Source organism: Flavobacterium sp. T50_26 (assembly GCF_057652995.1).
This window is the reverse complement of record NZ_JBYFCC010000013.1, coordinates 1-57,671: the sequence shown is the minus strand read 5'-3', so window position 1 is coordinate 57,671 and position 57,671 is coordinate 1. Positions and strand designations below refer to the sequence as shown.

The following is a 57,671-nucleotide window of genomic DNA, read 5'->3' as shown; positions in this document are numbered from 1 at the left end:
TTTTCGTCTAATTTTACTAAAAAACCGGAAGTTAGAACACCTGTATTAAAAACTATTTCTTCCTGACCATCTCCAAAATCAGAATAACCACTATGTATTCCTATACTATAACTATCGTTACTACTGTTGGTAACCAAATTCCTTACCAAAGAACTAGGAACGTATTCATTTTGACCCACTACTCCTTTTGAAGTATATACCCAATCAAAGCCTTGTCCCAAAGATTGTAAGGGAAGAAGTAAAATTAAAAGCAATACTAAAAGTGCTTTTGATTGTAAATTAATAATATGTTTACAAAATGAAATCACAAGTAAATAGAATTGAAAACAATGAATTAACGAAAATACAAAAAAAAATCCTAAAAGACTTACTTTCTTGGCTTTAGAAAAGAGATGTAGTCGGGCTGCACTGGGAAATTATAAAATTAAAGAGTTGTGATATTCTGTTTTAATAAACTAATTTATTCATTTCAAATTGGATTTTCGTTCAGTTATAATTTACTTTGCCATACCAACTTGAAACCTGAAACTTGAAATCTAAAACAACCCTCTACAAAAACACCAAAATCAACTATACCGATGTTGGAAAAGGAACAGCCGTTATCTTATTACACGGCTTTTTAGAAAACCTTTCGATGTGGAACGCTTTTGTGGATGAATTTTCAAAGAAAAACCGTGTCCTTGCTATTGATTTGTTAGGCCATGGAGCTACAGAATGTTTAGGTTACATCCACACCATGGAAGATCAGGCGGATATGGTTCATCACGTTTTGCACGAGCTCAAAGTTAGGAAAGCGTTTTTTATTGGGCACTCGATGGGTGGTTATGTGGCATTGGCTTTCGCCGAATTGTATCCGGACAATGTAAAAGGATTGGTTTTGCTTAATTCGACTTCTCGTGCCGATAGTGAAGAACGTAAAATAAATCGAGATCGGGCAATTTTGGCAGTTAAACAAAATTATTCAGCTTTTATACGGATGTCGATTGCTAATTTATTTAGCGAAGATAATCGGGAACGCTTAGCCGATAAAATTGAAGAAGTTCGCAACGAAGCTTTAAAAACACCACTTCAAGGCATTGTCGCCGCATTGGAAGGCATGAAAATTCGCAACGACAGAGAGGTTTTGTTGCACTTTTCGCCTTATCCTATTCTTTTGATTTTAGGAAAAAAAGATGGCGTTTTAAATTACGACGATAGTCTTGAACAAATAGAAAATACTAAAGTGGAATTGGTTTCTTTTCCGGATGGACACATGAGTCACATTGAAAATGAAGCGGAATTGAAAACCGTTTTGCTACACTTTTTGAAAAAAATATAATTATTTTTAACCATATAAGTCGTATAAGCCTTTTTTGCGTAAACTTATTTGGTTATATTATTTTCTCCTCAAAAGGTAAATCAACATTCAAAATTTCATTTAACAACACAATTAATTCGGTTTTAAAATCATTCAAAACAGAATCGTCTACTAAATCGCTTACCAATTCTCGACCTTCTTTAATTTGAAAAGGCATGAAACCAGCTTTTAAATTTTTGAAGGAAATAATGCCGACTTCCAATTCTGTATTTGGAAATTCCGTTTGAACCATGAAAGCATAACACAACAATTGAATGATTTTATCGTATTTAATATCTTCGGTTAAGCCTTGCCAATGTTGAATGGCCAATCCGTTTTGTTCTACTTTTCCTGTTTTGTAGTCTATAATGCGAAGTTTACCATTTCTGAGTTCAATTCTGTCTACATTTCCTTTTATTTTGATAGGAAAAGGTAAACGCCCATCAGTCAACATTTGTTCGAAATTTTGCTCTAAAAAAAGCACTTTAACTGCATCACCATGTTCGAGCAAGCGTTTTTCGAGTTGAAGAAAATTAAAGACATTTCGCTTGGCCACTTCAAAAGCGAGTAGATTTTTGCCTTTGGTAATTTCGCCTTCTTTGTAAACGTATTTGAACTGTTTTAAAACTTCATCATTGGCCAATTGCAACATGTTTTCAATGGTAGAAACACTTAAAAAAACATTCAAATAGGGTTTATATAATTCTTCCAAAGCACCATGAATGATGGTTCCGAGTGTATTCACCGCAATATTTTCCTCCACCTCATCCACTTCAGAGATTCGCAAAATTCGTTGAAAATAAAACTGAATTGGATTTCGAATATAGGTTGTTAAAGTAGAAGGTGAAAATCCGTTTTCTGCCATTTCTTTCAATCGTTCCATTACCAAATCAGACTTTTCCACTTGAATGACTTCTCTGGCTTTTTCCGGCAAATAGGCATTGTAAATTTGGTGTGAAAGAATATGATTAGATTGTTTTTCCACTTCCAATTGCGTAATAAAACGGCTTTTTTCGCCTGCATCAATTCCTTCTGATTCTGTATTGTAAAGCAGGTATACATTTTTGGCTCTTTGCAATAAATGATAGAAATGATAGGTATAAATAGCATCTTTTTCTTTAAAAGTAGGCAAACCTAATTCTCGTTTAACATCTAACGGAATAAACGAATTTTGCGACTTACCAGCCGGGAAAACCCCTTCATTCATAGAAGTGATGATAACCGTTTCAAAATCGAGCACACGGCTTTCTAAAACACCCATAATCTGCAATCCTTGTAATGGTTCACCTTCAAAAGAAACTTCGGCTAAATCGATAATTTGTTTGTAAAGCGAAAATAAACCTTCAATAGAAGTAATATGATTGTGTTGTTGGCAATAAGTTGCTAGTTTATTAATCACTTTAAAAACTGCATACACAAAGCTATTGGTTAACTTATCACTGGTTACTTCACTTAACAAATAACTCCTAACTAGCAGTAAAATTGATGAAATTCTTTCTAAAACTGAAACTGGATTGGCTTCCCATCTTTGAAATAAAAGTGTAAAAAATTCATTTTCTGCTTCGCAAAACTCGAGTAATTTTGAATGAGTTATAAAAGTATAATTGTTTTCATTTATTTTCTTTACGACAGATTTTGCTTTCGCGAAAGGTTCTACGAGTGGATTTTGAAGCACTTCCAACACATCCTTATAATAGAAAACATAACTGGTTTGGCTTCGGTTAAATGCATTTTGATGCATTTTAAAAAGCTTAGAAACCAACAATTGTGCAGGATTGTTCTTTCCGGAATATCCCATCGTGATATTTAGATGTGAAACAGATTCCGGTAACGAATGCAAAAGCGGAACCAGCATGTTTTCTTCTCCTAAAACCACTGCAATATTTTCCAATTTTTGTTCGGAAGAAATGGATTCAATTATCTCACCAACCAACTTAGCTTGACCAATGGTTTTGGGCGTTCCCATGATTTGAATAGTCTTAGGTTGCTTGAATTCATTGAATAACCATTCGTAAGGGTTTGATTTGTAATGCGACCACGATTTTTTGATTTTTCTTGCAAATAAACCTGCATCGTGATAAGGATCATTGAGAAAAGTTTCTTCTACATCCCACAACACATCTGCTTTTTCAACTGAAAGTAGGTGCTGAAATATTTTTTCTTCAGCTTGATTTAAAGCATTAAATCCGGCAAAAATGATTTTATGATTAATGGAATTTGAGAAGTGATTCAAATTTTCGACTGCTTCTCGGTAAATTAAACCTTGATAACCAATTCCTTTAGAAAGTAAGTGTTTATAGAATGCATCATAATACAAAGGCATATTCTCCCAAAACAAGAGATAATTATCAATTAATTTTGTCTTGTCTTGTGGTTCAAGATTCCATCGTTTGATAGCTTCAATATCTTTTAAATACGAAAAGACGTGATTTGGTTCGAGTAAATACCTATCAATTTCATTAAAATCTTGCAACAATGTTTTCCCCCAATTAGAAAACTGTTCAAAAGGCTGCTGCTCTTTTTCGGTTAAACCGATGTAAACATTATAGAATTCGAATAACAATTCAACTGAATCTACCGAACGTATTCCGGCAATGTCTTGAATAAAGTCTTCGATACTGATAATTTTGGGAGCAAAACTGTTGTGTTGAATTTCATTTTTTAATTCTTCTAATAAAAAGACTTTTGCTCTTTTATTGGGAAGAACAACAACTAATTCCTCAATTGTAGCTGAATAATTAGTAACGATATGTTTTGCAAGTAACGATAAAAAAGAAATTGGCTTCATGTTATAAAAATAAAAAAACGCCCCGATAAATCGGAGCGTTTCTTCAATTATTTAAAAAGAAATTATTTTATAACAACAACTTCTGTTCTTCTGTTTTGAGCTCTACCTGCAGCTGTTTTGTTATCAGCAACTGGTTTAGATGGTCCAAATCCTTCAGACTCTAATCTTGAAGCGTCAACACCGTTAGCGATCAAGTAATCTTTAACAGCAGCCGCTCTTTCTTTAGAAAGTCTTTCGTTTGTTGCTAATGAACCTGTACTATCTGTATGTCCTTCAATTCTGAATCTTGAATGTGGATATTCGTTCATTACATTTTTGATAGAAGCTAAAGTTCCGAAAGAAACTTGTTTGATAGTAGATTTACCAGTATCAAATAAGATAGATTTAGCGAAATCATTTAATTGTTTAACAACTTCTTCCGATACTTCAGGACAACCGTTGTTAGCAACAGTACCTTTTACATCTGGACATCTGTCATCTTTATCAAGAACTCCGTCACCATCTCTATCTGGCCATGGACATCCTTTGTTTTCTTTTGGTCCTTTTTCGTTTGGACAAGAATCATCTTTATCAGCGATTCCATCTCCATCTGCATCTGGACATCCTTTTAATGTTTTTAAACCAGCAACTTCTGGACACTCATCATCTTTATTAGGAACTCCGTCTCCATCAGTATCAGGACAACCTTGGAATTCAGCTAAACCAAATTCGTTTGGACAAGCATCATCACCATCGATGATTCCGTCACCGTCTGTATCAGGACATCCGTTGAATTGTTTTAAACCAGCAACTTCAGGACAAGCATCGTCTTTGTCATAGATTCCATCACCATCTGTATCTTTACCACCAAATTTGAAAGTAAGACCAGCAAAGTGTTGTAAGTGAGATGGCATAACTGTTCTGTCATCCTCGAAAGAATGTTTGTAAGTAGATTTTACAGAAAGACCTACTACTTCTGAGAACCAAAAGTTAAATCCTAAACCTCCGTTTACTGTACCAGCACTGTTATCACCTAGGAAAGTGTAACCTCCACCAATGTGTAAAACAGGCTCAATAAATTTGAAGTAAGTACCAACACTATAATTGATGGTTCCATCAACTGCATAGTACATTTCGTCAATGTTAGTAACTACATAATCACCATTATTCATAGGTGATTTTTCAGATACAAATTTGTCAATCTTGTTAAAAGATCCTGTTACTCCAAAAGAGAAATTGTCTCCTACGTGTCTAGATACCGTTAAGTAAGATACAGAAGGAACAACATTCCAAAAATCTTTTGCGTTAAAATATTCAGAGAACTGATTTTTAACACTTTCGGCAGCACTAACTCTACCTCCGTCTACGGCATTCACTCCAAAAGAGATTGCCCATGGGTTATTACTATCCTGAGCCTGCGAACTTAGTCCGGCAAACATAAAGATAGCGATAACTAATTTGTTAAGATGTTTCATACTTGATTTGTTTTGATTACAATACATTGTTAATTGATGCAAAAATAAGATGTTTTCCGCTAACTACAAAACTTAATGTTAAAAATATTAATAAGAAAACTATATAACATTCAATAACCTACCCACTTGAGTAAATGCATCTATTGCAATATCTAGATGTTCTTTGTTATGAGCAGCAGAGAGTTGCACTCTAATTCTTGCCTTATCTTTTGGAACTACCGGAAAAAAGAAGCCAATTACATACACTCCTTTTTTTAACAATTCATCGGCCATTTGCTGTGATAATTTTGCATCATATAACATTACCGGAACAATAGCTGAATCTCCATCAATAATATCGAAACCCGCTTCTTTCATTCCTTTTTTAAAATAATTGGTATTCCATTCTAATTTATCGCGAAGCGTTGTGTCTTTTTCAAGCAATTCAAAAACTTTCAAAGAAGCTCCAACAATTGAAGGTGCCAAAGAATTTGAAAACAAATAAGGTCTTGAACGTTGTCGTAATAGTTCAATAATTTCTTTTTTAGCTGTGGTATAGCCTCCCATGGCTCCGCCTAACGCTTTTCCTAATGTTCCGGTAATAATATCTACACGGCCCATAACCCCTTTTGCTTCAAGTGTTCCTTTACCTGTTGCACCAATGAAACCGGCTGCGTGACATTCGTCTACCATTACCATCGCATCATATTTATCGGCTAAATCGCAAATTTTATCCAATGAAGCAACTATACCATCCATCGAAAAAACGCCATCGGTTACAATTAATTTGAAACGTCTTCCTTCTTGATTAGCTTTAATTAATTGTTGTTCCAACTCTACCATATTATTATTATCATAACGATAACGGGCTGCTTTACACAAACGAACACCATCAATAATAGAAGCGTGATTCAAACTATCCGAAATTATCGCATCTTCTTCGCCTAACAAAGGTTCAAAAACACCACCGTTTGCATCAAAAGCTGCAGCATACAAAATTGTGTCTTCGGTACCGTAGAATTCGGCAATTTTTTGTTCTAATTGTTTATGAATATCTTGAGTTCCGCAGATGAATCGCACAGACGACATTCCGAAACCATGCGAATCTAATGCATCTTTGGCTGCTTGAACCACTTCCGGATGAGAAGAAAGTCCTAAATAATTATTTGCACAAAAATTCAATACTTTTTCGCCAGTTGAAATGGTGATTTCAGCTCCTTGCGGTGAAGTAATGATGCGTTCTTTTTTAAACAATCCGTTTTGTTGAATTGTATCTAATTCGTTTTGTAAGTGTTGTTGTATTTTACCGTACATGTTGTTTTATTTTTTACAAAGTTACTATTTCCAATGTTTCGCCAATATAAACCAGTGCTTTTTTAACGACTTTAAAACCCATATTTTGCAAAGCAACTTCGTATATTTCTACTTGTTTATGATGTTTAGCAAGCGGATCTCCCGTTTTATAATCGAGAATCATTGCTTGATTTTGGCGATTAATTACAATTCTATCGGGTTTTACGATATTATCTTCCTTTCGTAAAATAATCTGCTCATTTAATATTTTATTCGATTCATCAAAAAAGATAGATAATTCCGGATGCAAACAAATTTGAGTAATAATAGACGAAACAGCGTCTTTTTGGCTTAAAGCAATAATTCCATTTTCTAATGCTTTGGTAACCGCCAAGTCAATGTCGTTTTTGGTTTTTATATAAGATAATATTTCGTGAATCACATTACCATATTCAATTGCTTTTTGTTGATGCGTTCCCCACATCAAGCTTTCACGTTGGGCAATTTTAATCGAATTTGGATTGAGATTTTTCTCCACCAAAGCAATCGGAATTAACTCTTGAACTTTTTTACTTTCAGTGGAAACTTTTTCAGCATTTCCCCATTCGTACACTTTTCTTTGCGAATCAAATAAATTATTGTCTTGCAAGAAAGTGAGAAAGAAAGTTGACATATTATTGGAAATAACTTCTCCTTTAGAAGTCAAATTCATACTTGAAATAATATGAAGTTGCTCTTCTGCTCTGGTTAATGCTACATAAAGAATATTGATGTTATCTAACAATTCTTCTTCCTTTTTTTGATGATAAACCGCTGCAGCCGATTCGCCAAATTCTTCAACGCTTTTATTGTTATCAATTAAAACTTTTGGCAATTCAATTAAATTAGATTCGGGTTCAATCCACAATTTATCTTTTGGTGAATTGGTATAGCTTTCTTCGGCAAACGGAAAAATAACCACCGGAAATTCTAATCCTTTTGATTTGTGAATGGTCATAATTCGAATAGCATTATTTCCTTCCGGCGATGGAATGCTAAATTTTGCACTATTATTATCCCAGTATTCTAAAAAATCTGAAATTCCGCTTTGGTTTTTAATATCTCTATCTAAAACCCTATCCAGAAAATCTTGGATATAAGCATTTGATTCTTTGGGTTTTATGAAAGTTCTGATGATAGTTTCAACCGCTTCATACAGCGATTTTTTTCTAATTTGTTGAAACGAAAAAGATAAATCTAACGAAGTTAACCAATTTTCTAAATCAATTTCCAAGTCAAATTCCATCCCTTTCGCCACAAAATCATGGGTTGGCATTTCTTGCTGAAGATTTTTTGCAACATAATATAAAAAATGTGCTTTTGATTCTTTATCGGCTCCGTTTTTCAAAAATCGCAACAGCGAAATAATTAAATTTACATCCGAAGAATTTTGCAACAATAGCGATTCAGACGAAACAATCGGAATACTTTTTTCGGTTAAAAAAGCAGCAATTTTAACTCCGGGATCTTTTTTTCGGGTCAGAATAACCAAATCCCGATACGAAAATCCTTTTGCTTTTAATTCTTCGATAGTTTGAAGAACGGCTTCTAAATACAAATCATCTTTTTCAATCTCTTCTTCCCATTCTGATTTGGATGGGATAAAAGAAAGCTTCACATAACCACCTTTTTTATCATTTTCCTTTTGACGGCTGTGATTTTCATACAAATCTTTATAATCCGGATGCTCAAAACTATTGGCCAAAAAGGCAAAAAACTGATTATTAAAATCGATAATTTGGCTATAACTTCGCCAGTTGGTATCTAAATGAAAAAGTTTTTTTTCGGGATTTATAAATGGATTTTCATCTTTGCTTAATTCGATAAACTGTTCCGCTTTTCCACCACGCCAACGATAAATCGATTGTTTTGGGTCGCCCACGATCATCAACGAACCTCTTTCTTGGTTCAAATCTTCGCTCGAAAGAGCATTATCTATCAACGGAACGAGATTTTCCCACTGCATTTGCGAAGTATCTTGAAATTCGTCAATAAAAAAATGTTTATACCGTTCGCCCATTCGTTCATAAATAAAAGGAGCCGGTTGATTTTGAATTTCGTTGTGAATGATAGCATTGAATTCTGAAATCGATAAAATATTTTGTTCTTCCTGAATTTTATCTAATTCTTGGCTCACACGATTTAGAAGTGATAAAGGTGTAATATTTTTTAAAAAAGCCAAATACAACATATATTCTTTGACAGAAGAATGTATTAAACTGAAAAAATCTAATAATTCTGTTGCAATTGAATCAACCGCCTCTTTTTGCAGATTTGGAATGGATTTGGAATAGCGATTTCCTTCCGTAAGATATTCTTCAATTTTGGCATTGTTGATGATTTCGCCTTGAGCAATTTTAGTAAAATAATTAAAAACTACACCTCTACTAAAAGATTTTGCATCTAACTGATTATAATTAATGAGTTGCATTGCTTTTTGCCCGGCTTCCAAACATTCTTTTTCTATTGATTTTATTTTTTCGAGCACATTTTTCTTCAAATCAATAAATTCCTGAATTTGCTTGTCTTTAAAGTGAACAATTTCGTTTCGGTTGTTTTCATTAGTCAACAATTTAGAAATTTCTTTGATATCTCGGGTTACATCCCACGATTTGTCGTCGTCTGTTTTTTCTAAAGTAAAATCGACCAATAAACGTGTGAGCATTTCATCATTTCCGGCTTGAGCAATAATGGCATCAATGGCTTCTTGCAAAAGATTATCGGTTTCTAGCGAGACTTCAAACGTAGAAGGCAAATTCAAATCGTGTGCAAACGTTCGGATTACTTTGTGCGTAAATTTATCAATCGTAGAAATATCAAAAGCGGCATAGTTGTGAATGATATTTCGAATAATTGATTTTGATTTTTGTTTAATTTCTTGAACTGACAATCCGGTTTCTGAAACAATTGCATTCATCACCGCCATTCCTTTCGAGTTTGGTTCTTCTGCGGCAAATTGCGATAATGTTTCAACTACTCGCGATTTCATTTCGCCAACGGCTTTGTTGGTAAATGTAATAGCCAAAATATTTTTATAGGCATCTTCTTTTTTGGATAATAGAATAATTTTTAAATATTCTTTAACCAAAGTAAAGGTTTTACCTGAACCGGCAGAGGCATCGTAAATTGAAAAAGCGGGTTTATTCAAGGCTATAATTTAAATTAATACAACAATAACGAAATAGAATTTCCTTTTCCAAAGTTAATTGATTAAATTTGAAGCTCATTATTGTTAAACGTAAAAAATATAATTATGTCATTTGAACTACCAAAATTACCTTATGCATACGATGCATTAGAACCACATATTGATGCCAGAACGATGGAAATTCATCATTCAAAACACCATGCTGCCTATACCAACAACCTAAATGCGGCTATTGAAGGAACAGACATGAATGGCAAAACAATTGAAAACATTTTAATTAATTTAGACAAAACCAATGCGGCTGTTCGTAATAACGGTGGTGGTTTTTATAATCACAATTTGTTTTGGACAGTAATGTCACCCAACGGTGGTGGCGAACCAACAGGAGAATTAGCCGAAGCGATCGAAAGAGACTTTGGAACCTTTGCAGAGTTTAAAGCTAAATTTTCTAAAGCTGGAGCAACTCAATTTGGATCAGGTTGGGCTTTTTTATGTGTAAAAGATGGTAAACTAGAAGTTTGCGGAACACCAAATCAAGACAATCCGTTAATGCCGGGTGTTGGTTGTGGTGGAACACCAATTCTTGCCATGGATGTTTGGGAACATGCTTATTATTTAAATTATCAAAACAGAAGACCAGACTATATTGAAGCTTTCTTTAATGTAATTAACTGGGAAGAAGTTTCCAGAAGATTTGCTACAGAAAAATAATAGAAAATCTATTAAATTAAAAAAAGCGACATTCTAACGAGTGTCGCTTTTTTTGTGGAAAAATAAAAAGGTGGAATTTCTTCCACCCTTTTGCCCCAAATCTACCATAAACTTAACCGTGCGTACTATGGTAATTACAAATGTACAACGGTTTTTAGTAAGAAACTATTGTCTGACAAAATAAATTTTAACAATTAGGGAATAAAGGGTGTATTGCATAATTATATGGGTTTTTTGATGGTTTATAAGTGTAATCCAAACTGATATAAAATAAAAAAGGTACGCATAGCGTACCCTTTTTGCCCCAAATCTACCATAAACTTAACCTACTAATGCTATGGTGAAACAAATGTATATTAACACCTTTTTGTTAACAAATAAATTAGATGAAATGCATCAAAAATCGTTAAAAGGTAAAAAATACTACATTTTAGTATGCTCTTGCGTCTTTCCCTTCATAGAAATTCATGAAAGCACGGTTTACAACGCGGTTTCCTCCAGGTGTTGGATAGTCGCCGGTGAAATACCAATCGCCCAAATGATTTGGACAAGCAACGTGCAAATTAGCTACAGTTTGAAAAATAATTTTTACCTCAGCTTTTGTATCAGATGAACTTAACATTTCAGCAATTTTATCCGAAACTTGCTGGTCGTTGAATGGTGCATAAATTTCTTTCACATAATTTACAATTTCACCGTCTTTAAATTTTTCTTGAAGTTTACACTTTTTATACACCTCATCAATAATATGGTATTGATTATTTTCTTTTAATAATTCTAAAACAGCTCTAAACGCAACTAATCCTTCTAATTTTGCCATATCGATTCCGTAACAATCCGGATAACGAATTTGCGGAGCCGATGAAACAATCACAATTCGTTTTGGGTTTAATCGATCCATCATTCGGATGATGCTTTTCTTTAAAGTAGTTCCACGAACAATACTATCATCAATAATCACCAAATTATCGGATGGATTTATCACACCATACGTTACATCATACACGTGAGCCACCAAATCATCTCTGCTGCTGTCTTCCGTAATAAATGTTCGCAACTTGACATCTTTAATCGCAACTTTTTCTGTTCTGATTTTAACGGAAAGAATTTCTTCTAATTTTTCCTTCGTTAATGTTTTTCGGTTGGTAAGAATGTATTTATTTTTTCGTTGATTCAGAAAATCCTGAGCGGCTTCTACCATACCATAAAAAGAAGTCTCAGCTGTGTTTGGAATATAGGAGAAAACTGTATTGTCTGTGTCATTATCAATCGCGTCTAAAACAGCAGGAAGTATCAATTTTCCTAACATTTTTCTTTCTCTGTAAATTTCGGCATCGCTTCCTCTGGAGAAATAAATGCGTTCAAAGGAACACGCTTTCTTTTCTAATGGTTCTAAAATTTCTTCTAGCGAAAAGCTTCCGTTCTTCTTGATAATCAATGCTTTTCCGGGATCTAATTCCTGTACTTTTTCGAAAGGCACATTGAAAACCGTTTGAATTACCGGTCTTTCCGATGCAACTACCACGATTTCATCATCTTCGTAAAAATACGCAGGACGAATTCCGGCAGGATCACGAAACACGAATGCATCACCATGACCTAATAAACCGGCCATAGCAAAACCACCGTCCCAATTTTTAGATGCTTTTCGTAAAATCTTAGCAATATCTAATTTTTCGGCAATCACGGGAGAAGCTTCTCGTTTGGATAAACCGTTATTTTTACATTCTTGGTATAAATCGGTTACTTCATCATCTAAGAAATGACCGATTTTTTCCATTACAGTAACGGTGTCGGCTAATTCTTTTGGGTGCTGCCCCAATTCGACTAAATTATCAAACAGCTCTTTTACATTGGTCATGTTGAAATTTCCGGCTACAATCAAATTTCGGTGCATCCAGTTATTTTGACGTAAAAACGGATGAACACTTTCGATGCTGTTTTTTCCGAAAGTTCCGTAGCGAACGTGACCTAAAAATAATTCACCTATATATGGAATGTTTTCTTTCTGCCAATCCACATCATTTTGAAATTCGGGATTGTTGGCTAAATCATCGTTTATTCGCTCATTAATTTGGGCAAAAATATCCTGAATGGGTTGCGATTTGTTAGAACGAACCCGACTGATGTAACGCTGACCGGGTTCTACATCAAATTTAATACTCGCAAAACCGGCTCCGTCTTGTCCGCGGTTGTGTTGCTTTTCCATCAAAAGATACATTTTTTGTATCCCGTAGAAAGCAGTTCCGTATTTGTCTTTGTAATATTGAAGCGGTTTTTTTAATCGTAAAAGGGCAATTCCACATTCGTGTTTGATTGCGTCACTCATCGTGTTGTAGTTATTAGTTGTGTGTTATTATTGGCCACGAATTTCACGAATTTTCACGAATTCTAAAATCTGTTTTTATGTTGATTTCACAAATTAAATTTAACTGAAAATCTTTAATTAAATTCGTGCTAATTTGTAAAATTTGTGGCTACCTTTTATAAAAAATGCCCCGAAATTTCGAGGCACAGTATTTTATTCTAATTCGATGTCAAATTGAGTTAAAGCTCTAAATTGTTTCAAGCGGTCATACACTTCTTCTTTTTCAAGGTCAAGCATTCGCTCGGTTCCAAATTTTTCTACACAGAAGGAGGCTAAGTTTGAACCATAAATAATGGCATTCTTCATATTGCCAAACGAAATGTTTTCGCTTTGAGCAATAAATCCTGAAAATCCACCTGCAAACGTATCGCCAGCTCCGGTTGGATCAAATACTTCTTCTAATGGTAAAGCAGGTGCAAAGAAAATTTCTTTTCCTTGGAATAACAGGGCTCCGTGTTCTCCTTTTTTAATTACTACATATTTTGGCCCCATGGTATGAATCTTCGCTGCGGCTTTCACCAAGGAATATTCACCTGATAATTGACGAGCTTCTTCATCGTTAATGGTGATTACATCCACACGTTTCATCACTTCATGTAATTCGGCTAACGCACAATCCATCCAGAAATTCATTGTATCCAAAACAACTAATTTAGGTTTAGAAGTCATTTGGTCTAACACACTGATTTGAACCATCGGGTGCAAGTTGCCTAACATTACTACATCTGAACCTTTGTATTCGGTTGGGACTTTTGGTTGAAAATCGGCCAATACATTTAGTTCTGTAACCAACGTATCTCTTGAATTCAAATCGTTGTGGTAACGACCACTCCAAAAGAACGTTTTACCGCCTTTTACGATTTCAATTCCGGAAATATCGATGTCTCTGTCAGATAATAAATCTAAATATTCTTGCGGAAAATCTTCTCCAACAACGGAAACAATCGCCGATTTTACATTAAAAAAAGAGGCCGACAAGCCAATAAATGTAGCCGCTCCGCCTAAAATTTTGTCTGTTTTTCCGAAAGGAGTTTCAATGGCATCAAAAGCAACCGTTCCTACGATGAGTAGTTTGTTCATGAGTTATGGTTTGAAATAAGGTGCAAAGATACGGTTTTTGTTTAAATGTTTAAATGGGTAGAAGTTTAAAAGTTTGTGAAAGTTTGGGTGCATTTATCCCCAAAAATAAATTTTTAAAATACAAAGCAAAACAGAATAACTTTTAGAATAACAAATAGTTTTTCGGTTTAGTCGTTTCAAGTTATTGCGTAAAGTGAGGTTATTTCGTTCGATTTGATTAGTTCCAAACCTTTTGACACAATGAATAGTTTTTGCTATAATCGATTTATAATGTCTTAAACCATCAGTGTAAATTCGTTTGGCTTTGGAAAGTAGTAGCGTATTGATTACCGTACCAAGTGTTCGTAATGTTCTTTTGCCGATTGCAAAACTGACAACTTTTTTTGTTTTTCTTTGCAAAGCATATACTATCCAAATTTGTCGAGACTTACTACTAATAAAACTTCGCATTTCATCTACTTCATAAATCTTACCTGATGAGATTGGAGGTGCTTTGATCGATTTTGCAATTGAAATGATTCGCTTTAAAACGGTTGTGGTTGAAATACTTAGAATTCTACCTGTACTTCTAATACCGACACCTTCTTTAATTAGCTGCATAATTGAAGTATTTATATTTTTGCAATAAGCTTTGTTGGTATAATAATCAATACTTCTTGTCTTGCAACTTTTACAAAAATATTGTTGCTTTCTATTCTTTTTAAAACCATTTTTAATAATCTTTTTTGATCTACAATTAGGACAAGTTCCAGTATCACTAACTTTATAACACGTGGTGTCACTTTTCTTCATTACATTCGTTTTAAGCGATTTTCAAATGTAAAAAAGACGAACAGTATCGTTCGTCTTTTTGTTTTAATTTTTGTTTATAAATTGATTTACAAATGGTTAAATTGTAAATTTTGGAGCATCACTAACTTTGGAACATTACCGAGCATGGTATAAAAACCCGTGTAAAATAAAAGGCAAACTTTACGCTTGCCTTTTGGGTTTAAATTGAATTTTGGTACATCACTAATTTGGAGCATTACCTAGTCTATTTTTAAACATTGGAGATAATTCTTGTGATGTTTTGATTAAATAAGTTCTTAAATTTTTTTTGTCTTTTATTCCTTTATACCCTAAATAAAAATCTTTTGGATTATTTGTATTCACATAAACAATAACAGGGTCGCCTTCATTTGTTAAAAAATCCCCTTCTTTATAGATAAACTTTTCATATTTTACACTATCATGTATAATTGTAAATGTTACATGATAATAAGATTTTCTTGCATAAGCAAGACCTTTTTCAATTTTATTAACATATCCTTGTTTTTCGATATAGTCATCTTCTTTTATTTTTTCGAGACTTTTATCTTTTTCTTTGTTTTTACAGGAAATAGTAAAAATAATTATAATAATAAAATATTTAAATTTCATAAATCTATAAGTTTTTTAATAATCTGAAATCCATTCCCATATGTGTCCTCCAAGTTCCCCTACCTTTAAACTTACCAATGTACATATGCTTATAAGCTTTTTCAAATTGATGATATGATGTAGTTGAATTTCTAATTTCGTCTATTGCAGCTTCATTAATTCCCAGACGTTTTGCCAATCGCATTTTTATCGATGGAAGTGTATTTGATAGCCTACCCTTGGTATTTAGTGCTTTAACATTTGGTGCATCCATACCTGGCATTAATTCAAAATACGCCATAAAATTCATCATTCTCGCAGAATCTTGACCTCCTCTATATTTTATTCCATTCGCTGCATTTATTGGTTTGTATTCTCCTGCCTCTTCTCTCCTTAATAAAAGTCTTGATATTGGGTCGTTTGTTCCATGTCCAAGAATTAAATCTCTTTTTCTAAAATCAGCCCTATTATAAAGATAGTTTGTGTTACCCATATAGTATGCTATTTCATTTTTGGTTCTGAGCAAAGTGCCTTCATTCACTTTGCCTCCAACAACAGTGAGACCTGTAAGTGGCATCCCATCGTTATATTGGCTCATAAAAGCAATATCTTCTTTTACAAAACTAGAAATCTGTTCCATCGAAGCATTCTGGTTACTTTGTAGAAAAGCATATATTCTTTGAATTTCATCTTTATCTGTTGTTTTATGTCCTCCATCAACTTCCTCCCATAAACCAGTTGGGTCAGAAAACAGTACAGGATTATTATAACCAAACCTGTAAGGTGTCAAATCTGCGTCACCTTCTGCCATTACATCCATTGATATAAATCTGGAAATAGCAGGGTCATATTGTCGCATATCCATTGCGTACATATTAAGCCCCAGCTCATCTTGGAATTCAACACCATTATACTTATACTTATAAGCCTCTACAAACCTTCATTATATTGATAAGAACGTTCAAACTTCACCACCAATCATAATTCAAATATAAGATTTTTAAGTAAAAAAAAGTAGGTTTTATTGTTGTTTTTTGGTAAACTTAATCAGTATTTCTATAATCTTTGATGTAGGAGAATTTCTCATTATCAAAACTATACATTTGGTGGCTTTATTCGCTCTAACTGGGAAAGCCATAAACATCACTATAACCAACAAAATAAAGACTAAAATGATTATTAAATTGTTCATTTTTACATGTTTTAAAATTAAAAAGTGACCAAAGTAACTAATTCAAAAAGTTTTAAATCGGACATCAAGAATGCTCCTTTTTAAAAAACAGAAAACACCAAATCAATTAGTTATGAAATGGTGTTGAATTTGTGAAAATAAAGAATGTTGTAATGACGGGGTTTCTATTGGTGACAAATCGTGGAAAAATTATTTTGTCCTTTTATTCTATATTACTAGTTAAAACATCTATTTATGAATTTAACACTGGTTAACTAATACTTAAAACAAAGCCTATCATTTTTATTTTGATAGGCTCGTTATTAGGTTTTTCATAACTCTAGTTTAAAAACATAATTGATATAATTCAGGAGAAACCTTCTTAAAAATTGACTTTGATAAACTCATTTGCATTTCAATCTCTGAACTGTAATAAGCACTATTAAACATCCCTAGAATTGCTAAAACCCCATCATTTTTTAATCTTTTCGCTCCATAGTAAAAATCAAATACTGCTACGGATATTGGTGGTGCAATTACCTTCTTTCCGTTCATTACTCCATTTACTCTCATTGGTAAAAATTCGTGTTTTTCAAATATTTCTAAGGCACTTAAAAATTTAATTTCATCATTTGATAATCCGTACTCCTTCTTTAACTGCTTTGAACAAATTACATTCACTGCATTAGTTGTTGATGCATCAGATTTTTTTCTGGTATTGTAACCAAATTTTCGTTTTTGTTTTTTCATATAATCTAAATTTAAAATTGTTACTTGTTTATAAAGGGAAATATCTATTTATCAATTCCCGTTGTTCTTCGCTATTGGCTTTAATATATTTCTGTGTGGTTCCAGGCCACTTATGCCCTGCAAGTTCCTGAACGTGTTCCAATGCCAGTTTTTTATCGTTTAACCAGTTGCAGATGACACTCATTCGGATGGTTTGGGGACAAAGCTTCTTATCTGGAAATAATCCCTTTAAAGGCTCTAAAATGGCTTGAATACTATCTACTGCCATCGGTTTCCCAAGTTTGCTTAGAATTAGCCTTTCTGTACTGGTGCGTAAAAGTTGTGGTCTTATCTCATGGATATATTTTGAAAATAAAATCATTTGCTTATTTACCAGTTCTAGGGTTCTTCGGTTGAGGTTGGAAGAGGCTTTTATATAAATTGTTCCATTATCCAAATCAATATCTTTCACGTCTAATTTTATAATTTCTTCACTAGCTAAACCCTGATAAATAAGCAAGGATATTACTATTGCATTTCGAGTATCAATGTACTGGTATCGGTTTTCTCTATTCAAGAGCAATTGTAGTTCGCTGTTGGTAAATAAATCTTGAATCTGTAACGATTGGTTGCGATTAACTTTTACATTCAATCGTTTACATGGGTGGTCGGTTCGGTAGCCAATCATTACCAAATAATCATAATACTTTTTAATTGCCGATAATATGGTAACTCGGTATTGTGGGTTGGCTTGCTTTTGACTAATTTCATCCATACAACTAACAATATTTTGATATTTAAACCGCTTCGCCTTTGGATTGAGTAAAAGAAAATGATTGATGGCAAATAGATAACTTTTGGTTGTTTGAGGGGTGTATTGTTCCAATAAGAATTGCTCTAAAGTTTGCTTTTTCATTGGTTAAGATTTAAAAGTTTGTTACTGGTTTTCGTTTCTTGTTTTTGATAGCATAGATATAAGCCGTATTTATTTCTTGATGACCTAAAAAACGCCTTATAAACTCAATTCCTGCGTTGTTATCGGCAAGGTGGCTCGCTATGCTATGACGAAGACAATGAAGCGTTATTTCAAGCTTAATGAGTTCTTGGTTATTAGTGACCTCAATCATTTTCTTTAGTGTTTCGTTGAGGTGTTCACCACTCATTCGGTTGCCTTTGGAATTGATAAAAAAAGCTTCTTGGATTTCACTACTATTTAAAAGCCTTCTTGGTCGCTCCTCCAAGATGTATTTTTTTATATAGTCTATCATGGTATTGCTTACTGGTATGGTTCGTCTTTTGCTTCCTTTTCCTTTTCTCACAATTAATTCACCACTACTCAAAAAAACATCCTTTACGCTGAGTTGTTCCAATTCACACCTTCTTAATCCACATCCATAAGCTACAGATAACAAAGCCCGCTCTAAATCATTTTGACAATGAGCATAAACCATTTTAATCTGTTCCACACTTAAAAAATTTCTGCTCTTAGAAAATCCATCGCTATAACTTGGAATATAAAACCCTGTATCGATTACTTTACTCTCTAGTAGATTTTGCATAAAAAGTCCTAAAACGTATAAATGTGATTTGATGGTTTTTTCGGCAAGTGTTCCCTCTCTTCTTTGGTTTGGTCTTTCAATCAGGTATTCAAAATAACTAACCATTTCTTTACTGGTAACTTCTTTGATATTAGTAACTCCTTTAACCTCCAACCAAACAAGGAACTCAATAACCGCCCCTTTATTCATAGTGCCTTTTCCTTGCTTGTAGTTTCTCACTTTTACATAACTTTCAAATTCTTTAAGTAGCTTTTGAAATACTGGTGTTTGAATTGTTTTTTTCATCTTTTTGGATTGTCAATGTTTATTTCTTGCACGAATTTTGAAAACACCGAACGCTAGCATTATATACCCTGATACTATTGGTCTGTGGCGTTCTTTTTGTGTTCCTTAGAGTTCTTTTAATTGTTTGTTGAGGTCTTCTCTAATTTTGCTACGGAGCTTTTCAAGATTATCCCAGTAAACAATTACATACTTAAACCCTTTATTTATTGAGCCTTCCACGACTTGAATGTATTCCAACTCTTGTAGGGTGGTGAAGTACTTAAAATTTGTTGTTTTGCTGATATTAATCTCTTGTCGGATTTCCCTAGCCGTGAACCTGTGGGTAGTACCTTTAGTTTGCTTCTTAACATACTGTTTCATTTTCTCAAAGAACTGTCTAGTACTGCCGTCTAACTCGTCAACTTTTATCATAATGGCACTAAAGAAAATTTCAACGGCTTTTTCTATATCGGCTTTGGTGGTTACAAGTCTTCCTTTACTATCTGTCTTTCGTTGGTATTGGTGAAGGATTGTAATCTGTGAAACAAAGTTTTGAAATTGGCTGTTAAGTCTTCTAAGCATCTTGGCTTCGAGTGGTAACATAAGTTTATCAGCAAAAGGATTTACTACCTCATAACTCTTTAAAACACGCATACAGTTTCTAAGTAATTGCTTGGCTTGTTGTTCCTTTTCTTTATCGGTTACACCTGCAATTTTTTTGTTTTGAGCTTGAATAATTTTAAGTGTTTGCTCTTGGCTTTCATCCACTCCAACCACCACCGAACGGCTTATATTGTCATAATAAACTTCTGCTTTTGTGGTGGCTACAAGGCTTGCAAAATGAGCTTTCACTTGTTTTAATTTCCCTCTGTTTTGCCCAAAAATATCTTTAACCACTGTGGAACTGGTAAGGAATTTAGCGGATTGCATTTCACGAAAAGCAAATTGGGCTTCTTCATCCAATCCCTCAAAATCCTGAATCAAAATAAGTTTGTTGGTTAACTCTTTTTCTTTATAATGATAAAGTGATTTTTTGGTAATTCTAGTGGTATTCATTACGTCTTCCTGTGGCATACATTCCGCAATTGAATTCAGTAAATGGCTTTTACCTTCACCCGATGTTCCTTGAATAAGTGCATGGAGTAAATACGGCATTTTATAACCTGATGCAATCACAAAAAGCAACATTCTATTATCTTGTTCCCCAATAATTCCAGTTTGCTCCAGTAGCTTATCAATGTTTTCCAGTAGTTGAGCTTTAGACAAAAATTCAACTGCTTTTTCCGATGCTTTGGGTGTTAATTCCTTTACGGAATATTGCTCTGCAATTGGGTTGATTTCCGCTTCAAAAAGTGCATCTCGGTAGGTCTCCAATAAATTGGTCAATTGAGTTAAATCATCTTCCAAAGTATCATAATCTAATCCTTGTTTTTCCGATAATTCTTTGCACTGGTATTGCACGTGAGTAAACTCAAATAAGTCTATTTTCAAACGGTGTTTTCTACCTGTGGAATCAATTATTTGCAAACTTATTTTCATGTTTTGCATATCCATCGATAACCTTCCGATGACCAAATAAGTACCTACGTTACCTTCAAAGCTTATCTTATAATCATTAAGGATTTTTAAACCCTCTTTTGGTTTTTGAATAGTGGTGTAACTGTTTATAAATTCTGCCACTCCTTCCGTTCCGTATTTCAACCATGTATCATTGAGATTGTCACCGTCTGGAAGTTCTACCAGTGCAACTGGAATCTGTGGTTTTATCTGTTGTATTGTTTGTTGAATTGCTTCCATTAATTAACGTTTTACGATTATAATTTCTTCTAAATTTTCCAGTTCTGCGATGGCTTCCAAATGTTGAGGTAATAATTTCCCATTATGTAGAGCCAAAACCGCTTCTTTATTTTCCAAAGCTTTGCTTTGCAAAAGGCTTGCACCATCTAGCACCGTTGGAACTATAAAAAGTCTTTTGGTGTTCGGATTTGGATAACAGGGATATAATCCTTTTTCATTTAGATATTCCTCTTTGGGTGTTTCCAGTTTAAAGCGAATGGCAAAAAAATTAACTACATGGTTTTGTTTATCCATCAATGGAAAAATGATTGCATATCGCCCGAAAACGGTATAAGCGGTAAGGTCTTCTTGCTTTACACCCGCTTCACTTTTGGTAAGTAAACCCAAATTTTCAAAATGGTCTTTAATTTCCTGTGTTTGTCGGTGGTGAAACTGACCAGAATTAAAACCAATCCTAAGCTCTGTATAATCCAAACCTATACTCTTTAAGTATAATTTGGGGTCAATGGCTTTTGCCGAACGGATTCCCGTTTCAAATGACTTATATAAATCGTTTAAATCTCTCATATCCTTGTTTTTAAAACCTCATTTTTAGGCATAGGTTATGCCGTTCGGGTGTTTTGTCCCAAATTTAGTTGTGTGAATTAATTGTTTGATTTTCGAGCTTATTGTTCAGCTACACAATTTGCTCTTTTTTAGCTGAAACCATTCTTTAGCTTTCAGAATGGCGAAAAAGTCTTGCAAGAATTTTTCTAGTGGATTTCCTTTGGCAAAGATAGATTCAATTTCCCGAATTTGCAAATTCGAAAAATCGTAACTACTTGATTTTGATAAATATAAAACAATATTTTCTTTTTTTGAGCAAATATAAAACAAGCTTTTCTTTTCATTTTTTTAAGTAACTGTTAATCATTATTTTAATGAAAAAGTCACTTTTTAGTTTTATACCAATTTTTCGATTGTTAATTTTTTGTTAATTTTTTAAATGCCCTTTAAAGAGCAACCTAAACACTAAGGTAAAGGTTGCTTATTTCAGATTCTCTAATCCCTAAATATATCTTGGTGGTTGTTACCGATGTATGGTTAAATAATTGAGAAAGCAATAATAAAGCTTGGTCACTGTACTTGTTTACTTCCCATACACGTCTCCCTAGTGTTTTTCTCATAAAGTGACTGGAATACTGACCCTTTATTTTATAGGTTGAGAAAAGTTCTTTGAGTTTACTATTCACATATTGAACGCTAAAAGGTTTATCACCGAATCGGTTTACAAACATCAAATCATTTTCGTTAGCTTCCATTTGAATAAACAAACGGTTTATGATTTTTTGTAGTTCTGGATTGATTGTAACTTTTCTAGTCTTTTTAGTTTTCTTCTCAACGATGGTAAAATAATCTTGGTTTAAAATCTGATTCCAACGTAATTGGAGCAAATCGGAAATTCTAAGACCAATATAACTACCTGTTGCAATGAGCAACGCAAATTTTAATTCGTTATCTCTCTCCAGTTTTAAAACTAGGCTTTGCATCTTTTCCCACTCTAAAAAATCCGATGTTGTTTTTTGTCCTTTAAGTGCCATTTTTTACGATTTTAGTTTCACTTTTATTACTTTATTATACTTTCTGAAAGTGGTCGTTTTTCCAACCTTTGTAAACCCTTGATTTTACTGGGTTATTTCACTTCGTATTGAAAGTGAAACAAAGATAATATCCTGGAAATCAATAAACAAGAAAAAATAAGAAAATCCTGGCAAATAATTTTTACGGCATAAAAAAACGAAGCATTTGCCTCGTTTTATTTTATCCTATTATCATTTGCTTTTTATAACTGGTACTACCACATGTACAACCAGTGAAGCTACACTTTTGACAAGTTATTTTATTACATTTTGAACATTGTTTGGCTCGGTCTCCTTTTTTGGTGTTTCCACATGAGCAACTTGGTATTTTATCCATAGTTAAGTATTTAATTGGTGAAAAATAAAATGCTAATGATTATTAAAACTACCATGTGAAAACCAACAATATAAGTGTATGGCTTTTCCTCTTTATTCTTTTGGTCAAATGCTCCCTTGAAATCTATTTCATTTATTGCATTAAATTTCTGCTCTTGATGAGGTAGAATAAATTTAACAAAAATGATTACCGAACCAATGCATAAAAGCCAAACATAAAACCAGTAACTGGTATCGGGGATTTTCATTATCCTTTGAGCTAGTACTCCAACTGCAAAGGGAAAAACAAGATAGAAAAAATGTTTTGCGTTCATTTAGATAGTTTATAATTGCGTTACTGTTCCCTGTAAAACAACGGAATCATCATTTAGAACATATTCACCGTTATAGTTGCGATGTACTTTATATGTTACTTCCTGTGCGTTTGTTCCAACTATAAATTCGATGAGGTCATAAGGTTGAATAGTAGAATTTAGTTGTAGTTGATATTCAATTTTGGGGTGACCAACCTCATAATCTGAAATCGTAGTAAAAGAATTCAAATGTTGGTATAAAATTATCTTTATTTGATTTGGTAATTCGTTGTTGGTTGGTGCGATAAGTCTAAGGCAAACACGGGATTCATTTTTAACCACTGCGTACCATTTTTGATTTGTGTAAGTGGTGTTATTATAATTTATAGTTCTAAATTTCCAATAGACATCATCAGTCGGGTCGTCTGGAGTACCACCATTGTAATTATATGACCCAAAAACAGGTTTGCCTAAAAAATCTGAATTCGGGTCTTCGCTCACAATTGCGTAATCAATAGTTGGATTATCTGGTTGAACTGTTGGAGTGGCAATAAATTGTATATCAAATTGAGAGCTTTCTAATCCTGTTGGTGTTGGAGGGTTTTCATTGCTATTGTCACTGGAACAAGAACCGAGCGAGAAAAATAAAAAGCTCATGGATAATGAAAATAGTTTTCTATTCATTTTTTAAAATATTATTTGGTAATTAAATTGATTTAGCTCCACCAGTTCGGTAGTTAGGATTCATTTTTCTAGCGGTTAAAAGTGCACTGGAGGCATTGCTAGCAAAAACTCGGGTTTGAGTTTTAAGTCCACCGCCTTTAGGGTAAAGGTCAACAATCCATTCTTTCATAATTGCGTATTAGATAAGCAAATATACAAAATTGCGGGTAAAAACCCGCAACAAAATATAGCTTTTATTTATAAAGCCACTGCATTTTTGTAATACAATATGCAAAAAGAGCTTGACGATATTAAAAAAGAATTGGTGAACCGAATACGAATAGTTTTCGTGCGGGATTTTGATGGTAATAACCGAAAGTTTGCCAAAAAGGTTGGATGCAATGAAAAAACTATAAGGATGTTGTTTGGTGATAATCAAGGAATGACTATAAACCTTTTATTCAAAATTTGTTCAGCAATAGATATTACACCTAGTGAACTACTAAACGGGTTGGAATTAAAAAAAGAGAGTTAACCTCTCTTTTCTTTAATTAAATCGATGATTTCCTGAGCTTGTTTTTTGCTGACTTTTCCCAAATCAATTGTGATTGGAAGTTTAGCTTTTGTCTCTGGTAGAGCCAGTAAAATTTTGATTTGTTTAACGGTTAATTTTAGTTTCATAATTCTCTTTATTAATAAATAGCACCAGTAGAGACTTCTATTTTTTTTACTGAAAAATTTTTGAAAAATTTTTTTAACCTATCTGAATGTGAGCAACATCAATTAAAAATTAACTGCTTTGTAAGACGGGATACGCCAAATCAAGTCAACCTAAAATCTAAATATTCTAATCAAACAGGGGGGTAGGGGTGGTAGTCAATCTATCTTAAAACTCAATTGCACCTGTAAAACATGGCGTTAGCGAAGTATTTCGAATTAATAGAACGTGCTAATCATAAGGCAAATGAATAATAAAAATGGCAGTTTATCAGCTATTTCAAGGCAATTATTGAGTGCTTTTTAACTTATTGGATAACATGAGGTAATCAAATTATACTAGCGAGGCAATTATTCAATGGCAGGTACGCAATTTAAAAGTTCTCTCATTATAAGATTATATATTAGATTAAATAATAAGAAAAATAATAGTTATATAATAGTATTTGTATTATAAGGTAATTATAAAATTACCTCGCTACTAAATGTATTTTTAAGTGTTCTATTTTTTTTCTTTTCAAAGTATAATCCAACTTAAATAGGTTTACAACCAGAGACACGAGGCAACTTTTAAATTGCCTAGCTAAGGTTATTAAATAAAATTGGAAAAACTATTCCAAGAAACTTGACTTATTCAACTAGTTTTCGTATAATAAACAAAACAGTTTTATAAAGGGGTTTGCTGACGGGTTGCAATCGTCAGCTTCCGTTACCCCAACAAAAAAAAACGGAGCATAAATAATCGCCAAATTGGTGAAAGAGAATAACGGAATATCTTAAATGAAATTTACTTCCTTGAATGATGCTTTTGAAAAAGGCTTCATCAAATCATTACCATGTCTAACTAGACTTGATTTAACAGCCAATGAAATAAAAATTATTGAATTGGTTTTATCCTTTACAAGAAACGGTAACGCTTTTTACATGAATTATACTGACATAGCAGAAAATTTGGTGCTAAACAATACACCAAGCAAAGCTAAAATAGTTGGCAATATCATAAAAAGCCTTAAAAAGAAAGGCTACATTACAACAAACCAAATACATAATTATAATGGTAAAAATGGCGGGTCATCAACGGTAATAACCGTTAATGAAAACTTTTTGGAACAACTACTTTTAGCGGTTTTCAATACTGAATTACCAAGCGTTGTAGAAAAAGAAAACACAGCTGTAGAACCTGTTTTAACAGCCAATAAAGAACCAACAAACCCCAATCAGGAATTTCTTGATGAATTGGAAGAAATGGACTTACAACAAACGGCTGTTGCTTTTGATGAGGTTATACCAATCTTTCAAGATAGTAAACCAGAGCAAAATGAACTTAGTGATAGAATACCAGAGTTTGAAATTTTGGAACTGGATTTATCACCAATGGATGAGGTAGGGTTTACATCTCATTTGAAAAAAGTTATTAGATTAGATTTCATGAGTTCATTAAAACTATCTCTACAAATGCTAATTGATAATCGTCAAAAATGGGAACTTGGCAAACTTAAAGAAGGTTTAACCCATTTGATTGATGAACAAAAAAATAGAATGGTGATGAAAACCTAATTGACCAAATAGTACATTTGATAAAGCAATTTTTTAAATCTAAAAAGGCAAACGATTACGCTTGCCTTTTGGGTTTAGATTTTATTTTAGGAGTGATTTATAAATGGTTAAATTGTGATTTTTGGAGCATCACTAACTTTGGAACATAACCAATTACTTACTCTATTTTCTGTTTAGCTTTGAATAATTTAAAGTTTCAATTAACTTACCTTTTCTATAATGTTCTAAAATTAAACTCCCTTTGTGTTTTGAAATAGAATCACCTACTTTAAAATAATTTTCCCATTCCGCTTCTACTTGAAACTCACATTTATTTGTTTTTAAAATCATTATGTTATGATTCATTTTTTGTCTATAAATAGAATCAACCTTGCCTGAACAATTATCATCAATTACATAATCCAAATATCTTTCTTTAGCTGTTCTTTTGTCAGAAATATAGTCAAAAAAAACATATCCAAACAAAAAAATCATAGGAATTGCCATAACCGATACTACGATTATTTTTTCTCTTCTGCTTATGTTACAGTTTTTCATTTTTATAATGTTTTTGTAGTGCCAAATGAATACATAACGCCAGCACCCCAACTACCGCCTGGCCCCATTCCTGATTGTTCAACTTTATAACCATTTCTCGTTTTCCCAAAATTAGCTGGATTCATTTTGTCAGTTGCATGTAAGCTATTGTCTATAGAACCTCCAGCAGTCCAAGAAGCATCAAAAACAGGTGTACTGCCTCCACCTGTAATACTACTTGATGTGCCTGAGAAGTCGTCTGTAACAAATTGGTTATCTCCCGATGGGTTTATTTTGCCTGCTGATAATCCTGTAAATAAACCTATGCCCATATTACCGTTAAAATTAATAAAGAAATCTGTATTTCCTACTGAGTCATTTACTAAACCTATTTGAACCCCAAAACCACCGATCAAGGCACCATCAAATCCTAATGAGACAAAACTACCTCCTGTTTGTTTTGGTTTAAAAACAGAACCTGCTTTATTATTAAAAGTTTTATTAGAATTTGTAGATAAAGTCTCTCCATCCTTCGTTACAGAACCATCGCTATTTAATTTTACTTCATCAAGAATTTCATTTCCTTGCATAGATTTAACAACAAGACTTTCGCCTTTATAAGCATCTTCACTTCCGTAAAATTCTTTCGCAGTTTCTTTACTTGTAACCCTTTCATCGTATTTGTAAGTATCTCCATCTTTGACCCAATCATCTCCCGCTATTGCCTGCATTCCATCAGGGTCAATAAAATAAACAGGATTGTTATAAGCGTAATTATATGGATTCCATCGTCGCGAATTCTCCGCCAAAGGGTCAATATTCATCCACCTACCAATCGCAGGGTCATAATTTCTAGCTCCGTAGTCGTAAAAGTTAAGCCCCAACTCATCTTGCCACTCCTTCCCATTATACTTATAATCATAAACCGTTTCATTAGTCGGAGTAATCACAATACCACCTGTGCTTTCTAACTTTTCATACGATTTTTTGGTCATATTATAATTTCGGTGCTTTAAACCAAAAGGATAATAGTTGTTTTCTTCTAAAATGGTAAGAACGTTGGTGGCTGGGTCTTTGGTATAACTCAACCGGATATTGCCAAGGTGGTCTGTGTAATTATAAATATAACGAAAAACTCCCGTAGTACTAGGTGAACCATTTGAACGTTCTCCTGTTACATCCTTTACATATCCTTCGGCATGGGGAAAGAATTCTAACGTATTGTTGAGATACTGAAAACCACTTAAATAATCGGTCGTTTGAACAGATGTGCCTTCCGTTACAATCTTTCTAACCTTTACACCACTGGCGTTGTAAATATATTGAATATTTCCTGACGTTCCAAAGGTGATTTGGGTGGGTAAGTTTAAATGATTGTATTTAATTAATGTAATCCCCTTGTTTTTGTCTACCGTCATGTTGCCATAGGCATCGTAAGAATAATCATTGCCTGTATTAACGCCGTCTTTAAAACCGTTGGGGTTATCTGTCTGATCATCTACTTTTACCAACTGATTTGGACTAGTAGGGTTGTAGGAATAAACCAAATCGTCTATCGTTAAGTTCTGTATCAAATCATCATACTCTCCGTTACGTTGCAAACGGGTAATGTTTCCGTTTTTATCATAATTTATAGTCTCGTCATAACTTCCGGTATTATAAATTGAGGCCAAAGGTTTGGTGTAAGAAGCAAATAAAAGCCGATTAAGATCGTCATAAACAAAGCCATATTTTCGTTGTGTATCATCACTGGCTGTCCGCCAATAAGCTTGTGCTATGTTGCCGTTGTATAGCGAAGTGCAACCATATTCCGGGTCTTCTACTGTGTTATAATTAAGCTTAAAAGCAAATAAATCCTGCGGGTCACTGCCACTTTGCAGTCCTACCACATCATTGATGGATTTTAACCAACCGCGGATGTTGTAATGGTAGTCTACTTTTTTAAAAAATTTCTCCATCACTAACTTTGATACACGTGGTGTTATTTTTCTTCATTGCATTCGTTTTAAGCCATTTTCAAATGTAAAAAAGACGAACACTATGGCTCGTCTTTTTGTTTTAATTTTTATTATAATATTGATTTACAAATGTTTAAATTGTGATTTTTGGTTCATCACTAATTATGGAACATTACCTAATTAATAACCTTTCTCTTCATCACGAGCAGTAAGGACACTCATAAAATAGCAGATTAGTGATTAATCAATAAAACAAGCTTGTAAACAACCAATCCTTTTTGTTTTTTACCACTCATTTTTGCATTTTTGCATACACAAAATATCAAATCATTTTTATATATTTGACTTATGAATACAACAGCCAAACCAAAACACATCGGGCGGAACATTAGCCGCATTCGTGAACTCCGTGGCATGAAGCAAGAAGCTTTAGCCATCGCTATTGGAGTAAGTCAACAAACAATTTCGAACATTGAAGCTAGTGAAATTGTGGAAGACGATAAATTAGAACTAATTGCAAAAGAATTAGGAGTATCAACAGAAGCTATCAAGAATTTTAGTGAAGAAAACGTCATTAATTATTTCAATACATTTAACGACACCAATAACAGCGGTGCTTTTAATTTCGGCACAAACAATTGCACTTTTAACCCTCTAGACAAAGTTGTAGAACTATACGAACGCCTAGTCCAAGCAGAAAAAGACAAAGTAACTTATCTGGAAAAATTAGTAAACAAATAACCTCCAATTTTTTCAAATAATCAAAAAATGCCTTCCCTTCGGAAGGCATTTTTTTTATTACCAACAGTAAAGTGAAGCAAATAAAATATCCTTTGTTAAAAAATTTAAATAAAAAAATCTTATCCATCACCCCCAGACAACAGACATACCAAAAAAAAAAGCGACCCGTAGGTCGCTTCTATTAAACTACATCCAAAATATGGAGCACATTAAACTTACCATCATTCAAAGGATACTGAATACCATTCACTTCTTGCGTAAATTCAATCAAAAACTGAAAAAACTGTATACCTCCTCCAACCGGAACACCGGCGGGTTCAATCTCTGGTGAACTAACAGTCAAATCCAATGGTAAATTAACTTCCGGACTGTAGCTGATAGCAGTCGCACCGGTGTCAAAATCCAGTTTCAAAAAAGCCGTCATAAAAGTAACATGAGTCGCATTAATAGGATAAACCAACATCTCCTGTGGAACCAAATCCACAATCGTAACTTTACCCGTAGCAACATCAAAAACATAAGGAGCCTGAAGAACTGTTCTAAAATGCGAACGACTGTTAAAATCAAAACCTTTCAAAAAAGACTTACCTGCAACAGTACCAATACCCCCATAAACAGAACGCTCACCTCGAACAGAAACAGCATCTTCATTTTTCACCTTGTTCATAACATGCATTAAACGTCGCAACAATTTACCATCATAAGCCTTGCGAATCAAAACCGCAGTCGAATGTCTAAGCAAAGCATTGCAACGAGATACATTCGCAAACTCCTTTATATTCTCACGAGTCCGCCTAAAAGCCGGATCGTTCAACACACGTTGGCGACTTACACCACCCTTTCGACGAACACGAAAACTGTCGCCATCCCTGTAGAAGGTTACATTATCTAACGTCCCCTCAATCTTAAAAATACCGCTTTGTCTAGCCATAATAAAAAAATTTAGATTAATAAGATACAAAGCTAGATACCATCCAAAAGGACCACAAATCACCGTTGTCACTTTTGTCACAAAATGACATAAAATGACCAATTTGTCCTATTTTGTCATCACCATTTCAACTATTTTAAGTATTTTTCTTATAAAGGTAAAGGATAAGCCGGAGAGATTAGCAAAAGGCAATTAGATAGAAGCAAAGACAAAACAAAGCAAAAAAGGATGCAACCCCAACGATTCACCGAGGATACTCCGACAATATTCCGACTTTAGTCTGACAGTTGTCAGACGAATAAGTCTTTATAAATGAAAAAATTGTAGTGATAATTCAAAGAATAAAAAACCAACGTAACAACTGAAAAAATCCGGCTCAGCAAAGTCAGCTAAATAGATCAATAGTCAGCAAACTTGTCAAGTTTTTGCAGAAAAAACATTCATTGTCTCAAAACAACTTCCCCTCCTCCTTTTCATAAAACGCATCCACCGATAAATTCGGCAAATTCGAAGCATAAACTGCCAACTCATCACAACGTTCGTTTTGTGGATGACTATTGTGCCCTTTTACCCATTTAAAATCAACTTTATGCTTACGGTAGATTTTTAGAAAACGCAGCCACAAATCAGGATTTTTCTTTCCGGTGAAACCTTTCTTTTCCCATTGAAAAACCCATCTTTTTTCTACAGCATCCACTACATATTTTGAATCCGAAGTAACTAAAACAGTCGTATTTGGATTTTTTAGTTTTTCTAATCCAACAATCACGGCCAATAATTCCATGCGGTTGTTGGTGGTATAGCGAAAGCCTTCGTAGAATTCTTTTTTATAGGTGGAACCCACTAACTCGATGACCACGCCATAACCACCAGGACCTGGGTTTCCTTTGGCTGCTCCGTCGGTGTAGATGTGGATTTGGTGGGACATAATTTTTCGGGTTTGAAAGTTGCGGGTTACGGGTTACGGGTTAAAAGTTGATCGATTACTTGTGGAAAAAAACGGTGTTCGAGTTCGTGAACTTTGGTTGCCACTTCTTGGGACGTTGTGCAATCTGAAATTGACGTTTTCTCTTGTAGGATTATCCTTCCTTCGTCATACTGCTCATTAACAAAATGAATGGTGATTCCGGTTTCGGTTTCTTTATTATCCAAAACGGCTTGATGCACATGCTTGCCATACATTCCTTTTCCGCCATACTTTGGCAACAAAGCGGGATGAATATTTATAATTTTGTTGGGGAATTCTTTGATGATGTGCTCCGGAAACTTCAACAAAAATCCGGCTAACACAATTAAATCGGGTTTAAAGTCATTTAATTTAGAAAGCACAACATCGCCGTAAAGCTCGTCTTTATTGAAGGAAACTGTATGAACATTCAAATTGTTTGCTTTTTCTAAAACTTTGGCATTAGAATTGTTTGAAAACACAGCGACTACCGATTTTGAGGTATTATTTTTGAAATATTGAATGATGTTTTCCGCATTGGAACCCGTTCCTGAGGCAAAAATCACGATGTTCTTCATGTTTCCTGTAATTTTTATTACGCAAAAAAACAAAAAAGAAACGAGAATTTATAGGGTTTAAGCTTCTATTGTCAAATATATTTTTTAAATTCGTAGTCAGATTTATTAACTAAAATGTTGTATTAAAATAAAGTTTTTTATTTTTGCCAACAATTAAACTAAAATTTAAAAGATTATGTCAGACATTGCATCAAGAGTAAAAGCGATTATCGTAGACAAATTAGGTGTTGACGAAAACGAAGTTGTAACAGAAGCAAGCTTCACAAACGATTTAGGGGCTGATTCATTAGACACTGTTGAGCTAATTATGGAGTTCGAGAAAGAATTTGATATTCAAATTCCAGACGACCAAGCTGAAAACATTGCTACTGTAGGTCAAGCTATTTCTTACATCGAAGAAGCTAAAAAATAATAACTAAAAACATCCCGTTCTGCTCATCCGGAACGGGTGTTATTATTTTTACTAAAACTAATTTATTGATTGTCATTCAATCACACACATACAGAAAAAAACACCCCTGATTTTTAATTTTCAATAAATTTCAGGGTTTTTTTGTTTATATTCGTACTCACAAATAAGCATTAAAATGGAGTTAAAAAGAGTCGTGGTTACCGGTTTAGGAGCCTTAACACCCATAGGAAATAACATTGAAGAATATTGGAATGCACTAATTAACGGCGTTAGTGGTGCTGCACCAATTACTTATTATGACACTGAAAAACACAAAACAAAGTTTGCTTGCGAAGTAAAGAATTTCAATGTAGAACAATTTATTGATCGCAAAGAAGCTCGAAGAATGGATAAATTTGCTCAATATGCCATTGTTGCCAGTGACGAAGCCATCTTAGATGCCGGTATTACTGCAGACAACGTTGACAAACATAGAGTTGGTGTCATTTGGGGTGCAGGAATTGGAGGATTAGAAACTTTTCAAGAAGAAGTTTTATACTATGCCAAAGGCGACGGAACACCAAAATTTAATCCGTTTTTTATCCCAAAAATGATTGCTGATATTGCTCCCGCTCATATTTCGATGAAAAATGGATTTATGGGACCAAATTATACTACTGTTTCTGCCTGTGCTTCTTCGGCAAATGCGATGATTGATGCGTTTAACTATATCCGATTAGGATTGTGTGATGTCATTATTTCAGGAGGTTCTGAAGCCGCTGTTACTATTGCAGGAATGGGCGGTTTTAATTCGATGCACGCATTATCAACCCGAAACGAAAGTCCGGAAACCGCCTCAAGACCTTTTGATGCAACCCGTGATGGATTTGTGCTAGGCGAAGGTGCCGGTGCTTTAGTTTTAGAAGAATATGAGCATGCAAAAGCTCGTGGAGCAAAAATTTATTGCGAAGTTGGTGGTGGCGGAATGTCATCTGATGCTTATCACTTAACCGCTCCTCATCCGGAAGGACTTGGCGTTATTGCTGTAATGAAAAATTGTTTGCGTGATGCTAATATGAAGCCAGAAGAGATTGATCACATCAATACACATGGAACTTCAACTCCGTTGGGCGATGTAGCTGAATTAAAAGCGATTAGCGTTGTGTTTGGCGAGCATGCTAAAAACATCAACATCAATTCTACCAAGTCAATGACTGGGCATTTGCTTGGTGCTGCAGGTGGAATTGAGGCGATTGCTTCCATCTTAGCCATCAAACACGGAATTATTCCACCAACTATAAATCATTCTGTGGTGGATGAAAACATTAATCCTGAGTTAAATCTCACACTAAATAAAGCTCAGAAAAGAGATATTAAAGTAGCTATGAGCAACACTTTTGGTTTTGGTGGTCACAACGCTTGTGTTTTGTTTAAAAAAATGGAGGAATAATTCTCAATGAACGTTTTTAAAAAAATATTTACCAAAAATTCCCGTCCTCTCGAAGGCGGGATTTTTTTTGAAGCAATTCATAAAATACTTGGATTTAAACCAAATAACTTAGAGTTTTATCAAAAAGCATTTACACATAGGTCTTCCAACAAATTAGACATAAAAGGAAATCCTATAAATTATGAACGAATGGAATTTTTAGGTGATGCCATGTTGAGTGCTGTAATTGCCGGACATTTGTTTAAAGAAGTTCCTTCCGGAGATGAAGGCTACCTAACTAAAATGCGTTCTAAAATTGTAAGTCGTGAACATTTAAACGAATTGGGCCGCGATTTAAATCTTATTCAATTAGTAGACAGTAAAGTTCCCTCGCAGCATTTTGGCGATAATATACACGGTAATATTTTTGAAGCATTAGTTGGAGCAATATTTTTAGATAAAGGATATCCGTATTGCGAAAAATTTATCTATAAAAGAGTCATTGTTCCTTATGTAGACATTGCTAAATTGGAAGGAAAAGTTATCAGTTACAAAAGCTTAGTAATCGAATGGTGCCAAAAAGAAAAAAAGCCCTTTCATTTTGATATTTTTGATGATAATGGCAATGATAGCCAACGTTATTTTGGTGTAAAATTGAGTATCGATAACAAGATAATTGCCAAGGCAAGAGCCACTTCAAAAAAGAAAGCAGAAGAAATTGCTTCCAAACGTGCGTTTTTCGCTTTTCAAGAAAAAATGGACAAAAAATTATAGAAATCTTAAAACTACATCGTTTTCGTTCATAAATTATCGTTAAGTTAAGAAATTCACCCTTTTTTGTAGGCTAAAAACACTATATTTACATCTTGTTTGAATGTAAAATATGGCTATTCATAAATTATTCATTGACGACTTCGAAGAAGCAGATTATCAGTTAATCGCTATTCATACCACCTTGGAAAACTATCGAGTTGCGTATTTTATTAACCAAAATCTACCCGTTTTACTTCATCGGAATAAAAAAGACATTCTGACCGGAACAGAAAAGCAAAAAATAGGATTTCCTAATTTTCATTTTGAAGACAATAAGAAAGAAATTTTTTGGACTTTAATTGAAAATAAAAGCGAAATTTCTCTTCCACAGAAAAACAAAACCATCACTCTTTTTAAAGAAGAACAAGAATTTAGCAATACCATTTACTTTTTACCTGAATTTAAAAATGTAGATTTTTTTCTGAAAATAGAAGGCGATGAAAATCAAATAAACATAAGCAAAATAATAACTAAACTAAATACCATCGACCAAATTGCAACGGTTTATGCCGTAGATAAAAGTCGTGTAAAATCTAAAAACAATTTAATTTTTTAAAAAACAATATGCCAATCAACAAAAAAACCAAAATTGTTGCCACATTAGGGCCAGCTTGCAGCACAAAAGAAGTCATTAAAAACATGGTTGATGCCGGAGTAAATGTTTTCCGTATCAATTTTTCGCATGCCGATTATGATGATGTTAAAGAACGCATCAATATCATTCGCGGATTAAACGAAGAATTTGGTTATACAACTGCGATTCTAGCCGACTTACAAGGCCCAAAACTTCGTGTAGGTGTGATGAAAGAAGATGTTGTAGTGAGCAAAGGAGACATTATTACTTTTCAAACTGCAGAAGATATTCCCGGTACTGCCGAACGTGTTTATATGAATTATAAAGAATTCCCAAGAGATGTAAATCCTGGTGAAAAAATTCTTTTAGACGATGGAAAATTAATGTTTGAAGCTCTTGAAACAAACGGAACAACCGAAGTGGTTTGTAAAGTTGTTCAAGGTGGACCGTTAAAATCGAAAAAAGGTGTAAATCTTCCTAATACAAAAGTTTCTTTGCCGGCTTTGACCAAAAAAGATATTAAAGATGCTCTTTTTGCTATTGAAAATGAAGTAGATTGGATTGCCCTTTCTTTCGTGAGAACACCAAAAGATTTAGAAGAATTGCAGGATTTGATTGCCAAACATTCTTCGTATAAAATTCCGATTATTGCTAAGATTGAAAAACCGGAAGCAGTAGAAAATATTGATAAAATTGTTGCTTTTTGTGATGGTTTAATGGTTGCCCGTGGTGATTTGGGTGTGGAAGTTCCGGCAGAAGAAGTTCCGTTAATTCAGAAAAAATTGATTCACAGAGCCAAAACAGCAAGAATTCCTGTTATTGTTGCCACACAAATGATGGAAACAATGATTACCAGTTTAACCCCAACAAGAGCAGAAGTAAACGACGTTGCCAACTCTGTTATGGATGGTGCAGATGCAGTAATGCTTTCCGGCGAAACTTCGGTTGGAAATTATCCTGTGGAAGTAATTGAAACAATGTCTAAAATCATTCGTTCGGTAGAAGATAGTCCGCTTATTCAAGTCCCGCATAATCCGCCTCACGTTCGTACAAAACGATTTATTACCAAATCAATTTGTTATCATGCGGCAATTATGGCTAATGAAATTAAAGCAAAAGCAATTTCTACGTTAACAAATAGTGGTTATACTGCTTTTCAAATTTCTGCTTGGCGACCAAGTGCTCATATTTTGGTTTTTACGTCAAATAAACGAATTCTAACGCAGTTGAATTTACTTTGGGGCGTTCGTTCATTTTATTATGATAAGTTTGCCAGCACAGATGATACTGTGGAAGACGTAAACAAATTAGCCAAAGAAAAAGGTTTTGTAGAAAAAGGTGACATGGTTATCAACTTAGCCGCTATGCCAATTGCTGAAAAAGGAATGGTAAATACGTTGAGGGTCTCAGATATTTCGTAAAAACCGAAGAAAATAAATATAAAAGGAGCTTAGAATTAGCTCCTTTTTTTATGCTGCTTTTTCAAAGGCTATAAAATTAGTTAATTCACCAGATTTATTGAAAACCGGAAAACCTTTGATATGGCATTGGTATAGAGAACCATCTTTGCAATAATTTGTTACAACTTTTTCAAATGGAAGTCTATTTCGAACAGCATCTCCAATTTCTTTCGAAGTTTCAACACAAGTGGCCGGACCTTGAAACATTTTTGGTGACTTTCCTAGAACTTCTTCCGGATGATAACCGTTCATGCGAACCATATTTTTGGTGGAAAAAACAATTTTCAGATTTGGGCAAGTAACGACAACAACAGTATCAATATCTATCAATTTATTCAAATTAAAATCTGTTTTCCAACTATTAAAAGTGGCCAAAAGTTCTAATTGGTTTTGATCTGATATAATTTTGTTGAGTTGACTTAAAAAATCACCATACAAATCCCATGTTACTAATGGCATTTTTTTGGTTTCCAACTTTGATTCGTTGTGAAAAAAACCCTTGTCGTATTCTTTAAATTCAAGCATTTTATTTTTATTTTGAATCAAAATTAGATTTTAATTTGAAACAATCATCAAATTGTATAAGGTTTAACGATTGTTGAAGATTAGTTAAACAAAAATCAGATTAATATAATTGTCAAAAATACTTATATTTGAAACTGAGATGAACAAAAAAATTATCTTTTTCTATTTCCTTCTAAGCGGTTTGCCTTTTTTTGGACAAACATATATTCCAATGTTAGATACGCAAAACGAATGGCACTTTACAACTTGTTATGAAGGTTGTATCACTGACATTTATTATACCAATGGCGACACTCTTGTTAACAACAAAATGCACAAAATTTTAGATGGTTATCATTATATTTCAAGGACTTTTTTGTTGCATGAAGATGTGGAAGAAAAAAAAGTTTCACTCACAAAAATTAGTCCAACTCGAATTGATGAATTCCTTTTGTATGATTTCAGCTTAGAAGAAGGTGCTACTTTTGAAATGAAAAACCCAATTACACCCTTTCCGGAAGAAGGTGGTTTATTTGTATTAGATTCGATTAGAAATGTAGAAATTTCGCCAGGAACAACACGAAAACACTTTTATTTTTCACCGCACGAAACCAATCAAGTTAGCACACAAAATGCAATTTGGGTTGAAGGTGTTGGTTCTTTATCAATAATTAATGCTCCTGGAGGTCATCCGGATATAAATAACGTAGGGTTATTGAATTGTTTCTTTAAAAACGCGGAACTTTTTTACTCTAATTTAACACCGGAAGTCAGTGTTTGCGAACCGACTATTCTATCTTTATCAGAAAACAAAGAACAAGAAATAATTGTTTATTATCCGGAAAATAATAAGTCTATCTGTTATTTAAAAAACACAGAAAACGTAAAAAAAATTGAACTTTTTGACCTTAACGGAAGAAAATTAGCGGTTTTTCAAAATCAGTTTGAAAATGAAATTCGGATTGATTTGCATTCATTTTCGAACGGAATTTATAATCTAAAGCTTTTTTGTAATGATTCAGAAAAACAATTGAAAATAATGAAAAAGAATTAGCTTTCATTCTTCCAACTCTAAATAAATATCATTATCCGGATTTTTAATTGTTTGTGTTTCATATCCTTCTTTAGAGAACTCAACATGAAAATCTAAACAATCCGGCATGCATCCGCCAAATGGACCGTACATCTCCCAATTACCCAACGAATCAGTGTATTTTATTTTTTCTGTCTCAATACATTTATACATCACACTGTCTAGTGCAACTCCTGTTTCTTTATCAAATACAATTCCATCACCTCCATTTTCGCCTTCACAGCTAATTAGTAAAATAATAAGTCCAAAAAACATCAACTTTAATTTCATATTATTTCTTCTATTTTTACTGTTTTATAACTTCTAAAATTTCGCTTAAGCAACTGTAGACTGAATACTGCGACTGCCTACTGATTATATTCCTTTACCGCTTCCACAAAAGCCTTTGCGTGATCAACGGGAATATTCGGTAAAATTCCGTGACCAAGATTTACGATATAACTATCTTTCCCAAATTCATCAATCATTTGATGTACCATTTTTTTGATTGTTGGAATGGGTGATAATAATCGTGATGGATCAAAATTTCCTTGCAACGTGATTTTACCACCGGATAAATAACGAGCATTTCTTGCTGAACACGTCCAGTCTACACCCAAAGCTGAAGCTTTTGATTTTGCCATATCGTTCAAAGCGAACCAGCATCCTTTTCCAAAAACAATTACTTTGGTGTGTGGAGCCAACGCTTCAACAATTTGATTGATGTATTGCCACGAAAATTCCTGATAATCAACCGGAGATAGCATTCCGCCCCAAGAGTCAAAAATCTGAATCGCATTACAACCCGCTTTTACTTTTTCTTTTAAATATAAAATCGTGGTATCGGTGATTTTTTGTAATAATGTGTGAGCGGCAATTGGGTTTGAAAAACAAAATCCTTTGGCAGTATCAAAACTTTTTGACCCTTTCCCTTCCACAGCATAACAAAAAATGGTCCAAGGTGAACCGGCAAAACCAATCAATGGCACCTCATCATTCAACATCTCTTTGGTTAATTTGATGGCATCAAAAACATAACCTAATGTTTCGTGAACATTCGGAACAAATGTTTTATTCACATCTTCCATCGAACGAATTGGGTTCGGAATAATTGGTCCTAAATTATCTTTTAATTCCACGTGAATTCCCATCGCTCTTGGCACAACCAAAATATCTGAAAATAAAATAGCAGCATCGGGTTTTACGATTCGGATGGGTTGAACGGTAATTTCGGCAGCTAGTTCAGGGGTTTCGCAACGAGTAAAAAAATCATATTTGTCACGTAAAGCTCTGAATTCAGGCAAATATCTTCCGGCTTGACGCATCATCCAAACAGGTGGACGTTCAACTGTTTCATTATTTAAGGCTCTTAGAAAAAGATCGTTTTTTATCATAATTATATTTTTTAAACTGACGGAATTTTGTCAGATTTAGGATTCTTTGAAATAATTTATACTTTGTATGATTACGTTTTCAATCGTTGGTCGGTTTGCAATCACTATGTTTTTTGTGTTTTTTTCAATTTCTGCGGCTGTTGTTGTTCCGATGCAAAAACAAATTTCGTTAGAAATAGGATTTTCTTTTAAATAACTCTGAACAGCAGACGGGCTAAAAAATAAAATTCCATCTATTTGATTATCAATTTTGTGTGGCGTTAAAACGGTTTTATAAACTTCAACTTCTTCAAAAATGATGTTGCTTTTTTGAAAAGCAGTTGGAATGGTATCTCTTCTCAAATTGCCGGAGAAAAACGTGAATTTTTTATCAGAATGATTCTTCAATAAATAGTCAACCAAATCGTCAGCGTAATCAAATGAGTTTTCAACTTTAAATCCGTTTTCTTCCAAAAGTTGCTTTGTTTTTATTCCCACACAAAAACAAATTTTATCTTTTAAAATTACTGAATTTTCATTTTTCAAAACACTTAAAACAGCATTTTGACTGGTAAAAATTAAATAATCAAAAGATGAGTTCAATTGAAAAGGTTGAAATTCAATTTGAATAAAATCGGCTTCAATCAAACGAAAATCAGCATTAAGTAAAAACTGTTTTTGGTTGGGTTGAAGTTTTTTAGTTGATAGTATTCTGATTGCTTTTTCCAACTTTAATCTTGTCCTTCACAATAGACTGAAATATTTTTATTTTCGCCAAAAACCACCAAAATATCATCTTCATAAATCACGGTTTCCGGTGTTGGTAAACCAATGGTTTCTTTTACGATTGATTTTTTCCCGATTAAATTCGTTTTTTCTTTTTTACGTATAATTGTAACTAAATTCAAATGATATTTATCGATTGTATTTAATTCGTACAACGTTTTTCCGTGAAATTCCGGTTTAGATTTTACTTCGGAAATCGTGTAATTATTATCTAATTGATAATTTTCTAACGTCGTTTTAAAATTGATTTGCTTCGTTAAACGATCGGCACTTTCTTGTTCAGGATGGATGATACTGTAAATTCCCATCGCTTCCAAAACCGTATCGTGAATCGGCGATAATGCTCGGCTGATGATTTTTACATTTGACAATTTCTTGATAATGGCCGTCGTAATAATCGCTGCACCTTCATTCTCTCCAATTCCAACCACAACTTTGTCGGCATCCTTTAAAGGTAAGGCTTCATACGCTAATTCATTCGTAGAATCCATACAAATGGCGTGTGAAATTTTGTCTTTAATCAAGTTGACTTTATCCATTTGCTTATCAACCCCAATCACTTCATTTCCTGTTTCTGTGAGGCTTAATGCTAAGGACATTCCGAAATTTCCTAATCCAAAAATGATGATTTTCATTCTATTAGATTTTAGTTAATTAAAATATTTTCTTTGGGATATTCATAAAACTGATGGTTGATTTGACGGAGCAATCCAATCATTAAGTTGAGCATCCCGATTCTTCCGATGAACATTGTTGCGATGAGAACATATTTGCTTGGTTCGGTTAACGTAGGTGTAAAATTCAACGATAATCCAACTGTGCTGTAGGCCGAAAAACATTCAAAAACAACTGAAAGTAAGTCCGTTCCTTTTGGTTCAAAAATCAATAACGACAAAATAGCAAAACCAATTACAATTAATGAAATACATAAGATGGCAAAAGCTCTTGACGTTGATTCACTCGAAATTCTTCTTCCTAAAAGTTGTATTCTTGATTTTCCTCTGGCAATAGCAAAAATGTTCAATGTCGCTAATGCAAAGGTACTCGTTTTTATTCCACCTCCGGTTGAAGCAGGTGAAGCTCCAATCCACATTAAAAAGATGATAAACAACAAAGATGGTACGGTAAATTCTGTAAAATCAACTGTGTTAAAACCCGCAGTTCTTGGAGTTACGGCATTAAAAGCAGTGGATGTTATTTTTCCGAACATCGTATTATGATAATTCATTGTATTATGGTATTCGGATATCCATAAAAAAACAAATCCTCCGACTAACAAAGCTCCGGTTGTATACAATACAATTTTAGAGTTTAAAGTCATGATTCTCACTTGTTTATGTATTATTTTTCTATCAAAAAACTCTGTAACATAAATTTTAAGATATTGATAAAAATTAAAAATAATGTTATAGCCTAATCCCCCAAAAACAATAAGAATAATAACTATCCACTGCATATAGTAGTTAAATTTTAGATAACTTTCACTCAGTCCAGCAGTTAATGTAGAAAATCCTGCATTACAAAAAGCAGAAATGGCATGAAAAACAGAAAAGAAAACCTTGTCTTTAATTGCCGGATTATCAGCAACGGAAGAATAAATAAACAGAGCTCCAATCAGTTCTACACTGAGTGTAAAAACAACAACATTTAAAGCTGTTTTTAAAACGTCTTTTAAATTATCTTGGGCAATAAAATCTCTAACGTTTAAACCCTCTTTAAACGAAGAACTTCCTCTAAAGAAAAAAGCAAAAAAGGAGGTAAACGTTAAAATTCCCAAACCTCCAATTTGAATTAAACTGATGATTATTGTTTGACCTACCGTAGTGAAATCAGTTGCCGTATCTAAAACAATTAACCCGGTTACACAAACAGCACTGGTGGATGTGAACAAAGCATCGGTAAATGAAATTCCGTTTGTTGTGGCATTGGGAAGCATTAGTAGAAATGATCCAATGATGATGATAGCAAAAAAACTTCCCACAAAAACAATAGCAGGATTATAATACACCTCATAAACATACCGCACCAAAATCATTAATCGAATAATGAAATAAAATATCAAACCGGCTTCTAAAATGGGTCGGATTTTCCTTAAAACATCTAAGTAATGAAGATTGATATTGAGAATGGAAACAATAAGTGCAACTAAGAGTAAAATTCCTATAATAAAGGAATTAACCAAGGCAACTTTTTTCCGCCCGGAAGTTTTATAGTAAAAATATTTGAAGATATTGAAGGCTAATAAAGCAATAGTGATAATCACTAAACCAATGAATTTTGGTGTGTGGTATTCTTCATGAATGCTATAACCAAAATCAAAAACAATGTAGGTCAATACAATGAGATCAAAAAATCGATAGATTAACTTGAGTATTGAATCTTTGTGCATAGTTGAGCAATTAGTGTTTCTTTTCTAATGCTTTTTTTATCGAACGCATTAGTTCTGAACCACCGTTTTCTAAAATTTCAGTAGCACAAAGTTCGCCAAAATTTTGATATAAAGTAATATTAATTGTTTTTTCTATCTCTAACTTGTTTTTCCCATCAAGAGAAAAGAGAACACCTTTTAAAGTTATTAAATCTTCTTTTACTATTGCTAAAGCTCCAATTGGTGCCGTGCAACCACCTTCAAGAGTTTTAAGAAATTGTCTTTCTACAAATGTGCAAATTTCTGATGCTTTATGGTTTAAATGAGCTAAAGCTTCTTGCGAAAAAGTATCATTTTCCATCGCAACCACCACCATTGCACCTTGTGCGGGTGCAGGAATCATCCAATCGAGGTTGATGAATGTTTCAGGTTTCAAATTGATTCGTTCTAAACCGGCAGCAGCAAAAACAGCTCCATTCCAATTATTATCTTTCAATTTTTGCATTCTGGTATTTACGTTTCCGCGTAAATCTTCTACTTGGTGAGATGGATATTTATTTAACCACTGTGCTTTTCGTCGCAAACTTCCTGATGCAATTGTGCCTGAATTATCTAAAAAAGATAAATCTCCTTTGTGAACCAAAATGTCTAACGTTGATGCTCGTTCTAAAACCGCAGCTTGCACTATTCCTTTTGGTAAAGCAGTTGGAACATCTTTCATCGAATGAACGGCAATATCTACTTCGCCTTTCAGCATAGCAATATCAAGAGTTTTCGTAAAAATTCCGGTGATTCCGAGTTCGTAAAGTGGTTTGTCGAGAATAATATCGCCCGTCGATTTTACAGAAATAATTTCGGTTTGATAACCCAAATCATTTAATTTTTTTTCTACCGTATGAGCTTGCCAAAGTGCGAGTTCGCTGTCGCGAGTTCCAATTTTAATGGTTTTACTCATTTTACCGACGTTTCAATTTGAAAAATTTTCTCAATCCATTCGATGCTTTCATCTACCATTGTATTGTCATCTTTCAAATGATTGGCAAAATGAGTTGTGATTTTTTGAATGATTCGATTACTGATAATTTCAGCTTGATCATGATCAAAATTAGCTATTTTTTTACGTTGAAAATCCAATTCGCCATCTTTAATAGAATTTAGTTTTTCTTTCAACGCGTGAATTGTTGGAGCAAATTTTCTAGCTTTCATCCACGAAATAAATTCTGATTTTACTTCATCAATTATCGCCTCTGCAGCAGGGATATGTAGTTTTCTTTTTTCTAACGTGTCATCAGTTAGCTGAGACAAATAATCCATATGAACCAATGAAACGTTATCCAATGTTTTCACATTTTCATTAACATTTTTTGGAATGGATAAATCTAAAATCAGAAGTGGTTTTTTTAGATTTAAAATATCTTTATCGATGGTAGGATTTTGTGCTCCTGTTGCAACAATTAACACATCAGCTTTTTGAATTTCAAGTTGTAATTCGATATAATCTTTTACAATTAAATTGAATTTCCCGGCAATTTTTTCTGCTTTATCTTTTGTTCTGTTGATTAAAACAATATGATCATTTTTGGTGTGTTTCACAAGATTTTCACAGGTATTTCGACCAATTTTTCCTGTTCCGAAAAGGAGAATATTTTTTTGCGAAATTCCTTCTACATTATTAATAATATATTGAACCGAAGCAAAAGCAACCGAAGTAGCTCCTGAACTAATTTCCGTTTCATTTTTGATGCGTTTACTAGCTTGAATTACAGCATTAATCAATCGTTCTAAAAATGAATTAGCTAAACCAAACGATTTACTTTCAACAAAACTATTTTTAATTTGGGAGATGATTTCAAAATCACCTAAAATCTGACTGTCCAAACCGGTTCCCACACGAAACATATGCGAAATGGCTTCTTGATTTTTATATACAAAAGCAACTTTCTGAAATTCTTCAACAGTTCCAACACTGTTTTCGCACATCAATTTAATTAATTGAAAAGGGTGTTGTGCAAAACCATATATTTCTGTTCTGTTACAGGTTGATGTAACAATCAAACTATCTATTCCTTCTAATTTTGCCTGACGCAAAACATTGGTCTTCGCTTTTTCGTCTAAACTGAACTTTCCGCGTGTCTCAGCATCTGCTTTTTTGTAACTCAATCCAACGGCATAAAACGTTTGATGTTTCGACAAGTTTAAATTTTCCATAAATACACTTTTCCTATAAAAGTTGAACAAAATTATCATTATCTATTCTATAAAAGTATCGCTCAAAGTACTTTTTGTATCGCTTGAAGATATCCCAATCCAAATTGTGCTTTTCATCGTAAATTCTTTTATATTTGTAGTGTTCTCAACGCTTTTGAATGTATTAGTTTAGAATAATTCTAAATAAACAAAATTCAAGCCTTCCGAGTTATATACGAAAAAATGTCGCTATGGGTTCTCAAGAAGAAATAAAAATTGAAGATGACTTTATTTTAATCCGTTTTCAAAACGACACTGATGAGGTGGTTCGCTTTGAAAGACAAGTGTCTACGGGTTTAATTCAGTTTCATTTTGGATTAAAAGGAAAAGCAAAATTTATCTTCAATCAAGGCAATTATGCGTTAGAAATGAAGGAAGAAAAATCACTTTTACTTTATAATCCTCAAAAAGAATTACCGGTTCATTTGGAAATTGCACCCCAATCGTGGATGATTTCGGTGTTAGTTTCGATTAAGAAATTTCACACTTTGTTTTCTACTGAAGCAGAATATATTCCGTTTTTAAGTGATGATAATCGGGAGAAAAAATATTATGCCGAGGAAAACATCAGTCCGTCAATGGCCATTGTGCTCAATCAGATTTTTCACTACAACCTCAATGCTTCTATAAAAAATCTTTATTACAAAGGTAAAGGTTATGAATTGCTTAGTTTGTACTTTAACCGCAACGAAGACCCGAATGCAGACCATTGTCCGTTTTTGATTGATGAAGAAAATGTATTGAAAATTAAAAAAGCCAAAGAAATTGTCATTGCGAATATGGCTGAACCACCGGGTTTACAAGAATTAGCCGATCAAGTAGGTTTAAATTTGAAGAAACTAAAAATGGGTTTCAAACAAATCTATGGCGATAGTGTGTACAGTTTTTTGTTTGATTATAAGATGGAATACGCCCGAAAATTGTTAGACAGCGGCACATATAATGTAAATGAAGTTGGTGTGCAAATAGGTTACAGCACAGCTTCGCATTTTATTGCTGCGTTTAAAAAGAAATTCGGAACGACTCCGAAGAAATATTTAATGTCATTGTCGAGTTAGAAAAAATAAATTGCAACTAAATAAAATGAAAAAAGGAGTATTATTAGTCAACTTAGGTTCGCCCGAAAGTCCAACCCCAAAAGATGTTAAGCCATATTTAGATGAATTTTTAATGGATAAATATGTGATTGACGTTCCGTTTTTATTGCGAGCTTTGATAGTTCGCGGAATAATTTTACAAACCCGACCTAAAAAATCAGCCGCAGCTTACGCCAAAATTTGGTGGGATGAAGGTTCGCCTCTTATTGTTTTATCCAAAAGAATGCACAAAAAAGTGCAAGCCAACACGAGCATTCCGGTGAGTTTAGCGATGCGTTATGGCAAACCAAGTATTGAGTCCGGTTTACAGGAATTACACGATCAAGGTGTGACCGAAGTGATGCTTTTTCCATTGTATCCGCAACACGCGATGGCTTCAACTGTGACGATTTTAGTTTTGGCAGAGGAAATCCGTAAGAAGAAATTCCCGAATATGAATTTCACAATTCTTCCGGCTTTTTACAACCAAAAAGATTACATCAGAGATTTATCCAATTCCATCAAAAAACATTTAGAAGGTTTTGAATACGATCACTTATTGTTTTCATACCACGGCATTCCCGAAAGACATATTCGCAAAACCGACGTAACCAAAAGTCATTGCAAAATTGATGGTTCGTGTTGCAACACACCATCGCCGGCTCATGAATTTTGCTATCGTCATCAATGTTATGAAACCACCAAACAAGTCGTTGAATTTTTAGGAATTCCGGAAGGAAAATACAGTCAAACTTTTCAATCGCGTTTAGCTGGAGACAAATGGTTAACACCTTACACCGATATGGAAATCAACAAAATGCCTGAAAAAGGAATTAAAAAGTTAGCCGTTGTAACCCCAGCTTTCGTATCTGATTGTTTAGAAACGTTAGAGGAAATTGCGATGGAAGCCAATCATCAATTTAAAGAAAATGGTGGCGAAGAATTTTTAGCAATTCCTTGTTTAAACGACGACGACGACTGGTGCAAAACCTTAAGCCGATGGATTGACCAATGGGCTTTTGCTGAAACAGAAACCGCAAAATAATGGCACAATCATCGGGAGCTTTGGGCACAGATGACATTAAACAATTGTTGATTAAACAAGCTGTTCCGGCCTCTATTGGTATCTTATTTATGTCGGTTAACATTTTAGTCGACACCATTTTCGTAGGTCAATGGATTGGATCCTTGGCCATTGCTGCAGTTACTGTAGTTTTACCGATTACCTTTTTAATTTCTTCGTTGGGAATGGCGATTGGAATTGGCGGAAGCTCAATTATTTCAAGAGCTTTAGGAGGAAAAGACAAAGAAAAAGCCTATCGAACATTTGGAAATCAAATCATGATGACCTTAGTTTTAGCGTTGTTTTTTGTGTTGATTGGATTTTTGTTTTCTGATGAAATTCTGCTCCTTTTTGGTGCGAATGGCGATATAATGAAACCGGCCAAAGAATTTTTTATTCCGGTTTTAATCGGTGTTCCGTTTTTGGCACTTTGTATGATGGGAAACAACGTGATTCGTGCCGAAGGAAAAGCCAAATTTGCTATGATGGCGATGATTATTCCAGCATTTGGAAACATTATTTTAGACATTATTTTCATCAAATTTTTAGATATGGGAATGTTCGGAGCGGCTTTGGCCACTACGATTTCCTATTTTATGTGTTTTGTTTTTATTCTTTGGTTTTTCATCAAAAAAAGCGAATTAAAACCATCGCTTCATCATTATAAATTTGACTTATCGATTGTAAAAGAAATTTCTTCACTCGGATTAGTAACCTTTTCCCGTCAAGGTGTCGTAAGTATTCTAGCCATTATTATCAATCACACTTTATTTACGTATGGTGGCGAACATTCAGTTGTTGTTTATGGAATCATCAGCCGAATGTTGATGTTTGCTTTGTTTCCCATTTTAGGAATTACACACGGATTTCTTCCGATTGCAGGATACAATTATGGTGCAGAAAATTACAATCGCGTGAAAGAAACTATTTCTATTTCAATAAAATATGCAGCTATTTTGGCAACATTTATATTTATACTAATTTTAGTTTTTGCCAAACCGATAGTTTCAGTATTTACGAACGATGCCGATGTAATTGCCGAAACTCCAAATGCGTTGCGATGGGTTTTTGCAGCTTCACCGATTATTGCTTTACAATTGATTGGAGCCGCTTATTTTCAAGCTGCAGGAAAAGCAATTCCGGCATTGCTTCTTACATTAACTAAACAAGGATTTTTTCTGATTCCGCTTGTGCTTATTTTGCCAAATTATTTTGGTATTTTTGGAGTATGGGTCGCTTTTCCAATTGCTGATATTTTATCAACCATAATCACGGCCTACTTTTTGCGTAGAGAAATGACCACTAAACTTATTGAAAAACCGGATGGAATTTTATAACTACATCAAAGCGTTGCACCTCATCTTTGTGATAACTTGGTTTGCCGGGTTGTTTTACATAGTTCGTTTGTTCGTCTATCATGCTGAAGCCAAAGAAAAATCGGAACCGGAAAAAAGCATTTTAATCAAACAATACCAGTTGATGCAATATCGATTATGGTACATCATTACTTGGCCAAGTGCTATTTTAGCCAGCATTTTTGCCTTTTGGTTATTATATTTAATTCCAGCGTGGTTAGAACAAGATTGGATGATTGTTAAATTAGGATTTGTGGTTTTATTGTATGCTTATCATATCAAATGCCATCTTATTTTCAAACAATTACAGCAAAATGAAGTTAAAAACAGCTCAAATTTTTTCCGTTTATGGAATGAGGGAGCAACATTAATTTTATTTGCAGTCGTTTTTTTAGTGATTTTAAAAAGTGCTATTAATTGGATTTATGGCGTAATCGGAATTTTTGTTTTTTCGATTATGATTATGATTGGATTTAAATTATATAAACGAATCAGGGAACGAAACCAGTGAGTTTTTCAAAAAAAATAAGCAAACTTTCACTTCGGGTTAGAATTTTCATATCGATGATTTTTCTAACTGTTATTTCATCTATTTTGATTGCTTCGGTTTCTATAATTCAGTTTAGAAACGAAGCCAAAGAATATCATCAGGAAAGATTGGAACGAAAAGAAACGGCGATAAAAGAAAACATCAATTACATTCTTAAAAACACAACTTATCCGTTAACAACAGAAAACATTCCGCTTATTTTTTCTGAAAGAGATAAAATTCATGAACTTTCTGATATTCATGCATTGGAAATAAATTTTTATGATTTGAATGGTAAACTTTTAAAATCATCTAAATCTTCATTTGCAATTGATGATGAACCAAAATCAATTGAAAATTATATTGTTCGGCTTGTGCAATCAAGTATGGACAAAAGATATGTGGAAGTAAATGAAATTAATGGCGTCAAAAATTTATCTTCTTACAGTGAAATCAAAGATTTACAATTTAAACCTTTAGCCATTTTGAACCTTCCGTACATTGAAGATGATGGTTATTATGAGCGTGAATTGCGAAAATTTATGATTCGGTTCGGACAAGTGTATGCTTTTATGCTTCTGCTTTCGGGTGTTTTGGCCTATTTTTTATCAAGTTTTATAACCAAATCCATCAAAACGATTTCTGATAAGATAACTGAAACGCAGTTGAACAAAAAAAATGAAAAAATTGAATTGGAAACCAGTAGCAGAGAAATAGGATTACTCGTTGAAGCCTACAACAACATGGTGGATGAACTCGAGGAAAGTGCCGTAAAACTAGCCCAAAGCGAACGAGAACAAGCTTGGCGGGAAATGGCAAAACAAGTTGCACACGAAGTGAAAAATCCACTAACGCCAATGCGATTGACGGTGCAAAGTTTTCAACGAAAATTTGATGAAAACGATCCAAACATCAAACAAAAGCTGGACGATTATACCAAAACGTTATTGCAACAAATCGATATTATGAGTTCTGTTGCCAATGCGTTTTCTAACTTTGCATCGATGCCGGCACAGCAAAATGAGTTAATTAATGTAGTGGAAGTTGTTGGTTTAGGATTAGAAATTTTTAATGAAAATTACATTCATTTCGAAACTACTAAAAAAGAAATTTTTATGTTGATGGATCGAACGCAATTAATTCGAATTATAACCAATTTGGTAAAAAATGCCACACAAGCCATCACGGATGAAAACCCAAATCCGAGTGTTGTTGTTTCAGTTTCTGAAGAAAATTCTATCATTAAAATTGAAGTAAAAGATAATGGAATTGGCATTTCCGATGAAAATAAAATGTATGTTTTTGAACCTAAATTCACCACCAAAAATAGCGGAATGGGTCTTGGTTTAGGTATCATTAAAAAAATTATCGAAAATTACAACGGAACAATTACCTTTGAATCAGAAGAAAATAAAGGCACAACTTTTACTGTTTTGTTGCCAATAAACACAAATAAATAACTACAATATCATGAACTACGAGAATATTTTAATCGAAAAAGAAAACGGAATTTCTACTATCATAATTAATCGTCCAACCAAATTAAATGCGTTAAACAAAGCTACGATTGAAGAGCTTCATCATGCTTTTGACTCTGAAAATAAAGACAAATCAACACGAGCAATCATCATCACCGGCAGTGGTGAAAAAGCATTTGTTGCCGGAGCCGATATTTCTGAATTTGCCCATTTTTCTGTGGAAGAAGGAGGAAAATTAGCCGCACAAGGACAAAAATTATTGTTTGATTTTGTCGAAAATTTATCTACGCCAGTCATTGCAGCAGTTAACGGATTTGCTCTTGGTGGAGGATTAGAGTTAGCAATGTCTGCTCATTTCAGAATTGCCTCAGACAATGCCAAAATGGGTTTACCGGAAGTAACTTTGGGCGTAATTCCAGGTTATGGCGGAACACAACGTTTACCACAATTAGTTGGCAAAGGCCGGGCAATGGAAATGATAATGACCGCAACGATGGTTGATGCTGAAACTGCCAAAAATTATGGTTTGGTTAATCACGTTGTTTCACAAGCGGAATTATTGGATTTTACGAAAGGAATTGCTTTAAAAATTGCTAAAAATTCTCCTGTTGCCATTTCTAATGCGATTGATGCCGTCAATGCAAATTATAAAGATGGCATCAACGGCTACGAAATAGAAATTAAAAACTTCGGAAAATCATTTGGAACAGCCGACTTTAAAGAAGGAACAACGGCTTTTTTAGAGAAGAGAAAAGCGGAGTTTAAAGGAGAATAATTACTTCTCCCCTTCCCATTCCGCATAAAACTGGCTCAAAAATGTTTCCATAAAACGGTGACGTTCTTGAGCTAATTTTTTTCCGGTTTCGGTATTCATTTTATCTTTGAGTAGAAGTAATTTTTCATAAAAATGATTCAAAGTGGGCGAATCACTGTTTTTGTATTCTTCTTTGCTCATGTTTAATTTTGGAGAAATAGTCGGATTGTATAATGCTCTGTTTTTAAATCCACCATAATTAAAAGCTCTCGCAATTCCGATGGCTCCCAACGCATCCAATCGGTCGGCATCTTGCACGATTTCTAACTCTTTAGATGAAAAAGTTTTTTCAAAATTTCCGCCTTTGAATGAAATGTTTTTGATGATTTGAATAACGTGCTCAATAATTTCTTCAGAAACATTTTCACTTTCTAAAAAATCTCTTGCTGTTTTTGGACCAATTTCTTCATCGCCGTTATGAAATTTGGAATCGGCAATGTCGTGCAATAAAGCTCCTAACTTTACAATGGTAACATCACAAACTTCTTCTTGAGCAATTAAAACAGCATTTTTAAAAACACGTTCGATGTGAAACCAATCGTGACCACCTTCGGCATCTTGGAGTTTTTCTTTTACAAAAAGAATGGTTTTATCGATAATAGTCATGAGTTATTTCACCAAAGCAGGTTGCACCCATTTAAACACATGTCCGGTTTCAGGAATCACTAATCGTTCTGAAACTTTTGCCATTCTAGCTGGAAGTTTCATCAAATAATCACGTGCTTTTTCGGCTTCATCGGTCAAACCGTTCATTTGATCAATTTTCCATTTATCGATGAGTTTTTGCATAATGTCAACATAATCGGCAGCAGTATAAACGCCAATTCGTTGAGCAGAATCCGAAAATTGTTCAAAAGCAGAACTTATTTTTTGACCTGATTCACGTAAAAAATGAGCCGGCATCACAATTTTTTGTTTCATCATATATTGAAAAGCCAACATCATTTCGCTTGGATCAACTTGAAAAATTTGATTCACAAATTCACTATACGCATGATGATGACGCATTTCGTCTCCGGCAATCAATTTGCACATTTTAGACAATTTGTTGTCGCCATATTTCTTTGCCATTTGAGCCACACGATTGTGTGAAACATACGTTGCTAATTCCTGAAAACTAGTGTAAACAAAGTTTTTATAAGGGTCTTTTCCGGTTCCGATATCAAAACCATCATTAATAAGGTGTTGCGTAGTCATTTCGATTTCACGCATGTTTACTCTGCCGGATAGATAAAGGTATTTGTTAAGCAAATCGCCGTGACGATTTTCCTCGCCGGTCCAACTTCTTACCCATCTTGACCAACCATTTCTTTCTTCATTATCAACGCCTTCTACTTCCATCAACCACGATTCATAGGTTGGCAAAGCTTCTTCAGTAATGGTATCACCAACCAAAGTTACCCAAAAATCATAGGGTAAATCTTTGGCAATTTCACGCAGTTCTTTTACTTCTTCAAAAAAAGTTTCCTTTTCAGAATCCGGTAACAAATCTGAAGGTTGCCAAATTTGCTCTACAGGAATTAAGTAATCGTTCATAAAAGTATCGACCTTTTTTTCCAGCAACTGCATTACTTCTAAACGAATGTTTTTTATAGACATAATTTTAATTTTTTATTCCGCTAACTACGGCATTTTCTGTTCTTTGCATCATTTCTTCGAACGTCATTCCTTTTACAGGAAAAGGTTCTTGTATTGTAAATGTAATTTTATTTCCCAATCCCATTGGAAATTGTCCAAAACGATTCATTTTCCAAGAATTATTGATTGAAATAGGTACAATATAAGCCGAAGGAGAGTATTTATACAAAATTTTCAAACCATTTTCTGAAAATTTCTTGGGAACACCCGTTTTACTTCGAGTTCCTTCAGGAAAAATAACGGTGGAACGATTGTATTTTTCGATGTACTCGGCCATCACGCGAATAGCAGACAATGCTTGTTTGGGATCCTTTCTATCTATTAAAACGGAACCTCCATGCCTTAAATTGTATGAAACACTTGGAATTCCTTTGCCTAGTTCTTTTTTACTGACAAATTTGGGGTGCCAATCTCGCATAAACCATATAATTGCAGGAATATCATATAGACTTTGATGATTGGCTACAATAATCAACGGAACGCCTTGTGGTAGCTTTTCACGATTTTGAAATTCATAGGTAGTTCCTAATAAATGTGTTGTCCGTACTAAGAAAAAATTCAAAATGCTGACACTTTTTTTGTGAGCTTCGTAACCAAACCAATTATAACAAATCCATTGAATTGGATGGAATATACACAAAAATAACCCAAAAGTGAGGTAATAAATAACCGAAATCGGATATGAGATAATTTTGTGCATTGTGTTTTGGAATCATTGCAAAAGTAATAAATCAAAATAACTTAGCCGATTGCTTTTGTGGAAAAATAAATTATTTACAAATCAAAAAAAAAAGTACTTTTACCAAAACAATTGTATAAAATAAAGCCAAATATTATGAGTTCAGAAAAAGAAGCCAAATTAAAAGCCTTGCAACTAACACTTGATAAGCTAGATAAAACCTACGGAAAAGGCACGGTGATGAAAATGGGTGACAAAGCGGTAGAAGAAGTAGAAAGTATTTCATCCGGATCGCTTGGTCTTGATTTAGCATTGGGTGTCAACGGATATCCAAAAGGAAGAATCATAGAAATATATGGTCCGGAATCATCAGGAAAAACGACTTTGACGCTTCATGCTATTGCCGAAGCTCAAAAAGCCGGCGGTATTGCTGCATTTATTGATGCTGAGCATGCTTTTGATAGAAATTATGCAGAAAAACTAGGTGTTGATATTGAAAATTTAATCATTTCGCAACCTGATAATGGTGAGCAAGCCTTAGAAATTGCCGAAAATTTAATTCGTTCAGGAGCAATTGATATTGTTGTAATTGACTCAGTTGCCGCTTTGACTCCAAAAAGTGAAATTGAAGGCGAAATGGGTGATTCCAAAATGGGATTACATGCTCGTTTGATGTCTCAAGCGTTAAGAAAATTGACAGCAACCATCAGCAAAACACATTGTACTGTATTCTTTATCAATCAATTACGTGAAAAAATTGGTGTAATGTTCGGTAATCCGGAAACAACAACCGGTGGAAACGCTTTGAAATTTTATGCTTCTATTCGATTAGATATTAGAAGATCATCACAAATCAAAGATGGTGAAAATGTAATTGGAAACCGAACAAAGGTAAAAGTTGTAAAAAACAAAGTTGCTCCACCTTTCAGAACTGCCGAATTTGACATTATGTATGGAGAAGGTGTTTCAAAAACAGGAGAAATATTAGATTTAGCTGTTGAATTCGAAATAATCAAAAAAGCGGGTTCATGGTTTAGCTATGGCGAAACAAAATTAGGTCAAGGTCGAGATGGGGTTAAATCGCTTATCAAAGACAATCCGGAACTAGCTGATGAATTAGAAGCAAAAATTAAAGACAAAATAAAAGAAGCCGAATAAAAATTAAAAACCCGAAAAAATTTTCGGGTTTTTTTATATCAAACGCAACCTTTTTACCATTTATGTATCTACAAAATATAATTAGAATTTTATGAAAAAGCTGTTTTTTTTATTTGCAATTGTGTTGGGTCTAAACTCATGTAGTTTAGATGATGATTCTACACCAAACTATTATTTAGAGGTAGTGCCGGTTGAAAATTTTATTGTGCCAGATACATTTGATTATCTGGGTGTTCATGAAATAAAACTATTTTACAAAAAACCAACTATCTGTCATGAACTGGCTGGGATTTATTTTGAAAGGCATTTAAACGAGAGAACAATTGGACTTCAATGCATGGTAACAAATTCAACCAATTGCCAACCCTATGAAGGTGAATTGTATGAGGTGAATTTTAACTTTGAGGTAATTAGTACAGACACCTATTTATTTAAATTTTATAAAGGAAAAGACGAAGACGGAAACAATATTTTTGAAGAAGTAGAAATTCCGGTGAATTAATGATTAAATCATCTTAGAAAACCATCGCGAGTGAATCTAGAATTACTCATACATGAATGCAAAAGCAACAATACTAAAGCACAAGAACAATTATTTAGATTATTATCTCCTAAATTGTTTAGTGTTTGCATTAAGTATTCGAAGAATTATGCCGAAGCACAAGATAACTTGCAAGATGGATTCTTGATAATTTTTAATAAAATAAATCAATTTGACAATAAAGGATCTTTTGAAGGATGGGCTAAAAGAGTGATGGTTAACAATATCCTTCAAAAATACAGAACACAAGGTGTTTTTGAAATAGTAACAGAAAATTATCCTGATGTAGTTGATGTCGAAGTAGATGAAGAAACGGTATCAATGGAATTTTTGACAAAAATAATTCAGGAATTACCGGATAAATATCGCTTGGTTTTTAATTTGTATGTTTTAGACAATTATTCGCACAAAGAAATTTCATCGATGCTGAACATTTCAGAAGGAACATCTAAATCAAATTTATCCAGAGCAAGAGCGATATTAAAAGAAAAAATAGAAAACAAGGCGTCGAATGAAATGAATGAAGCCAAATGAAAGATAAAAAGAATTTAGACCGATTATTTCAAGAACAATTTAAGGATTTTGAAGAAATTCCGCCGGAAATTGTTTGGAAAAATATCGAAGCAGAACTTACCAAAAAGAAAAAAAGAAGAATCATCCCGATTTGGTATAAACTTTCGGGAGTAGCTGCTTTGCTGATTTTTGGGTTTTTGGGAACTCGTGCACTTTTGAATCAATCAAAAATTGAAACAACTAATCCAATAGTTCTAGAAGAGAAAACAAACTCTTCAACAAATGAAAATAGTGGTATTGATTCCGATAATAAAAACACGCAAGATGAATTGAATTCTATTGATAATAATTTGACAAATGATGCTTCAGCCTACGAAAAATCAACATTTTCAACAGATGAAGCTGTTGCAAACGAAAATTCTAGTCCTGAAAAATCATCCCAAAACGAAAATCAACCGATTAACAACACAAACAAACTAAACAAGAAAGAAAACACCGAATTAGTTTCAAATTCTTCCGGAAAAAACAAAAAAAGTACTTTAAAAGAGAAAAATAAAACCAATTTAATCAAAACAAATAATTCAGAATTAGTTGATAATTCAAACAATCCAAAAACTAAAACAATTTCTGAAACAGAAAATGCTATTGTAAACGCCAATTTAAACAATCGAAAAGAAAACAAAGAATCAGAAAAAAATAAAACCGGAATTTTAACCGAAAATAACATCATCAAAAACGACAAACAATTTGTTTTAGAAGATCATTCATCTAAAATTGATAAAAATAAAATCGATTCTACAGCCGTTGCAACGCTAATTGCAAACAAAGAAGAATTGAATACGTTGGGAGAATTGCTAAAAGAAAAAGAAAAAGATCAAAAACCTAAAGTTGAACCTAAAGAAAACAAATGGCAGATTACCTCAAATTTTGCTCCTGTTTATTTAGGTTCATCTTCCAACGGGTCTCCAATCGACACGCAATTTGCCAATAACAGCAAAGAATATCAGAATACAATGAGTTACGGTCTTGGGGTGAATTATGATGTGAGCAAAAAATTAACGCTAAGAACAGGTGTTAACAAAGTTAATTTTGAATATTTAACAAATGGTGTCGAATTTTTTGCCTCACTTGAAGGGCGTCAAATGGCTTCGTTAAGCACAACAACTTCTGCCAATGCAGCTACAATTGTTGTTCAAGATGCCTCTTTTGCTTCTGCAACAGATCCAACCGGATGGCGACAACAAGGAGCAATTGAACAAAGCATGGAATATTATGAAATTCCGCTTGAATTATCTTATAAAGTTCTAAATAAAAAATTTGGAATAGATGTGATTGGCGGATTTAGTACGTTGTTGTTAAACAACAATAATTTAATGGTGGTTTCCGATGGTTTTTCTGCCGAATTAGGAAAAGCAAATAATCTGAATTCCGTTCATTTCAGTACGAATGTCGGACTTGGTTTACGTTATCGTTTTTGGAAGTCGTTTCAAGCAAATTTTGAACCTACTTTTAAATATCAACTCAACACATTTAGTAGCAATGATGGAGGATTTAAACCTTATTTCATTGGTTTATATTCCGGTGTAAGCTACCGTTTTTAATACATAAGCTTTATTGGTTTGGCTTATAATGCTTTAGTTTTTTAGTTAAGTTCGTTATTACTTTTATTGCCATCAGTAATAACAAAGAGAAAAGAGCACTTCCGGTTTTGGTGCTCTTTTTTCGTATCTTTAACATTCAAAATAAACTCAAATGAAAATATATTTAACGTGAGTTCGATATAAAATTACTGAAAAAGGATCAATTGTTTAGTGTCCACGAAGTTGTTTTTTAGAGAT

56 protein-coding genes and 1 pseudogene (1 of these 57 running past the window's edge) are annotated in these 57,671 nt (G+C 33.7%); 21 read left to right on the top strand and 36 right to left on the bottom strand.

The features are described from left to right. Window positions 1-254: the beginning of a T9SS type B sorting domain-containing protein gene (locus AC23MC_RS09495; RefSeq protein WP_487568105.1), read on the bottom strand. The gene continues 2,449 nt to the left of window position 1, outside the view; the window shows 254 of its 2,703 coding nt (coding positions 1-254); it begins with the start codon at window positions 252-254; its stop codon lies off the left edge, out of view. Window positions 255-529: 275 nt separating this feature from the next. Between AC23MC_RS09495 and AC23MC_RS09490 the strand changes: the two genes are divergently transcribed. After that, window positions 530-1,318: an alpha/beta fold hydrolase gene (locus AC23MC_RS09490; RefSeq protein ID WP_487568106.1), complete on the top strand. Its 789-nt coding sequence runs from the start codon at window positions 530-532 to the stop codon at window positions 1,316-1,318. Window positions 1,319-1,370: 52 nt separating this feature from the next. On the opposite strand, the gene AC23MC_RS09485 is transcribed toward AC23MC_RS09490, so the two are convergent. The 4 genes from AC23MC_RS09485 to AC23MC_RS09470 form a co-directional block, all read right to left on the bottom strand. Continuing rightward, window positions 1,371-4,124, bottom strand: a complete 2,754-nt coding sequence (locus tag AC23MC_RS09485) for a PD-(D/E)XK nuclease family protein (RefSeq protein ID WP_487568107.1) — start codon at window positions 4,122-4,124, stop codon at window positions 1,371-1,373. Between the two features lie 62 nt (window positions 4,125-4,186). After that, on the bottom strand, window positions 4,187-5,578 hold the full coding sequence (locus AC23MC_RS09480; RefSeq protein WP_487568108.1) for an OmpA family protein: 1,392 nt from the start codon (window positions 5,576-5,578) through the stop codon (window positions 4,187-4,189). Between the two features lie 99 nt (window positions 5,579-5,677). After that, window positions 5,678-6,871: a glycine C-acetyltransferase gene (gene kbl / locus AC23MC_RS09475; RefSeq protein ID WP_487568109.1), complete on the bottom strand. Its 1,194-nt coding sequence runs from the start codon at window positions 6,869-6,871 to the stop codon at window positions 5,678-5,680. 13 nt (window positions 6,872-6,884) lie between these two features. Further along, entirely contained in the window at window positions 6,885-10,037 is a 3,153-nt protein-coding gene (locus tag AC23MC_RS09470) for a UvrD-helicase domain-containing protein (protein ID WP_487568110.1), read from the bottom strand. 105 nt (window positions 10,038-10,142) lie between these two features. Between AC23MC_RS09470 and AC23MC_RS09465 the strand changes: the two genes are divergently transcribed. Beyond that, window positions 10,143-10,748 carry a superoxide dismutase gene (locus AC23MC_RS09465; RefSeq protein ID WP_487568111.1) on the top strand — a complete coding sequence of 202 codons (606 nt, stop codon included), beginning with the start codon at window positions 10,143-10,145 and terminating at the stop codon, window positions 10,746-10,748. A 430-nt stretch (window positions 10,749-11,178) separates the two neighbouring features. Here AC23MC_RS09465 and AC23MC_RS09460 read toward each other — a convergent pair whose 3' ends face one another. From AC23MC_RS09460 to AC23MC_RS09395, 14 genes and pseudogenes are all read right to left on the bottom strand, one after another. Further along, window positions 11,179-13,077, bottom strand: a complete 1,899-nt coding sequence (locus tag AC23MC_RS09460; RefSeq protein ID WP_487568112.1) for an amidophosphoribosyltransferase — start codon at window positions 13,075-13,077, stop codon at window positions 11,179-11,181. Window positions 13,078-13,269: 192 nt separating this feature from the next. After that, window positions 13,270-14,196 (bottom strand): PfkB family carbohydrate kinase, encoded by a 927-nt coding sequence (locus AC23MC_RS09455; protein WP_487568113.1) that lies wholly within the window; start codon window positions 14,194-14,196, stop codon window positions 13,270-13,272. A gap of 93 nt (window positions 14,197-14,289) precedes the next feature. Then, the gene (locus AC23MC_RS09450; RefSeq protein WP_487568114.1) at window positions 14,290-14,988 is read right to left on the bottom strand and encodes an IS1 family transposase; all 699 of its coding nucleotides are present in this window, start codon (window positions 14,986-14,988) and stop codon (window positions 14,290-14,292) included. 222 nt (window positions 14,989-15,210) lie between these two features. Continuing rightward, on the bottom strand, window positions 15,211-15,618 hold the full coding sequence (locus AC23MC_RS09445) for a hypothetical protein (protein ID WP_487568115.1): 408 nt from the start codon (window positions 15,616-15,618) through the stop codon (window positions 15,211-15,213). 4 nt (window positions 15,619-15,622) lie between these two features. After that, window positions 15,623-16,507: pseudogene (locus tag AC23MC_RS09440) on the bottom strand (RHS repeat domain-containing protein); the annotation flags it as partial. Window positions 16,508-17,113: 606 nt separating this feature from the next. Next, window positions 17,114-17,518, bottom strand: coding sequence for a hypothetical protein (locus AC23MC_RS09435; RefSeq protein ID WP_487568116.1), 405 nt, complete (start codon window positions 17,516-17,518; stop codon window positions 17,114-17,116). Between the two features lie 28 nt (window positions 17,519-17,546). Next, window positions 17,547-18,413 carry a tyrosine-type recombinase/integrase gene (locus tag AC23MC_RS09430; RefSeq protein WP_487568117.1) on the bottom strand — a complete coding sequence of 289 codons (867 nt, stop codon included), beginning with the start codon at window positions 18,411-18,413 and terminating at the stop codon, window positions 17,547-17,549. A 10-nt stretch (window positions 18,414-18,423) separates the two neighbouring features. Continuing rightward, window positions 18,424-19,341 (bottom strand): tyrosine-type recombinase/integrase, encoded by a 918-nt coding sequence (locus tag AC23MC_RS09425; RefSeq protein ID WP_487568118.1) that lies wholly within the window; start codon window positions 19,339-19,341, stop codon window positions 18,424-18,426. Window positions 19,342-19,446: 105 nt separating this feature from the next. Then, complete coding sequence (locus tag AC23MC_RS09420) at window positions 19,447-21,117, bottom strand: P-loop NTPase family protein (protein ID WP_487568119.1); 1,671 nt, start codon at window positions 21,115-21,117, stop codon at window positions 19,447-19,449. A gap of 3 nt (window positions 21,118-21,120) precedes the next feature. Next, window positions 21,121-21,684, bottom strand: a complete 564-nt coding sequence (locus AC23MC_RS09415) for a hypothetical protein (protein WP_487568120.1) — start codon at window positions 21,682-21,684, stop codon at window positions 21,121-21,123. A 437-nt stretch (window positions 21,685-22,121) separates the two neighbouring features. Further along, a complete protein-coding gene (locus AC23MC_RS09410; protein ID WP_487568121.1) occupies window positions 22,122-22,697 on the bottom strand; it encodes a tyrosine-type recombinase/integrase in 576 nt (191 codons plus the stop codon). Window positions 22,698-23,083: 386 nt separating this feature from the next. Beyond that, complete coding sequence (locus AC23MC_RS09405) at window positions 23,084-23,386, bottom strand: hypothetical protein (RefSeq protein ID WP_487568122.1); 303 nt, start codon at window positions 23,384-23,386, stop codon at window positions 23,084-23,086. A gap of 9 nt (window positions 23,387-23,395) precedes the next feature. Continuing rightward, complete coding sequence (locus AC23MC_RS09400) at window positions 23,396-24,049, bottom strand: hypothetical protein (protein WP_487568123.1); 654 nt, start codon at window positions 24,047-24,049, stop codon at window positions 23,396-23,398. Between the two features lie 22 nt (window positions 24,050-24,071). Further along, window positions 24,072-24,218 carry a hypothetical protein gene (locus tag AC23MC_RS09395; RefSeq protein ID WP_487568124.1) on the bottom strand — a complete coding sequence of 49 codons (147 nt, stop codon included), beginning with the start codon at window positions 24,216-24,218 and terminating at the stop codon, window positions 24,072-24,074. A 99-nt stretch (window positions 24,219-24,317) separates the two neighbouring features. Between AC23MC_RS09395 and AC23MC_RS09390 the strand changes: the two genes are divergently transcribed. Continuing rightward, on the top strand, window positions 24,318-24,563 hold the full coding sequence (locus AC23MC_RS09390) for a helix-turn-helix domain-containing protein (protein ID WP_487568125.1): 246 nt from the start codon (window positions 24,318-24,320) through the stop codon (window positions 24,561-24,563). On the opposite strand, the gene AC23MC_RS09385 is transcribed toward AC23MC_RS09390, so the two are convergent. Next, entirely contained in the window at window positions 24,560-24,709 is a 150-nt protein-coding gene (locus tag AC23MC_RS09385; protein WP_487568126.1) for a hypothetical protein, read from the bottom strand. The genes AC23MC_RS09390 and AC23MC_RS09385 overlap by 4 nt on opposite strands. Window positions 24,710-25,525: 816 nt before the next feature. Between AC23MC_RS09385 and AC23MC_RS09380 the strand changes: the two genes are divergently transcribed. After that, complete coding sequence (locus AC23MC_RS09380) at window positions 25,526-26,302, top strand: hypothetical protein (RefSeq protein WP_487568127.1); 777 nt, start codon at window positions 25,526-25,528, stop codon at window positions 26,300-26,302. A 162-nt stretch (window positions 26,303-26,464) separates the two neighbouring features. Here AC23MC_RS09380 and AC23MC_RS09375 read toward each other — a convergent pair whose 3' ends face one another. After that, a complete protein-coding gene (locus AC23MC_RS09375) occupies window positions 26,465-26,839 on the bottom strand; it encodes a hypothetical protein (RefSeq protein ID WP_487568128.1) in 375 nt (124 codons plus the stop codon). 2 nt (window positions 26,840-26,841) lie between these two features. Then, entirely contained in the window at window positions 26,842-28,776 is a 1,935-nt protein-coding gene (locus AC23MC_RS09370; RefSeq protein ID WP_487568129.1) for an RHS repeat-associated core domain-containing protein, read from the bottom strand. Window positions 28,777-29,124: 348 nt separating this feature from the next. On the opposite strand from AC23MC_RS09370, the gene AC23MC_RS09365 reads away from it, so the two are divergent. After that, window positions 29,125-29,517, top strand: a complete 393-nt coding sequence (locus AC23MC_RS09365) for a helix-turn-helix domain-containing protein (RefSeq protein ID WP_487568130.1) — start codon at window positions 29,125-29,127, stop codon at window positions 29,515-29,517. Between the two features lie 181 nt (window positions 29,518-29,698). On the opposite strand, the gene AC23MC_RS09360 is transcribed toward AC23MC_RS09365, so the two are convergent. The 3 genes from AC23MC_RS09360 to purN all read right to left on the bottom strand — a co-directional run bounded on the left by AC23MC_RS09360 (window position 29,699) and on the right by purN (window position 31,972). Further along, the gene (locus AC23MC_RS09360) at window positions 29,699-30,184 is read right to left on the bottom strand and encodes a hypothetical protein (protein ID WP_487568131.1); all 486 of its coding nucleotides are present in this window, start codon (window positions 30,182-30,184) and stop codon (window positions 29,699-29,701) included. Window positions 30,185-30,896: 712 nt separating this feature from the next. After that, window positions 30,897-31,376, bottom strand: a complete 480-nt coding sequence (gene rnhA / locus AC23MC_RS09355; protein ID WP_487568132.1) for a ribonuclease HI — start codon at window positions 31,374-31,376, stop codon at window positions 30,897-30,899. A gap of 26 nt (window positions 31,377-31,402) precedes the next feature. Continuing rightward, window positions 31,403-31,972: a phosphoribosylglycinamide formyltransferase gene (gene purN / locus AC23MC_RS09350; RefSeq protein ID WP_487568133.1), complete on the bottom strand. Its 570-nt coding sequence runs from the start codon at window positions 31,970-31,972 to the stop codon at window positions 31,403-31,405. Window positions 31,973-32,147: 175 nt separating this feature from the next. On the opposite strand from purN, the gene AC23MC_RS09345 reads away from it, so the two are divergent. The 5 genes from AC23MC_RS09345 (at window position 32,148) to pyk (ending at window position 36,600) form a co-directional block, all read left to right on the top strand. After that, the gene (locus tag AC23MC_RS09345; protein WP_007137004.1) at window positions 32,148-32,384 is read left to right on the top strand and encodes an acyl carrier protein; all 237 of its coding nucleotides are present in this window, start codon (window positions 32,148-32,150) and stop codon (window positions 32,382-32,384) included. Window positions 32,385-32,559: 175 nt separating this feature from the next. Continuing rightward, entirely contained in the window at window positions 32,560-33,813 is a 1,254-nt protein-coding gene (gene fabF, locus AC23MC_RS09340; protein ID WP_487568134.1) for a beta-ketoacyl-ACP synthase II, read from the top strand. Between the two features lie 6 nt (window positions 33,814-33,819). Then, a complete protein-coding gene (gene rnc, locus AC23MC_RS09335) occupies window positions 33,820-34,566 on the top strand; it encodes a ribonuclease III (RefSeq protein WP_487568135.1) in 747 nt (248 codons plus the stop codon). Between the two features lie 109 nt (window positions 34,567-34,675). Then, window positions 34,676-35,161, top strand: coding sequence for an IPExxxVDY family protein (locus AC23MC_RS09330; RefSeq protein WP_487568136.1), 486 nt, complete (start codon window positions 34,676-34,678; stop codon window positions 35,159-35,161). Window positions 35,162-35,169: 8 nt separating this feature from the next. Further along, a complete protein-coding gene (gene pyk / locus AC23MC_RS09325; RefSeq protein WP_487568137.1) occupies window positions 35,170-36,600 on the top strand; it encodes a pyruvate kinase in 1,431 nt (476 codons plus the stop codon). 48 nt (window positions 36,601-36,648) lie between these two features. Here the strand turns inward: pyk and AC23MC_RS09320 are convergent, their stop codons facing one another. Continuing rightward, window positions 36,649-37,164: a PAS domain-containing protein gene (locus tag AC23MC_RS09320; RefSeq protein ID WP_487568138.1), complete on the bottom strand. Its 516-nt coding sequence runs from the start codon at window positions 37,162-37,164 to the stop codon at window positions 36,649-36,651. Between the two features lie 139 nt (window positions 37,165-37,303). Here AC23MC_RS09320 and AC23MC_RS09315 point away from each other — a divergent pair, with 139 nt between their 5' ends. Beyond that, window positions 37,304-38,197, top strand: a complete 894-nt coding sequence (locus tag AC23MC_RS09315) for a T9SS type A sorting domain-containing protein (protein WP_487568139.1) — start codon at window positions 37,304-37,306, stop codon at window positions 38,195-38,197. Window positions 38,198-38,200: 3 nt separating this feature from the next. On the opposite strand, the gene AC23MC_RS09310 is transcribed toward AC23MC_RS09315, so the two are convergent. The 7 genes from AC23MC_RS09310 to hemA form a co-directional block, all read right to left on the bottom strand. Then, a complete protein-coding gene (locus AC23MC_RS09310) occupies window positions 38,201-38,506 on the bottom strand; it encodes a hypothetical protein (RefSeq protein ID WP_487568140.1) in 306 nt (101 codons plus the stop codon). A 77-nt stretch (window positions 38,507-38,583) separates the two neighbouring features. Then, window positions 38,584-39,609 (bottom strand): uroporphyrinogen decarboxylase, encoded by a 1,026-nt coding sequence (hemE, locus tag AC23MC_RS09305; protein ID WP_487568141.1) that lies wholly within the window; start codon window positions 39,607-39,609, stop codon window positions 38,584-38,586. A 36-nt stretch (window positions 39,610-39,645) separates the two neighbouring features. Beyond that, window positions 39,646-40,317: a uroporphyrinogen-III synthase gene (locus tag AC23MC_RS09300; RefSeq protein ID WP_487568142.1), complete on the bottom strand. Its 672-nt coding sequence runs from the start codon at window positions 40,315-40,317 to the stop codon at window positions 39,646-39,648. A gap of 2 nt (window positions 40,318-40,319) precedes the next feature. Beyond that, on the bottom strand, window positions 40,320-41,009 hold the full coding sequence (locus tag AC23MC_RS09295; protein WP_487568143.1) for a potassium channel family protein: 690 nt from the start codon (window positions 41,007-41,009) through the stop codon (window positions 40,320-40,322). An 11-nt stretch (window positions 41,010-41,020) separates the two neighbouring features. Next, window positions 41,021-42,763 carry a TrkH family potassium uptake protein gene (locus AC23MC_RS09290; protein WP_487568144.1) on the bottom strand — a complete coding sequence of 581 codons (1,743 nt, stop codon included), beginning with the start codon at window positions 42,761-42,763 and terminating at the stop codon, window positions 41,021-41,023. A gap of 10 nt (window positions 42,764-42,773) precedes the next feature. Further along, on the bottom strand, window positions 42,774-43,697 hold the full coding sequence (hemC, locus tag AC23MC_RS09285; protein ID WP_487568145.1) for a hydroxymethylbilane synthase: 924 nt from the start codon (window positions 43,695-43,697) through the stop codon (window positions 42,774-42,776). After that, the gene (gene hemA, locus AC23MC_RS09280; protein WP_487568146.1) at window positions 43,694-44,950 is read right to left on the bottom strand and encodes a glutamyl-tRNA reductase; all 1,257 of its coding nucleotides are present in this window, start codon (window positions 44,948-44,950) and stop codon (window positions 43,694-43,696) included. The genes hemC and hemA overlap by 4 nt, the downstream gene beginning before the upstream one ends. Window positions 44,951-45,180: 230 nt before the next feature. Here hemA and AC23MC_RS09275 point away from each other — a divergent pair, with 230 nt between their 5' ends. The 6 genes from AC23MC_RS09275 to AC23MC_RS09250 are packed head-to-tail and all read left to right on the top strand — an operon-like array spanning window position 45,181 to window position 51,265. Further along, window positions 45,181-46,047 carry an AraC family transcriptional regulator gene (locus tag AC23MC_RS09275; protein ID WP_248436207.1) on the top strand — a complete coding sequence of 289 codons (867 nt, stop codon included), beginning with the start codon at window positions 45,181-45,183 and terminating at the stop codon, window positions 46,045-46,047. Window positions 46,048-46,072: 25 nt separating this feature from the next. Continuing rightward, a complete protein-coding gene (hemH, locus tag AC23MC_RS09270) occupies window positions 46,073-47,110 on the top strand; it encodes a ferrochelatase (protein ID WP_487568147.1) in 1,038 nt (345 codons plus the stop codon). Beyond that, window positions 47,110-48,465 (top strand): MATE family efflux transporter, encoded by a 1,356-nt coding sequence (locus AC23MC_RS09265; RefSeq protein ID WP_487568148.1) that lies wholly within the window; start codon window positions 47,110-47,112, stop codon window positions 48,463-48,465. The genes hemH and AC23MC_RS09265 overlap by 1 nt, the downstream gene beginning before the upstream one ends. Next, entirely contained in the window at window positions 48,452-48,994 is a 543-nt protein-coding gene (locus AC23MC_RS09260) for a CopD family protein (protein WP_487568149.1), read from the top strand. Before AC23MC_RS09265 ends, AC23MC_RS09260 begins: the two co-directional genes overlap by 14 nt. Before the next feature lie 53 nt (window positions 48,995-49,047). Beyond that, complete coding sequence (locus AC23MC_RS09255) at window positions 49,048-50,472, top strand: sensor histidine kinase (RefSeq protein ID WP_487568150.1); 1,425 nt, start codon at window positions 49,048-49,050, stop codon at window positions 50,470-50,472. 10 nt (window positions 50,473-50,482) lie between these two features. Further along, a complete protein-coding gene (locus AC23MC_RS09250; RefSeq protein WP_487568151.1) occupies window positions 50,483-51,265 on the top strand; it encodes an enoyl-CoA hydratase/isomerase family protein in 783 nt (260 codons plus the stop codon). Here the strand turns inward: AC23MC_RS09250 and AC23MC_RS09245 are convergent, their stop codons facing one another. Genes AC23MC_RS09245 through AC23MC_RS09235 form a run of 3 tightly spaced genes read right to left on the bottom strand, consistent with a single transcriptional unit; the run spans window position 51,266 to window position 53,642 of the window. Then, window positions 51,266-51,910: an HD domain-containing protein gene (locus AC23MC_RS09245; protein ID WP_487568152.1), complete on the bottom strand. Its 645-nt coding sequence runs from the start codon at window positions 51,908-51,910 to the stop codon at window positions 51,266-51,268. A gap of 3 nt (window positions 51,911-51,913) precedes the next feature. Next, entirely contained in the window at window positions 51,914-52,903 is a 990-nt protein-coding gene (locus AC23MC_RS09240) for an acyl-ACP desaturase (RefSeq protein ID WP_487568153.1), read from the bottom strand. Window positions 52,904-52,907: 4 nt separating this feature from the next. After that, window positions 52,908-53,642, bottom strand: coding sequence for a lysophospholipid acyltransferase family protein (locus AC23MC_RS09235; RefSeq protein WP_487568154.1), 735 nt, complete (start codon window positions 53,640-53,642; stop codon window positions 52,908-52,910). 135 nt (window positions 53,643-53,777) lie between these two features. Here AC23MC_RS09235 and recA point away from each other — a divergent pair, with 135 nt between their 5' ends. From recA to AC23MC_RS09215, 4 genes are all read left to right on the top strand, one after another. Next, window positions 53,778-54,779, top strand: a complete 1,002-nt coding sequence (gene recA / locus AC23MC_RS09230; protein ID WP_487568155.1) for a recombinase RecA — start codon at window positions 53,778-53,780, stop codon at window positions 54,777-54,779. A gap of 91 nt (window positions 54,780-54,870) precedes the next feature. Continuing rightward, window positions 54,871-55,281: a hypothetical protein gene (locus tag AC23MC_RS09225; protein WP_487568156.1), complete on the top strand. Its 411-nt coding sequence runs from the start codon at window positions 54,871-54,873 to the stop codon at window positions 55,279-55,281. Between the two features lie 30 nt (window positions 55,282-55,311). Continuing rightward, a complete protein-coding gene (locus tag AC23MC_RS09220; RefSeq protein ID WP_487568157.1) occupies window positions 55,312-55,854 on the top strand; it encodes an RNA polymerase sigma factor in 543 nt (180 codons plus the stop codon). Further along, a complete protein-coding gene (locus AC23MC_RS09215; protein ID WP_487568158.1) occupies window positions 55,851-57,434 on the top strand; it encodes a hypothetical protein in 1,584 nt (527 codons plus the stop codon). Before AC23MC_RS09220 ends, AC23MC_RS09215 begins: the two co-directional genes overlap by 4 nt. The last annotated feature ends 237 nt before the right edge of the window (window positions 57,435-57,671 follow it).

Excerpts from the sequence above, each read along its gene's own strand:
- AC23MC_RS09485 (WP_487568107.1), bottom strand. The coding sequence starts at position 4,124 with ATGAAGCCAATTTCTTTTTTATCGTTACTTGCAAAACATATCGTTACT.
- AC23MC_RS09480 (WP_487568108.1), bottom strand. The coding sequence starts at position 5,578 with ATGAAACATCTTAACAAATTAGTTATCGCTATCTTTATGTTTGCCGGA.
- kbl (WP_487568109.1), bottom strand. The coding sequence starts at position 6,871 with ATGTACGGTAAAATACAACAACACTTACAAAACGAATTAGATACAATT.
- AC23MC_RS09465 (WP_487568111.1), top strand. The coding sequence starts at position 10,143 with ATGTCATTTGAACTACCAAAATTACCTTATGCATACGATGCATTAGAA.
- AC23MC_RS09460 (WP_487568112.1), bottom strand. The coding sequence starts at position 13,077 with ATGAGTGACGCAATCAAACACGAATGTGGAATTGCCCTTTTACGATTA.
- AC23MC_RS09455 (WP_487568113.1), bottom strand. The coding sequence starts at position 14,196 with ATGAACAAACTACTCATCGTAGGAACGGTTGCTTTTGATGCCATTGAA.
- AC23MC_RS09450 (WP_487568114.1), bottom strand. The coding sequence starts at position 14,988 with ATGAAGAAAAGTGACACCACGTGTTATAAAGTTAGTGATACTGGAACT.
- AC23MC_RS09445 (WP_487568115.1), bottom strand. The coding sequence starts at position 15,618 with ATGAAATTTAAATATTTTATTATTATAATTATTTTTACTATTTCCTGT.
- AC23MC_RS09435 (WP_487568116.1), bottom strand. The coding sequence starts at position 17,518 with ATGAAAAAACAAAAACGAAAATTTGGTTACAATACCAGAAAAAAATCT.
- AC23MC_RS09430 (WP_487568117.1), bottom strand. The coding sequence starts at position 18,413 with ATGAAAAAGCAAACTTTAGAGCAATTCTTATTGGAACAATACACCCCT.
- AC23MC_RS09425 (WP_487568118.1), bottom strand. The coding sequence starts at position 19,341 with ATGAAAAAAACAATTCAAACACCAGTATTTCAAAAGCTACTTAAAGAA.
- AC23MC_RS09420 (WP_487568119.1), bottom strand. The coding sequence starts at position 21,117 with ATGGAAGCAATTCAACAAACAATACAACAGATAAAACCACAGATTCCA.
- AC23MC_RS09415 (WP_487568120.1), bottom strand. The coding sequence starts at position 21,684 with ATGAGAGATTTAAACGATTTATATAAGTCATTTGAAACGGGAATCCGT.
- AC23MC_RS09410 (WP_487568121.1), bottom strand. The coding sequence starts at position 22,697 with ATGGCACTTAAAGGACAAAAAACAACATCGGATTTTTTAGAGTGGGAA.
- AC23MC_RS09405 (WP_487568122.1), bottom strand. The coding sequence starts at position 23,386 with ATGAACGCAAAACATTTTTTCTATCTTGTTTTTCCCTTTGCAGTTGGA.
- AC23MC_RS09400 (WP_487568123.1), bottom strand. The coding sequence starts at position 24,049 with ATGAATAGAAAACTATTTTCATTATCCATGAGCTTTTTATTTTTCTCG.
- AC23MC_RS09395 (WP_487568124.1), bottom strand. The coding sequence starts at position 24,218 with ATGAAAGAATGGATTGTTGACCTTTACCCTAAAGGCGGTGGACTTAAA.
- AC23MC_RS09390 (WP_487568125.1), top strand. The coding sequence starts at position 24,318 with ATGCAAAAAGAGCTTGACGATATTAAAAAAGAATTGGTGAACCGAATA.
- AC23MC_RS09385 (WP_487568126.1), bottom strand. The coding sequence starts at position 24,709 with ATGAAACTAAAATTAACCGTTAAACAAATCAAAATTTTACTGGCTCTA.
- AC23MC_RS09380 (WP_487568127.1), top strand. The coding sequence starts at position 25,526 with ATGAAATTTACTTCCTTGAATGATGCTTTTGAAAAAGGCTTCATCAAA.
- AC23MC_RS09375 (WP_487568128.1), bottom strand. The coding sequence starts at position 26,839 with ATGAAAAACTGTAACATAAGCAGAAGAGAAAAAATAATCGTAGTATCG.
- AC23MC_RS09370 (WP_487568129.1), bottom strand. The coding sequence starts at position 28,776 with ATGGAGAAATTTTTTAAAAAAGTAGACTACCATTACAACATCCGCGGT.
- AC23MC_RS09365 (WP_487568130.1), top strand. The coding sequence starts at position 29,125 with ATGAATACAACAGCCAAACCAAAACACATCGGGCGGAACATTAGCCGC.
- AC23MC_RS09360 (WP_487568131.1), bottom strand. The coding sequence starts at position 30,184 with ATGAACAAGGTGAAAAATGAAGATGCTGTTTCTGTTCGAGGTGAGCGT.
- rnhA (WP_487568132.1), bottom strand. The coding sequence starts at position 31,376 with ATGTCCCACCAAATCCACATCTACACCGACGGAGCAGCCAAAGGAAAC.
- purN (WP_487568133.1), bottom strand. The coding sequence starts at position 31,972 with ATGAAGAACATCGTGATTTTTGCCTCAGGAACGGGTTCCAATGCGGAA.
- AC23MC_RS09345 (WP_007137004.1), top strand. The coding sequence starts at position 32,148 with ATGTCAGACATTGCATCAAGAGTAAAAGCGATTATCGTAGACAAATTA.
- fabF (WP_487568134.1), top strand. The coding sequence starts at position 32,560 with ATGGAGTTAAAAAGAGTCGTGGTTACCGGTTTAGGAGCCTTAACACCC.
- rnc (WP_487568135.1), top strand. The coding sequence starts at position 33,820 with ATGAACGTTTTTAAAAAAATATTTACCAAAAATTCCCGTCCTCTCGAA.
- AC23MC_RS09330 (WP_487568136.1), top strand. The coding sequence starts at position 34,676 with ATGGCTATTCATAAATTATTCATTGACGACTTCGAAGAAGCAGATTAT.
- pyk (WP_487568137.1), top strand. The coding sequence starts at position 35,170 with ATGCCAATCAACAAAAAAACCAAAATTGTTGCCACATTAGGGCCAGCT.
- AC23MC_RS09320 (WP_487568138.1), bottom strand. The coding sequence starts at position 37,164 with ATGCTTGAATTTAAAGAATACGACAAGGGTTTTTTTCACAACGAATCA.
- AC23MC_RS09315 (WP_487568139.1), top strand. The coding sequence starts at position 37,304 with ATGAACAAAAAAATTATCTTTTTCTATTTCCTTCTAAGCGGTTTGCCT.
- AC23MC_RS09310 (WP_487568140.1), bottom strand. The coding sequence starts at position 38,506 with ATGAAATTAAAGTTGATGTTTTTTGGACTTATTATTTTACTAATTAGC.
- hemE (WP_487568141.1), bottom strand. The coding sequence starts at position 39,609 with ATGATAAAAAACGATCTTTTTCTAAGAGCCTTAAATAATGAAACAGTT.
- AC23MC_RS09295 (WP_487568143.1), bottom strand. The coding sequence starts at position 41,009 with ATGAAAATCATCATTTTTGGATTAGGAAATTTCGGAATGTCCTTAGCA.
- AC23MC_RS09290 (WP_487568144.1), bottom strand. The coding sequence starts at position 42,763 with ATGCACAAAGATTCAATACTCAAGTTAATCTATCGATTTTTTGATCTC.
- hemC (WP_487568145.1), bottom strand. The coding sequence starts at position 43,697 with ATGAGTAAAACCATTAAAATTGGAACTCGCGACAGCGAACTCGCACTT.
- hemA (WP_487568146.1), bottom strand. The coding sequence starts at position 44,950 with ATGGAAAATTTAAACTTGTCGAAACATCAAACGTTTTATGCCGTTGGA.
- AC23MC_RS09275 (WP_248436207.1), top strand. The coding sequence starts at position 45,181 with ATGGGTTCTCAAGAAGAAATAAAAATTGAAGATGACTTTATTTTAATC.
- hemH (WP_487568147.1), top strand. The coding sequence starts at position 46,073 with ATGAAAAAAGGAGTATTATTAGTCAACTTAGGTTCGCCCGAAAGTCCA.
- AC23MC_RS09265 (WP_487568148.1), top strand. The coding sequence starts at position 47,110 with ATGGCACAATCATCGGGAGCTTTGGGCACAGATGACATTAAACAATTG.
- AC23MC_RS09260 (WP_487568149.1), top strand. The coding sequence starts at position 48,452 with ATGGAATTTTATAACTACATCAAAGCGTTGCACCTCATCTTTGTGATA.
- AC23MC_RS09255 (WP_487568150.1), top strand. The coding sequence starts at position 49,048 with ATGATTTTTCTAACTGTTATTTCATCTATTTTGATTGCTTCGGTTTCT.
- AC23MC_RS09250 (WP_487568151.1), top strand. The coding sequence starts at position 50,483 with ATGAACTACGAGAATATTTTAATCGAAAAAGAAAACGGAATTTCTACT.
- AC23MC_RS09245 (WP_487568152.1), bottom strand. The coding sequence starts at position 51,910 with ATGACTATTATCGATAAAACCATTCTTTTTGTAAAAGAAAAACTCCAA.
- AC23MC_RS09240 (WP_487568153.1), bottom strand. The coding sequence starts at position 52,903 with ATGTCTATAAAAAACATTCGTTTAGAAGTAATGCAGTTGCTGGAAAAA.
- AC23MC_RS09235 (WP_487568154.1), bottom strand. The coding sequence starts at position 53,642 with ATGCACAAAATTATCTCATATCCGATTTCGGTTATTTATTACCTCACT.
- recA (WP_487568155.1), top strand. The coding sequence starts at position 53,778 with ATGAGTTCAGAAAAAGAAGCCAAATTAAAAGCCTTGCAACTAACACTT.
- AC23MC_RS09225 (WP_487568156.1), top strand. The coding sequence starts at position 54,871 with ATGAAAAAGCTGTTTTTTTTATTTGCAATTGTGTTGGGTCTAAACTCA.
- AC23MC_RS09215 (WP_487568158.1), top strand. The coding sequence starts at position 55,851 with ATGAAAGATAAAAAGAATTTAGACCGATTATTTCAAGAACAATTTAAG.